Here is a 57189-nt window from a genome sequence, read left to right as displayed (position 1 = left end):
GCCGCAGCCTCAGCCTCGACCTCAGGTGAACGCGCAGCCGGTCCGGACTCCCGCTGTACCGCCGGCGCCTGCACCGGCCCCGCGCTCCGCGGATCGAGTGTTCGTCGGCAGGCGCACCGAGCTGGACGCCCTGGTTGCGGTGGCAGCAGAGGCGTCGGACCGAGCCCGGGTCGCACTGGTGTCCGCCGAGGCGGGCGGCGGGAAAACCGAACTGCTGCTGCGCTTTCGCGCCGAACTCGACGGCACGCGCGTCCTCGTCGGACGATGCCCCGAAGCCGAGGGTGCGCCGCCCGCGTGGGCCTGGGTGGAGATCCTGCGTGCGCTGGCGGTCGAGGTCGATCCCGGTCCGCTCGCGGCCGCGCTGGCGCCGCTGCTCGACGACGCGGTGATGGCGGCCTCGTTGACCACCGAGGCCGGCGGGTCGTCGTCGGCACACGGCCGCTTCCTCCTGCACCGCGCCGTCACCGACTACCTCGCACTCGCCCAGCGGGACCGGCCGTTGGCGCTGTTCCTCGACGACCTGCACCGTGCGGACGCGGAGACCCTGGCGCTGGTGACGCGGGTCGCGGAGTCGGTGCCGGTGCTGCTGGTGGCCGCCTACCGTCCGGACGAGACCGACGCGAATCTGGAATCGACGTTGGCGGCGCTGGCGCCGCTGACACCCGAACGGATCCGGCTCGTCGGACTGTCCACGGCGGACGCGGCGGCCCTCGTGCGGGAGGTGACGGGTGGGGACGCCGACGACGCGACGGTGCGCGCCCTGACCGAGCGGACCGGCGGCAACCCCTTCTACCTGCGCGAGAGTGCGCGTCTGCTCGGCAGTGAGGGTGAGCTCGTCGCCACCTCCGACGTCCCCGACGGCGTCCGTGACGTGCTGCGCAGGCGGTTCGCACGGCTCCCCGAAGTCGCGGTGTCGGTGCTGCGGCTGATCGCGGTGATCGGCAGACAGGCCGATGTCGAGGTCCTGCTGCGGGCTGTGGAACTCGGCGAGAACGAGACGCTCGATGCCGTCGAGGCAGGTGTCGTCGCCGGACTGCTCGACGAGCCGGACCCGTCGACCGTCCGGTTCACTCACGCCCTCGTCCGCGACGTCCTTCTCGGGGACCTGTCGCAGGTGCGCCGTGCGCGCTGGCACCTGCGGGTCGCCGAGGCCGTGGAAGAGATCCATCCCCAGGACGCATCGGCGTTGGCTCACCATTTCGGAGCGGCGCTGTCGTCGAGTACGGCCCGCCGCGCCGCGGACCACGCGCTCGACGCGGCCCGGCAGGCGGAGGCCCGTTTCGCGCACGACGCGGCCGCACTGCACTACGAGCAGGCGCTGGCTGCGATGGACCGACTGCCCGCGAAGGAGCGACTTCCCGGCCGCGATATCGACGAGCGGGTCGACACACTGGCCCGCCTCGGACGCAGCCACCTCGTGAACGGTGCGGCCGCACCCGCCCGCGAGACCCGCGATCGGGCCCTGTCCGTGGCAGAGGCGGCGGGACGCGACGATCTGATCGTCCGGTCCCTGACCGCGTGGGACACGCCGACGCCCTGGATCAACCGGCCGTACGGGCTGATCGACACGAGGGTCGTCGCGGCGATCGAGCGGGCGTTGACGCTGCCGAACCTGACCGACGAGCAGCGGTGCCGGCTGCTGGTGATCCTCGTCGACGAGGTGTACGGGGAGGATGACGCGCGCACCGAGTCGGCAAGCGCGGAGGCGGAGGAACTGGCACGTCACCTCGACGATCCGGACCTGCTCGGCCTGGCGTTGAACTCGCGGATCGAGCTGCGGCACGGCGCACTTCCCGTCGAGGTCCGGGCCGCGATCGGGGCCGAGATGATCATCCTCGGCGAGGACGAGGACCGGGCGGCGTTCGCACTGATCGGCAACTATTCCGAACTCCAGATCGCGTGCGCACGAGGCGACTTCGACACTGGACGTCAGCACCTCGAGCACAACGAGGCCCTCGCGAAGCGGTACCGCTGGAAACAGGCGCAGGCGTCGAATTCGATGGTGCACGGAATGCTCGCGCACGCGTCCGGTGATCTCGACGCCGCCGAGGAGATGTACCTGCAGGCCCATCGGGAGTTCCGGGGACACGGCGAGATCGACGCCGACGGAATCCTGCTTCTCGCCCTGTTCTCGCTGCGGGTGACGCAGGGCCGGACCGGCGAATTCGAGGAGATGATCCGGGCGCTCGACACGGCTGCAACGGACGTGATCGTCGACCCACTCACCATCGCGCTCGCCGCCAACGGCAAGGCAGCCGAGGCACCGCCCCTGCGGGTGGGTTTGCGGCCCGTCCGATCCGACTTCTTCCACGGGTTCCTCCTGACGCAGCGGGGCATCGCGGTCGCGGCACTGGGGTCGAGGGAGGAGGCCGCGCACCTGTACCCGCAACTGGCGCAGTACTCCGGTCAGCTCGGTGGCGCCGACACCGGCTCGTTCACGATGGGACCCGTCGACACGGTGCTCGCGGACCTGGAACTGCTGCTGGGGCGGCCGGAGGAGGCGGTCGTCCACCTGAAGGCGGCGGAAGAACTGGCACGTCGATGCGGGTGCCCGCAATGGATCGACGCGGCACGAAGCCGACTCCAAGTCGTCCACTAGCGGCAGGCGTGACCGTGGTGCCATGAGCACCTTCCTGTATCGCGTCGGTTCGGCCGGCGCCGCGCATCCCTGGCGCATCCTGTCCCTCTGGGCGGCGATCCTCGCGACCGCCGTGACGCTTGCCGTCGTCGCAGGCGGAGAAACCCGCGACGACTACGACATCCCCGGCCTCGCGTCAACTCCGGGCGCGCACCTGCTCGCCGACCGATTCCCGGCAATGTCCGGAACGGACGCGCGGGTGGTCGTGCACTCCCCCGACGGCGCCGTGCCCGCAGCGGAACTGTCGTCACTCGGCGAACGCCTCGCCGAGCTTCCCGGCGTGGGGTTCGTGGCGCCGCCGCGCCTGTCCGACGGCGGCGACACCGCGATCCTCGACGTCCGGTACTCGATCCCCGTCACCGACTTCACCGGATCCGAAGGGACCGATCCGCTCGAGGCCGCCGCCGCGGACACCCGCACCGCGGGCCTCCAGGTGGAGTTCGGCGGCGAGGTCCACGAGAACAACTCCGCTCCGTCCGGTTCCGCGGAGCTGATCGGCATCGGGGTCGCGCTGCTGATCCTCGTGTTCGCGTTCGGCTCCGTGGTCGCCGCGGGCCTGCCGCTGCTGGTCGCGTTGACCGGCGTCGGGGTCGGCGGCGCACTGATCACGGCGGCTGCGGCCGTCACCGACGTCAGCACGATCGCGCCGACCATCGCGACCATGGTCGGGATCGGTGTCGGCATCGACTACGCGTTGCTGCTGGTGACGCGCTACGCCGACGGTCTGCGTGACGGAATGGCACCGCGGGAGGCCGCCGGCTACGCCAACGGGACCGCAGGCGTGTCCGTGGTGTTCGCAGGGTCGACGGTCCTCGTGTCGCTGTTCGGGCTGCGACTGGCCGGCCTGCCCGTGTACTCGTCGTTCGGGTACGCGACGTTCCTGACTGTCGGGGCGGTGATGCTGGCGGCGATCACCCTCGTGCCGGCGCTGTGCGGACTGGCCGGACTTCGCGTACTCGGACGCCAGAGGCGCGGCGTGCTGGGACGCCGGGGTCGTGCGTCCCGGCCACGAGCAGCACGTGAGCCGCTGACCGCCCGTTGGGCGCGTCGGGTGGGACGCCGCCCGTGGCCGTGGGCCGTCGGCGCGCTGCTCCTGCTCCTGCTGCTCGCGGCGCCGGTGCTGCAGATGCGGACGTGGCCGCAGGACGCAGGCAGCGCACCCACCTCGAACACCATCCGCGTCGCACACGACCTCGTGGCAGCCGAGTTCGGGCCCGGCACGAACGGCCCCCTCCTGGTCGCGGTGGACAGGAGCAGCGGGGTCGACCCGACGGCGGTCGCCGCGACCCTGAGCCAGGATCCCGGCATCGCCCGCGTGACACCGCCGATCGTCAACGCGGACGGCCGCGCCGCCGTCGTCACGGCCGAACCGACCACGGCGCCCCAGAACGAGGCGACGACCGAGACGGTGCACCGCCTGCGGGCGTCACTGCCGGCCGGCGTCCACATCACCGGCGTCACCGCGACGTTCGTCGACATCTCCGCCCGGCTCGCGGAGCGGCTGTGGCTGGTCGTCGGAATCGTCGTCGCGCTGTCCGTGGCGCTGCTGACCGTCGTGTTCCGCGCACCCGTCGTCGCGGTGAAAGCGGCGGCGATGAACCTGCTGTCCGTCGCTGCGACCTACGGGGTGATGGTGGCCGTGTTCCAGTGGGGTTGGGGTGCAACCGCTCTCGGATTGCCCGGCCGGACACCCGTGTCGAGTTGGGTGCCGATCCTCATGTTCACGATCCTGTTCGGGCTGTCCATGGACTACGAGGTGTTCCTGCTGTCCCGGGTCCGTGAAATGTGGCTCCGCAGCGGCGATCCGCACGGCGCGGTGGTGCAGGGTCTCGCCGCGACGGGACGCGTCATCACCAGTGCCGCCGCCATCATGATCGCCGTGTTCACCGGCTTCGCGCTCGACGCGGACGTCACCGTGAAGATGCTGGGCGTCGGCCTCGCAGTCGCCGTCCTCATCGACGTCACGATCGTGCGGATGGTGCTCGTGCCCGCGACGATGGCGCTCCTCGGCCGGTTCAACTGGTGGGCGCCGGCCTGGTTGGAGCGGACGTTGCCGAACCTCGACGTCGAGGGCGGCGCCACCGAGGAACGCCTCGCAAGGGTGTGACCCAAACGCCTAGGCGCCGCCGACCCCTCGGTCGACGGCGCCTCCGGTATTGCTCAGACGTCGAAGGTGTCCGGATCGGGGCCGAGCCGGTTGCCGACGTCGAGGCTCTCGATGGCGGCGAGATCGTCGGTGTCCAGTTCGAAGTCGAACACCTCGAAGTTCTGCCGAATCCGGTGCGGCGTCACGGACTTCGGGATCACGACGTTGCCGAGCTGCAGGTGCCAGCCCAACACGACCTGTGCCGTCGACCGCTGGTGCTTCTCCGCGATCCGGGCGAGGACCGGATCGTCGAGCAGGCCCCGGCCCTGGCCGAGCGGCGACCACGCCTCGGTGACGATGCCGAGTTCCTGATGCAGGGCCCGCAATTCGGGCTGCGCGAAATCGGGGTGCACCTCGATCTGGTTGATCACCGGGGTGACGCCCGTGTCGTCGATGATGGTGCGCACCTGGGCGGGCTGGAAGTTGGAGACGCCGATCGACGTGACGCGGCCGTCGGCCTTCAACTCCGTCAGTGCCCGCCAGATCTCGCGGTAGTCGTCCCGCACGGCGCGCGGCCAATGGATCAGGTACAGGTCGAGGTGGTCGAGGCCGAGCCGGTCGAGCGAGGCGTCGAACTCGAAGAAGACGGAGTCACGGGTCCACGGCTGGGTCTTGCCGTTCCACAGCTTGGTGGTGACGAACAGTTCGTCACGCGGCACGCCGGACGCGGCGATCGCCCGCCCGGTTCCCACCTCGTTGCCGTAGATCGCGGCGGTGTCGATGCTGCGGTAGCCGATGCTCAGGGCACTGGTCACCGCGGTGAAGGTCTCGTCATCGGGAACCTGCCACACCCCGAACCCCACCTGGGGGATGGTGTTGCCGTCATTGAGCGGCACGTTCGGAACTGGGCTCACAGATGTCATGCAACACTCCAACCACATCGAACCTGCGATTGTTCCCGCCTCGGGCGGTCACAGCGGCGACTGAGACAATCACCTCATGAGCGCCACCCTCCACGCCGACGACGTCTCCGCCGCTCGCGGCGAACGCACCCTGTTCACCGGTTTCGATCTCGTGGTCGCGCCCGGGGACGTGATCGGCCTGGTCGGAGCCAACGGCGCAGGCAAGTCCACCCTGCTGTCCATCCTCTCCGGCGACACCACCGCCGACGTCGAGGGCACGGTCTCCCTCAGCCCGCCGGACGCGACCGTCGGGCACCTCGTCCAGGAACTCGAACGCATCCCCGGCGAAACCGTCGAGGCGTACCTCGGTCGCCGCACCGGCGTCACCGCCGCCGAGACCGAGATGAACGCGTCCGCCGAAACGCTGACGGAGCCGGGCGGCGACGACCGGTACGCGCACGCGCTCGAACGCTGGCTCGCGCTCGGCGGCGCCGACCTGCACGAGCGGGCCGGACAGGTCCTCGACGACCTGGGCCTCACCGCGGGACTGGACGCCGAGATGACGGCACTGTCCGGTGGGCAGGCCGCGCGCGTCGGGCTGGCGGCGCTGCTGCTGTCCCGATACGACGTCCTGCTGCTCGACGAGCCGACCAACGACCTCGACCTCGACGGCCTCGAACGCCTGGAACGGTTCGTCGCCGAGACACGCACGGGCGTCGTGGTGGTCAGCCACGACCGGGAGTTCCTGGCGCGCACCGTCACCGGGATCGTCGAACTCGATCTCGCACAGCAGCAGATCGCCGTGTACGACGGCAGTTACGAGTCGTACCTGGCGGAACGAGCCGTCGCCCGCAGGCACGCACGCGAGCGGTACGAGGAGTACGCCGACACCCTCTCGGGCCTCGAGGCGCGGGCGCAGATGCAACGCAACTGGCTCGAGCACGGTGTCCGCAACAACCGCCGCAAGGCCAAGGGCGCCGACTCCGACAAGATGGGACGCAAGGCACGCGCCGAATCCACGGAGAAGCAGGCCGCGAAAGCCCGTCAGACGCAACGCCGCATCGAACGCCTCGACGTCGTCGAGGAGCCCCGCAAGGAGTGGGAACTGCGGATGGAGATCGCCGACGCACCCCGCAGCGGCGCCGTCGTCGCGACGCTGTCCGGTGCCGTTGTTCAGCGTGAAACGTTCCGGCTCGGCCCGATCCACACCCAGATCGACTGGGGTGACCGCATTCTCGTCACCGGACCGAACGGCTCCGGCAAGTCGACGCTGCTGAGTGTGCTGCTCGGCCGCCTCACCCCCGACGAGGGCACCGCAACACTGGGCTCCGGCGTCGCGGTCGGTGAGGTCGATCAAGCCCGCGGACTGTTCGAGGGCGATCAGCCGCTCGCTGAGGCGTTCGGCGCGCAGGTGCCCGACTGGCCCGACGCCGACGTCCGCACCCTGCTCGCCAAGTTCGGCCTCAAGGGGCACCACGTTCTGCGCCCGGCGAATTCGCTCTCCCCCGGTGAGCGCACCCGCGCCGCACTCGCCCTGCTCCAGGCCCGCGGCGTGAACCTGCTGGTGCTGGACGAGCCCACCAACCATCTCGACCTGCCCGCGATCGAACAGCTCGAGCAGGCGATGGAGTCCTACAACGGGACGCTGCTCCTCGTCACCCACGACCGGCGGATGCTGGACACGATGCGCAGCACCCGCCGGTGGCGGATGGACGGCGGGCACCTTACCGAGGAGTGAGGCGCCTACCCGAGGAGCGACTGACCCAGGTACTCGCCCTCGCGGCAACCCGGGAGGATGGCGAACACCGCCGACCCGATCGGCGTCGACCACGTGTTGAACAGGTCCGCATCCGACAGGCGTTGCTGCACGGGGACGAACTGCGCGACCGGATCCGCCTGGTAGGACACGAAGATCAGCCCGGAGTCCGACACCTCATCCCCGGCGGGGGCGTCGTCGTAGTTGTACGACCGCCGGTGGAAGCGCTCACTCGGGTCGAGGGACCGGGACAGCGCGATGTGAGAGTTCGGCGCGATCACCGTGAACCCACCGGAGCCGATCGCACCGAAGTCCGGTTCGTCGTGTTCGGCGTTCCCCGTCAGCGGCGCCCCGTCGGACAGCCGTCGGCCCATGACGATCTCGCGTCCCGGACGGTCCAACTCGTCCCAGGCGTCGAGGTCGAGCCGGATCCGGCGGATCACCACCGACGTCCCGCCCGCGAGCGGCCCGTCGGTGTTCCAGACGAGGCCGTCGAAGTCCGCGGTTCCGCCTTGCGGATTCACGGTGCCGTCGACCTGTCCCATGAGGTTGCGCATCGTGGTGCCCTCGGGCTCACTGCCGCGAGCTCGTCGGAACCCGCGTTGCGTCCACCGCACCGTCGCCGTCGTCCGCGACCCCTTGAGCAGGACACGCAGGGCGTGCGCCACGGTCACCGGGTCGTCGGATCCGACCTGCAGCAGCAGATCGCCATCGTTCCAGCGGGATTCGAGTCGGTCGACCGCGAACGGCGGCAGCGGCGCGAGCCAGGAAGGCCGCCGGTCCTCGACACCGGCCACCGTGAACACGCGTGGCCCGAACCCGACGGTGACCGTGAGCCGGGCCGGGGTCGGTGCGAGCTCGGGTTCGGTGTCGGCGAGCGCGGGGCGCCCCTCGGTCAACCGAGTGGCGTCGTCGGTCCACACCCGCAGCAGCCGGATGATCGCGTCGCGGTCCGCGTCGGGCCGCAGATCGAGCGCGACGAACGTGGTGTGCGCGGGCGGAGTCGTCGCGACACCTGCCTGATGCTCACCGTGGAACGGCACCGTTTCCGGTGTCACCGCGGACGCGGTCCGGTCGACCGCGGACGCCGCGCCCCATCCGAGCGCGGCACCCCCGACGGCCAGTGCACCGCCACCGAGCAGTCGGCGGCGACTCAGATCAGCCACCGGCGTGGCCGTTCATGTCGCCGCTGTGCTCGGCCATGTCGCCACCGTGCTCGGCCATGTCGCCACCGTGCTCGGTCGCTTCACCGCTGCTCTCGGAGTAGTTCTCCTGGGCGCCGGAGAAGTCCCGGACCTGCGCGTGGACGTCGGTGGTACTGCCGTCGGAGAACGTCAGCGTCATCGACAGCTGATCGCCCGCCTTCAGCGGCGCGCTGAGGTCGAACAGCATCACGTGCTCGCCGCCCGGCTGCAGGACGCTGTCTCCTCCTGCGGGGATCTCGAGGCCACCCTCCTTCTGGCGCATCGACATCGAACCCGATCCGTCGGACGCCATTTCGTGCAGTTCGGCCCGCGGGGAGGCGTCGGTGGTGACCGCGGTGAGCGTCACCGGCGATCCCGCACTGTTGGAGAGGGTCCCGAACACGGCCGTCATGCTGCCGGCCTCGGCGGCCTTGCCCCAGGCGTCGGTGAGGGTCACGGAGTCGGCTGCCGGCGCGGCGCCGGAGTCGTCCGCGGAGCAGCCTACGAGGGCGGCCCCCAGGCAGAGCGCGGTACCGCCGGCGAGCAGTGCGTTGCGAAAGCGGTGTGTCGTCATCATGATTCGGTTGTCCTTCAAGGCTGAGTTGGCGCACGAGGGCGCGCGGGGTCGACGCACCGCAGTGTCGGGGCGCCGGAGTCGGTCGGAATTCAGCCGAGGACGGGTGGACCGCGCCGGGGCGCGCAGCTGCGGCAGAGAACTGTCGCGAGGGATCGGACGGCGACGGGTGCGGGCGCGACCGCGACGCCGCCCACGGCCCGGACCGGGATGAGCAGGACCGCGACAACCGACCGCACGGCAGCCGCGGCAGCCGGTCCGACGCGTTCGGCCGCGACGATGAGAAGGCCGCAGAGTGCGATCGCGATGCCGTGGGCGGCGAGCATCGCCGGCGCCACACCGAGGTGGTGGCCCGCTCCGACCGCGAGGGCGAGGTGCGCGGCGACCTGCCCCACTGCGAGAAGCGCCGGTACCGCGGCGACTCGGTGCTGGAACACGGGTACGGCGGTCACAACGGACGCGAGCACGACGGCAACACCGGTGAGCAGAAGGATGCTGGATTCGGTGGGAACTCCACCACCAGCAGCACCGTGCGCGGCGACCGCAAGCGCCGCGGTGGTCGCGCCGACCGCACCACCGCGCACCCGAGCCGAGTCCGTGACGTGCACACACCGACGCTACTACACCACGTCGTACCGCTTCGACGCCCTCCCGATCCTTTGAACAACTTGACGGACTGTTGGGTTTTCACAACACTCGGGTGCATGAGTCCGGTTCGACGCGGGGAATCCCGCCCCATCCACAACCGCATCGCGGTCCTGCGGGCGGAGCGTTCCCTGAGCCGAGCGCGACTCGCGGAACTGATCGAGGTGAACCCACAGACGGTCGGCGCACTCGAACGCGGCGACCACTACCCCAGCCTGGACCTCGCACTGCGCATCTGTGAGGTCTTCGGACTCCCAGTCGAGGCGGTGTTCTCGCGCACCGAGTTCACCCCCCTCTCGACCGAGTACTACCGACAGGGCCGACCGGAGGGAGACGATCGACATGCCTGAGCAGACCCTCTTCGAGCGCTACCAACGGCACCGCGCGCGACGCTTTCTCGTCAGATCCGAGAAGACCGAGACGATGCTGCCGCGGTGGCGCACCCGATCCCGGCGCCGAATCCTCGTCGTCGCACTCGGCGCCGTCTTCGCCCTGATGCTCACCATCGGCGTCCTCTGCCACTTCTTCGAGCGCGCTCCGCTGCTGTGGTTGCCTGCCTGCCTGGTGTTCTTCCCGATCTGGATCTCGCTGTCGATCGTGTCGGGGCAACTCGGCGACGCGCCCGCCGACGCCCTCGACGAATGGGAGATACAGCAGCGCAACGCCGCACGGCCCATCGGCCTGAGCATCACCCAGTGGCTGGTGATGATCCCGGTCGCCTACCTGGTCGTCGGCAGCAGTCTCACCGACGGCGGCCACACCACCATGGCGTACACGGGCGGACTGCTCACCCTCACCACCCTGCTGATCGGCGGCTGCTCCCCCACGATGATCCTCGCGTGGAGCCGCCCCGACCCCTACCCCGACCAGTCACACCCGACGACCGACAACGATCGCCTGGAGGCGCCATGAGTTCGAACACCCTTGCCATCGAGCACATCTCGAAACGCTACGGGGACGTGGTCGCGCTCGACGACCTCAGCTTCGACGTCCGACCCGGTGAGATCTTCGGGTTCGTCGGTTCGAACGGTGCCGGCAAGACCACCACGATGCGCATCGCGCTCGGCGTCCTGGCCGCCGACTCCGGGCAGGTGCTGCTCGGCGGCCGCCCCGTCGATCTCGACGTCCGCCGAACGATCGGCTACATGCCCGAGGAACGGGGACTGTATCCGAAGATGAAAGTGGGAGAACAGCTTTCCTACCTCGCCGAGCTGCATGGCCTGTCCCGCCGGGACGCGAGGGCCGCCGTCGCCCATTGGACCGAGCGCCTCGGGATCTCCGAACGCGTCGGCGACACCGTCGATTCGCTCAGCCTCGGCAACCAGCAACGCGTCCAACTCGCGGCCGCGCTGGTGCACGACCCGGCTGTGCTGGTGCTCGACGAACCGTTCTCCGGCCTCGACCCCGTCGCCGTCGACGTCATGAGCGCGGTACTCGCCGAGAAGGCGGACACCGGCGTCCCGGTGATCTTCTCGAGTCACCAGCTCGATCTCGTCCAGCGACTGTGCCACCGCGTCGGCATCATCGCAGGCGGACGTATGAAGGCGATCGGCACCGTCGACGAACTCCGCGGAGTCGGGACACCGCGACTGGTGGTGCACGCTCCCGACGCGCCCGTCGGCTGGGCCGACCATCTTCACGGCGTGCGCACCGTCGAGCACGCCGACGGACACACGGTGCTCGAACTCGACGATCCGGCATCCGACCAGGACGTGCTGACGGCCGCGCTGAAAACCGGCCCGGTACACGAATTCTCGCTACGCCGACCGTCCCTGACCGAACTGTTCCGAGAGGTCGTCACCGCATGAGCACCACACTGGACCGCCGGCCGGACGCCGACCGCCCCTCGGTGGGAACCCTCCGCGCAGTCGCACTGGTGGCACGCCGCGAATTCCGCACCCAGGTACGGAAGAAGAGCTTTCTCGTCAGCAACCTCATCATCCTGATCGCCATCATCGGCGGCATCATCGGCTACTCCGTCTTCTCCGGCGGTGACGACGTCACCCGATCGGCCGTCGGCCTCGTCGGTGACCAATCCCTGACCAGCACACTCGAATCCACCGGAAAGCAGGTCGGCGCCGAGGTCGAGGTGACCGACCTCGACGAGGCGACCGCGCGGGCACAGGTCGCGTCCGGCGACCTCGACGTCGCCCTGATCCCCGCCGACGACGGGTCCGCGGTCGCCGTCACCGAATCCGAACTCGACGCGGGCCTGCGCACCGTCCTCGACGTCGCCGTCGCCGCGCAGGCCCAGCAGCGTGCGCTCGAAGCCGAAGGCGTCGACGTCGCGCAGCTGGGCGCCACGACCTCCGCGGCCGTCGTCACCGTCGACGCGATCGACCCACCCGATCCCGAGCAGGGGCAGCGTGTCGCCCTGTCGGTGACCGCGGTGATCCTGCTGTACATGCAGATCCTCGGCTTCGGCATGTACGTCGCGATGGGCGTCGTCGAGGAGAAGTCCAGCCGGGTCGTCGAACTGCTGCTCTCCACCGTCCGCCCGCTGCAACTGCTGTGGGGCAAGATCCTCGGCATCGGCGCCGTCGGACTGCTGCAGCTCGCCGCCTACGGTGTCGCGGGTGTGGGAACGGCCCTCGCCACCGGCGTTCTCACCGTCACCGGGACGGCGCTGGCGGTGCTCGCGGGCACCCTCGGCTGGTTCGTTCTCGGGTTCGTCTTCTTCGCCGCCCTCTACGCCGCCGCCGGGTCGATGGTGTCGCGGCAGGAAGACGTCAACTCCACCGCCATGCCACTCATGCTGCTGATCATGGCGATGTTCTTCACCGCGTTCTCCGCGGTCGGCAACCCCGACGGCACCATCAGCACCGTGATGAGCTGGATCCCACCGTTCTCCGCCATCCTGATGCCGCTGCGGATCGCCGCGGGGGTGGCGAGCCCGGGCCAGATCGTCGGCACCGTCGTGCTGATGCTCGCCGCGACCGCGGCCGCCTCGCTCGCGGCGGCGAAGATCTACCAGCGGTCGATCCTGCGCGTCGGCAAGACGGTCTCCTGGAAGGAGGCGCTCGGCAGATAGGGTCGGCACATGCCCGCGCGACTGTCCGCCAGCGACGTCCTCGACCTGGTCCTCGACGCCGACAGCTACCGGTCCTGGGACACCGCGCCGGTCGAGGTACCCGCAGGCCCAGAGTATCGAGCCGACCTCGACGCCGCCCGCGCCAAGACCGGCCTCGACGAGTCCGTCGTGACCGGCGAGGGAACCGTTCGAGGCCGACGCGTCGCGGTGATCGCCTGTGAGTTCGGTTTCCTCGCCGGATCGATCGGGGTCGCCGCCGCCGAGCGGATCGTCACAGCCGTCGAACGCGCCACCGCGGAAGGGTTGCCACTGTTGGCGTCCCCGACCTCGGGCGGCACCCGCATGCAGGAGGGCACCCTCGCATTCGTGCAGATGGTCAAGATCGCCGCGGCCGTGTCCGTCCACAAGGCGAACGGACTGCCCTATCTCGTGTATCTGCGGCATCCCACCACCGGCGGGGTGTTCGCGTCCTGGGGGTCGCTCGGGCACGTCACGGTCGCGGAACCGGGCGCGCTCGTCGGTTTCCTCGGTCCCCGCGTGTACCAGGCGCTGTACGGCGAGAAGTTCCCCGACGGCGTGCAGACCGCCGAGAACCTCTACGCCAACGGCGTCATCGACGGCGTCGCGGCACCGGAGTCGTTGCGGCATCTCGTTCCCCGCGCGCTGCGCGTGATGACGGGAGAAGCGGACGAGTACGTCGACGCCCACCCCGAACCGGTCGACATACCGGACATCCCGGCGTGGCAGTCGGTGATGCTGTCCCGGCGCGCCGACCGACCCGGAATCCGGCAACTGCTCCGCCACGCCGCGACCGAACAGGTTCCGCTGTCGGGGACCGGGCAGGGCGAGGCCGACAAGACCGTGCTCGTGTCACTGGCACGGTTCCGTGGGCAGCCGTGCGTGCTGTTCGGCCAGGACCGCAGCGGTCAGTCCCCCGAGACCACGATGGGCCCGGGCGCGCTGCGCGAGGCGCGGCGTGCGATGAAACTGGCGGAGGAACTGGGCATTCCACTGGTGTCGGTGATCGACACCCTGGGCGCCTCGCTGTCGAAGGAAGCCGAGGAACGCGGTCTCGCGCCCGAGATCGCCCGCTGCCTCGCCGATCTCGTCACCCTGAACACCCCCACCGTTTCGGTGCTGCTCGGTCAGGGAACCGGCGGCGGCGCGCTCGCGCTGCTGCCCGCCGATCGGGTGCTCGCAGCCCAGAACGGTTGGCTCGCACCACTGCCCCCGGAGGGCGCCAGTGCGATCGTGCACCGTGACACGTCTCAGGCACCGAGGATGGCCGAAGCGCAGGGCATCCGGTCCCTCGACCTCCTCCGGGACGGCGTGATCGACGCGATCATCCCCGAACGACCGGACGCCGCCGACGAACCGATCGAGTTCTCGAAACGGGTCGGTGCGGCCATCGCCCGCGAACTCGCCGATCTCAGGGTCCTGCCGCCCGACCGCCGATACGAGGCCCGCACCACCCGGTACCGGAAGCTGGGACTGCCACGATGACCACGACGGCGGCCGTCCGCGAACACGATTCGAGCGCACTCGCCCGAGTCGACCTGTTCCTGGTGGCCGCTGTCGCGACCGTCCTGATCACCCGCGCCTACCTCGCCGCGACCGGCTACCCGCAGATCGGCAGCGGCCCACTGCACATCGCGCACGTCCTCTGGGGCGGACTGTTGATGGCGTCGGCGCTCGTGGCCGTCGAGATCGCCGCCGGCAGCCGGGTACGCGTGCTCGCCGCCGTGGCAGGCGGAATCGGATTCGGCCTGTTCGTCGACGAGATAGGCAAGTTCGTCACCTCCGACGTCAACTACTTCTTCCAGCCCGCGATCGCACTGATCTACACGGTGTTCGTCCTGTTCTATCTCGTTGCCCGCGAGGCGATCGCCCGTGTCGGACTACCCGACCACCGTCGCATCGCGATCGCATCCACCGCGGTCACGGACCTGGCGCTCGGCCATCTCGACGACGTCCGGCGTCGGGCCGCACTCGGTCTACTGGGCGGTGTCCGCGACCCGGGGCTCACCGGCACGGCCGCTGCCCTCCGTGCGGCACTCGACGCCGGGGACCTCCCGCAGCTCGGCGTCGGCTCGCGAGTCGTCCGGGCACGCAACACCGTGACCCGACGCGCCGAGACCGTTCTCGGTCACCGCGTCGTGCGCCGGATCGTGCTGGCGCTGTTCGTGATCCAGGCCGTCCTCACGGCCGTCTCGGTGATCGTGGCGCTGCTCGGAGTCAACGACAGCGAGATCGACGACGTGTCGGACCTGGTCGTGACGGTGTCGAGCATGGTGTCCGGGGCGCTCGCCGCGGCCGGACTGTGGTTCCTCGTCCGCGGCCCCTACCTGCGCGCGCTGCGTCTGCTGCGCGCGTCGGTCGTTGTCACCCTGCTCGTGACGCAGGTGTTCCTGTTCGCGCAGGAACAGTGGGGCGCCCTGGCCGGTTTCGTGGTCGCGGTCGTGATGTTCGAGTGTGTGCGCGTCGCCATCCGAATCGAGGACGACGCCGCGGACATCCAAGGACCGGAAGGCTGCTAGTGGCTCGTCACGGGACGTCGACCGAGTAATCGCAACGAGCACGGATCGCGGCGCTCATGTCGGAACCATAGGCGGAGGAATCGTCGAGGCGACTCGACCACTGTTGCCCACGTAGGTGATCGTTCGTTGTGTAATACCTTTGGCCCCAACAATGATGATGATTCGATTCGCCGTTCAATGCAGTCGGCCCTGCCCTATGCTCGCCGCGCCGAGAGGAACTTTCGGGCAATTCTGATCACGAGGAAAAGAGGCCGCAAAGTGTATCGAACTTGGGTCCGTCGAGGACTGTCCGCCGTCGCCGCCACCGCCGTACTCGGGGTGCTGGGCGGGGGCACGGCGGTGGCCGCGGATATCTTGCCGCCAGGCGATCTGCCTATTGTGACAGTTGGGTCCATCGACCTCGGGTACTGCGACCGGGAATGTCCGGAAGAACCGACCGACCCGTTGGGCCTGTTCTGGATATTCGACCTCGGGTCGTCCTTCATCGGGTCCTAGTGGCTCGTGAGGCAACCTTTTCGCGCAGGAACAGTGGGGCGCCCTGGCCGGTTTCGTGGTCGCGGTCGTGATGTTCGAGTGTGTGCGCGTCGCCATCCGAATCGAGGAGGACGCTGCGGACGCCCAACGAGGAGAAGGCTGCGCTTCACGGTCGGGCACGAGACCTGGGAGCGCGCGGCGACCTCACTGATCGGCCAGCCCTCCTCGACGACGAGTTGGGCAACCTTCAGACGGTGACACGGTGTGAGGGCAGTGTTCGATGGGAGATGGCATCTTTCGGTCCGGGACGGCGCCACGGCACCCGCTGCTGTCAGGCCGGATGCTGCACGTGGATGCGCAGAGCGCCTGCGGCGAACTGCGCCGCCTCTGGGCTGCCGAAGGTCTGGTGGAAGTCGGGGTTGGTCTCGTAGAGGTCCGCCATGCCTCGCACCATTGCGGCGGATCGTTCGGCATCGCCGGCGTGGGTGGGTGTTCCTGGGATGTCAGCGAACCAAGCCACATGGTTGGCAGCGTGCGCTCGAGCAACTGGTGAGCCGGGTGTATGGCCGGCTTCGTGGATCTCGGCCCACCGTGTGAGCAGGGCCTGGGCGCTGGCCTGCCAGTCGCGTTGCTGTCGAACGGACTTGGCATGCCACCACCTGTTCGACGCGTCGAAGGCCTCGCGCCCCCACCGTCGAACGACCTCGGCCTCGTAGCGGTCGTTGAAGCCCTCGAGCATCACATCCACGCGTGGTTCGCGGCCCTCTCGACGCATCTGCAGGGTGTGCTCGACCGCGCTGATGCGCCGGTCCAGGGCCGCGCGGTCCTCGGCGAGCTGTGTCAGGTGGGCCTCGAGCACTTCGACTTCGACGGTCGGCGTCTCGGGTGCGTCGAGGACTGCGGCGATGTCGGCCAGTGGCATACCCGTGTCGCGGAGCAGGAGGATCCGTTGCAGACGCGCGACCGCGTCGGGACCGTAGTAGCGGTAGCCGTTGGACCCGACGCGATCGGGCTCGAGCAGCCCGATGCGGTGATAGTGGCGCAGCGTGCGGCCGCTGATGCCTGCGCGTTCAGCGAGCTCGTGCACCGTCCATTCCATCACCGGGCTCCTGTCGTTCGACGTGCTTCTCAGTGTGCCGCGTCTGTGGTCAGGCCCAGCAGTGGCAGCGCGATGCGCAGGATCTCGGACGCGGGAGTGCGGACGCTGCGGGCGGCCGAGGTGCCCGTGGCGTCGAGGTATGCGCGGACAAGCCGAGCGCCGGCTGCATAGCCGGCCCCGGTCGGCAGGCCGACGGGCTCGGCACCGAATAGTTGTGCGCTGGAGTCGCCGAGCACCCAGGCGGCGAAGTCTGCCATTCCGGTGACGCCCAGGCCACTGGCGACCTTCGCCAGGACCTGGTCGTCGGCGCGGGTTTCATCGCGCACGAAGTGGGTGTAGCCGGCGTCGCCGTACAGTTCGGACGCGAAAACGTCGGCGAGCCCTTCGGACACAACGTGCTCGCCGACCATCACTGTCTGTGGGTCCCACACGATTCCGCCGGGTGAATAGCGCACGTTGTGGTGCAGTTCGTGGACCGCGATCGCCTCGAGGCGATCGAGGACGCGCGAGTTGGGCCAGACGGTGATGGCGATGTAGCCGCTGATACCGCCGAACCCTGACATCCCTTGCACCTCGTCGACGAAATGCCTGTTGGTCGGATCCCCCAGGACGAGCAGCACGTTCAGGTCGGGGATCGTCACACCAGGATCGGCAGACGCCAACGCTGCGACGCCGTCCTCGAGGGCCTTCTCGACGCGGGTCCACGCATCGGCCGCGACAAGGGACTCCAGACCTTCGCGGACCTGCTCGATCGCGGAGTCCGGACGGAAGCCGAAGTTCTGCTGGTGCACGGTGGCCATGTCCACGCCGCCGGGGATGAAGTGGTACATCCCGGCCATTGGAGCCCACAGGTCACGGATGAGGTCGGCGCGGTCCTTCGCGTCCGCCGTCAGGACTCGGCTCATGCCCGAGGCAGTGTCGATCACTGAAATGGTCATGACAAGCGACCGTAAACATTGCCGCTACGACAAGGTCAACCGTTTCCTCGATCACTGTCCCCGGTCAGTACAGCCAGCCGGCCGACGGTCAGCTACCACCCGCAGCAACGGAGGGCACGACCACCGCCGCGATGACTGCCGCGTTCACTGCTTCCACCGAGTGCCGCACCGCAGCTGCCGCCCAGTCTCCGTGCGCGATCTCCTTGGCTCGCTTGCGGATGTCCTTCTTCTTCACGTCCGGAAACACCTTCGGTGCGGCGTCGACGGCGGTCAGCAGCGAAATCAGTGCCGCGGTACCCGGATCCGGGGCCACTCCGTCGACGAGCGCGGCCCGCAACTTCGCGCGAACCACCCGCTCGTGGGTGTCGTCGACGGACGGCCACGTCTTCGTCGGGAAGATCCCGAGCACCTTGCCCTTCGACTCCTGCACCCAACCCCGCTCGACGATCCTGCCGAGCACCGCCTCCCGGAGGTTCTTCCCGAGCTTCTCGATCGCCGCCTCCGGCTTCATCGGCTTCGACCCCCGCAGCTGCGCCACCGCGTGCGCCAGGATCGGATCCAGCGGCGCCGTCCGGTTCCGCAGCACCAGGCGCCCCTTCTTCACCTCGCCGGTCCCGTCGGACGGCTCGACGACACCGTCGAGTGTCAGGTCCAGCAGCACCGAACCGGCCAGCACCCGAGGCAACGCGTATCCCTCGACCAGGGGCTTCCCGGTCTCGTCGTCCAGCAGGAGCAGCAGCAGATCCTCGGCGAGAAGCGTCATGCCACCACCCTAGAGGGCGAGCCCCTTCCCCCTCACGCACCCGCGATCACGTGCCCGCGACGTCCAGTCAGGGACTACCGGCACCCGTTCACCGACGAGCAGATGCCGTCCGGCGCAGCCCACGCCTGGACGGGACATGTGGTGACGCCCATCACCTAGGGTGTTTGTCGTGCACGTCACAACGTGCAGAAGCGCTGCGCGCCGGAACGAGAGGACTCAGTCGATGACGTCAGCCGAGCATGCCGAGGGCACCTACGCGAACGCCTTTCGGGAAAGCATCGAGCAGCCGGACCGATTCTGGCTGCAGGCTGCCGACGCCGTCGACTGGATCACCGCGCCGACGAAAGCCCTCGACGACTCCGCAGCTCCGATGTACCGCTGGTTCCCGGATGCGCGAGTCAACACCTGCTTCAACGCCCTCGACCGGCACGTCGCGGCGGGGCGAGGCGACCAGGCCGCGCTGATCTACGACTCCGCGATGCTCGGCACCACCCGCACGTACACATACTCGGATCTGCTCGATGAGGTCTCGCGGTTCGCGGGCGCGCTCGCTGCGCAGGGCGTCACCGCGGGTGACCGGGTCATCGTCTACATGCCGATGATCCCCGAGGCCGCTGTCGCAATGCTCGCGTGCGCCCGCATCGGTGCCGTGCACTCCGTCGTGTTCGGCGGGTTCGCCGCCGCCGAGCTCGCCGCCCGCATCGACGACGCGCAGCCCGCTGCGCTGATCACGGCGTCCGGCGGTCTCGAACCGGGCCGCACCATCGAATACCTGCCGATCGTCGAGCGTGCCCTCGGCCTCACCGACAACGCCCCCGGCACGATCATCGTGAAGGACCGCGAGCAGATCCCCGGCAGCGCCGCCGACCACGACGGCTGGCTCGACTGGGACGCCGCAACCGCGGACGCCGAGCCCGCAGACTGCGTACCCGTCGCGGCCACGGACCCGCTGTACATCCTCTACACGTCCGGGACCACCGGGAAGCCGAAGGGCGTGGTCCGTGACAACGGCGGACACGCGGTCGCGCTGGCCTGGTCCATGCGCAACATCTACGACATCGGGCCGGGCCAGGTGATGTGGACGGCGTCCGACGTCGGCTGGGTCGTCGGGCACTCCTACATCGTGTACGGCCCGCTGCTCGTCGGAGCGACGACCGTCCTCTACGAAGGCAAGCCCGTCGGCACCCCCGATGCGGGCGCTTTCTGGCGCATCGTCGAACAGCACAAGGTGCGGGCACTGTTCACCGCGCCCACCGCAATCCGCGCCATCCGGAAGGTCGACCCGGAAGCAGCCGAACTCGCGAAGTACGACACCTCGACGTTGACCACGCTGTTCGCGGCCGGTGAGCGACTCGACCCCGACACCTACGAGTGGGCGACCGCGAAGCTCGGCGTTCCCGTGATCGACCACTGGTGGCAGACGGAAACCGGGTGGGCCATCTGCGCCAACCTGCGCGGTCTCGAGCCGATGCCGATCAAGGCAGGCTCACCGACGGTGGCGGTGCCCGGCTACCGCGTGCAGATCGTCGACGGCGCAGGCACCGAAGTCGCGGCGGGCACCGAAGGCAACATCGTCATCAAGTTGCCGCTGCCGCCCGGCACCCTCGCCGGCCTGTGGCGCGACGAGGACCGGTACGTGAAGTCGTACCTGTCGACCTTCCCCGGCAACTACCTCACCGGCGATTCCGGGTACATCGACGAGGACGGGTACGTGTTCGTGCTCGGCCGCAGCGACGACGTCATCAACGTGGCAGGTCACCGGCTGTCCACGGGCTCGATGGAAGCCGTCGTCGCGCAGCATGCGGCGATCGCGGAATGCGCCGTCGTCGGCATCAAGGACGACCTCAAGGGACAGCGACCCAGCGGTTACGTGGTGCTCAAGGCGGGTGCCGACATCGACCACGAGGTGCTGCGCACCGAACTGGTCGCGATGGTCCGGGACCAGATCGGTGCCGTCGCCACGTTCCGCGACGTCACCGTCGTACAGGCGCTGCCGAAGACGCGATCCGGCAAGATCCTCCGCAAGACGATGCGGCAGATCGCCGACCAGGAGGACTACACGGTGCCGTCGACTATCGAAGACCCTGCGGTCCTCGACGCGCTCGCGAAACTCCTCGGCCCCGAAGCCGGATGACAGCGTCCAGGCACAATAGCCAGGTGACCGACACCGCTTCCGCCACTCTCCTTGTCGTCGACGACGACGAGGACGTGCTCTCGTCCCTGCGCAGGGGGCTGCGCCTGTCCGGGTTCACCATCCTTACCGCGGCCAACGGTGCCCAGGCCCTGACCATGGTCGCCGAGCGTTCCCCCGACGCGGTCGTCCTGGACATGAACATGCCGGTCCTCGACGGCGCGAGCGTGGTGACCGCGCTGCGCGCGATGGGCAACGACATCCCGATCTGCGTTCTCAGCGCCCGCTCGTCGGTGGACGACCGGGTGGCAGGTCTCGAGGCCGGCGCCGACGACTACCTGGTGAAGCCGTTCGTGCTCGCCGAACTCGTCGCCCGGATCAACGCGATGCTGCGCAGGCGCGCGGCCCCCGCGCCGCCGCAGCCTCCGGGCAGCGTCACCGTCGGACTCCTCACTCTCGATCTCCCGGGCCGCCGGGCCACCCTCGACGGCAACGAGATCGATCTCACCAAAAGGGAATTCGAGCTTCTCGCGATCCTGGTGCGCAACAGCGGCGTGGTGCTGAGCCGGGAGCGACTGCTGGAACTGGTGTGGGGTTACGACTTCGTCGCGGACACCAATGTCGTGGACGTCTTCGTCGGGTACCTGCGCCGCAAACTCGAAGCGCACGGCCATGCCCGCATCCTGCACACGGTTCGCGGAGTCGGTTTCGTGCTCCGCGAACCGGCCTGAGGCTCGCGTAGTGAGTCGGCGGCGTTCCTACTCGCTGCGTGCGCGTGTCGCGGCGGCCGCAGCCCTCGGCGCCGCCGTCATCGTCGTCCTGCTGGGCATCTTCGTCTCGCTCGCGATCTCCCGGAACAACATGGCGCAGTTGGACCGCCGGCTCGACACCGCGTCGAGTGTCCTGGTGGCGAACATCGCGACCGCGGCATCGTTCCTGCCGACCTTCGGCGACGGCGGCGCGTTCGCGATCACCATCCGATCCACCGGAACCGGTGACGTCATCGCCAGCACCCCGACGAAACTGCCCGTCACCGAGGCGGGCGCGAGCACGGTCGACGTCGACGGCGTCGACTACCGGGTCTCCACGGCCGCGATCCCGAACTCCCCGATGCTGATGTCGCTGGCGGTTCCCGCGTCGGAGGCCCGGGACATCACGACCGACCAGCGCAAGTGGGTGCTGATCGCGGGCGCGTTCGCCGTCGCCGCGGCCACCGTCCTCGGCTGGTTCTTCGGTGGCCGCGCCGTGCGGCCGATCGTGCGGCTCACCCACCAGATCGCCCGTGACGCACCGCAACCCGCCAAGGTGTCGGGTGTGCGGGAGGCGGAGGAACTGGCGCTGGCCATCGAGAAGATGCTCGGCCGGATCGCTCAGGCACAGGGGCGAACCGAGCAGGCACTGGAAACGGCACGCGACTTCGCGGCGGCGTCCGCACATGAGCTACGGACCCCGCTGACCGCGATGCGTACCGACATCGAGGTGCTGTCCACACTCGAACTCGACGCGACGCAGCGGGCCGAGATCCTCGCCGACCTGGCGCGAACCCAGGGCCGTGTCGAGTCCACTCTGTCCGCGCTCGAACGGCTCGCGTCCGGCGAACTGTCCAGCGACAGCGACCACGTCGCGACGGATCTGGCCGAATTGTGCGACGCGGCAGCGCACGACGCGCAGCGTCAGCACCCGAATCTGCGGGTGCGTGTCGAAGCCGAACCGTCGCTGGTGATCCTCGGTCTGCCCGCGGGCATGCGCCTGGCGGTGGACAACGCGACATCGAACGCGGTGCGGCACGGCGGTGCAACGGAGATCGTGCTCGCCGTGCAGCGGCGGACGGACGGCACCGTCCGGCTCACGGTGGACGACAACGGGTGTGGCATCCCGGAAGCCGAACGTGAGGTGGTCTTCGAGCGGTTCCGGCGGGGCTCCCACGCCGCAGCGGGCGGCTCGGGTCTCGGTCTCTCCCTCGTCGAGCAGCAGGCCCAATTGCACGGTGGCCGTGCCTGGTTCGAGGACAGCAACCTCGGGGGCACACGACTGGTGTTCGAGTTCCCGGCCCGGTCCTGACGCGGCACCCGCCCGACACCTCCCCGGACGACCGAGGGCCCGCATCGCGTGCGATGCGGGCCCTCGGTCGGGAATCTCTAGTTGGTGCCGAGCAGGTCGATGATGAAGACCAGCGTCTTGCCACCGAGCGGATGCCCGGAACCTGCGGCGCCGTACGCCAGCTCCGGCGGCACCGTCAGCTTGCGGCGTCCGCCGACCTTCATGCCGGGGATGCCCTCCTGCCAACCGGGAATCAGCCGGGGAAGCGGGAACTTCACCGAGTCGCCCCGCTGGAACGAGGAGTCGAACACGGCGTTCGTGTCGAACTCGACACCGTGGTAGTGCACGTCCACGACGCCACCGGGCTGCGCCTCCGCGCCGTCACCGACGGTGATGTCCTCGATCACGAGCTCGGTCGGCGCGGGACCCGTGGCCGGCTCCACCTCGGGGACCGGCGGCGGGACCACGACATCGAGCAGGTCGATGACGAAGATCAGCGTCTTCCCGGACAGCTGGTGACCCGAGCCCGCGGGGCCGTAGGCCAGCTCCGGCGGGATGACCAGCTTGCGGCGTCCGCCGACCTTCATGCCGGGGATGCCCTCCTGCCAACCGGCGATCAGACCGGCGAGCGGGAAGGTGATGGATTCGCCACGCAGGAACGAGGAATCGAACACCTCGCCGCTCTCGAGCTCGACGCCGTGGTAGTTCACCTCGACCTTCGAACCGGGTGTCGCCTCGGCACCGTCACCGACGGTGATGTCCTCGGCCACCAGTTCGGTGGGGGCCGGACCGTCCCAGGGCTCGATCTCGGGTGCGTTGCTCATGAGTGACTACCTGCTTCCCAGGTCGACGAAGTTGCGCTCGGTGTAGCCGGTGTAGATCTGACGCGGACGGCCGATCTTGGTGGCCGGATCCTCGTGCATCTCGCGCCAGTGCGCGATCCAGCCGGGCAGCCGGCCCATCGCGAACAGGACGGTGAACATGCGCGTCGGGAATCCCATCGCGCGGTAGATCAGACCCGTGTAGAAGTCGACGTTCGGGTACAGCTTGCGCTCGATGAAGTACTCGTCGGTCAGCGCGGCCTCTTCCAGCGCCTTCGCGATGTCGAGCAGCTCGTCGTCGCCGCCGAGCTTCGAGAGGATCGTGTCCGCCGCCTTCTTGACCAGCGCGGCGCGCGGATCGTAGTTGCGGTAGACGCGGTGCCCGAAGCCCATGAGCTTCACGCCGTCTTCCTTGTTCTTGACCTTGCGGACGAACTCCTTGACGTCGCCGCCGCTCGCCTTGATCTCGTCGAGCATCTCGAGCACGGCCTGGTTGGCGCCGCCGTGCAGCGGACCCCACAGGGCGTTGATGCCCGCGGACACCGACGTGAACAGGTTGGCGTCCGACGAGCCGACCATCCGGACCGTCGACGTCGAGCAGTTCTGCTCGTGGTCGGCGTGCAGGATCAGCAGCATGTCGAGGGCCTTGGCGATCTCGGGATCGACCTCGTACGGCTCGGCCGGGAAGCCGAACGTCATACGCAGGAAGTTCTCCACGAGAGACAGGGAGTTGTCCGGGTACAGGAACGGCTGCCCGACGGACTTCTTGTACGCGTAGGCCGCGATCGTCGGCATCTTCGCGAGCAGACGCGTGGTGGACAGCTCCACCTGCTCCGGATCGTCCGGGTCGAGCGAGTCCTGGTAGTACGCCGACAGGGCGTTCACCGCGGAGGACAGCACCGGCATCGGGTGCGCGTTACGCGGGAAGCCGTCGAAGAACCGCTTGAGGTCCTCGTGCAGCAGCGTGTGCCGCTGAATGCGGGTGGTGAACGCCGCCAGCTCGTCGGTGGTCGGGAGCTCACCGTAGATCAGCAGGTAGCTGACCTCGATGAACGTGGAGTTCTCCGCCAGCTGCTCGATCGGGTATCCGCGGTAACGCAGGATGCCCTTGTCGCCGTCGATGTAGGTGATCGCCGACTTGGTGGAGGCGGTGTTGACGAATCCGGGATCGAGGGTGGTGTACCCCGTCGCGGAAAGGAGCTTACCCAGCTCGATACCGTCGTTGCCTTCGGTTGCTTTGGCAATCGACATCGAGTGTGCGCCACCCGGGTAGCTGAGTGTGGGCGTGGTGTCATCGACAGCGGGCACGGAGGATCCCTCTCAAACTCGAGGCTTTGCGAGTTGCAAAAGTCAGTCGTTAGAAGAACCTAGTCGCAGTCGCCCACAGCCGCCCAGGGCGGGTCGCCGTTTTCGCCGGTTCGTACCGTAACGAAATCCGCTGACCTGGCGATTACATCGCTTCCTCGGTCCAGGGTCACACGGCCGTGACACCCCAGCGGCCCGACCAGTCCGCTCCCGGCGCTAGCACGATCTCGTCGATTCCGGAGTTGAATGCGTCCGGCGGACAGGTCATCGGTTCCACGGCGAGCGCCCGTCCCCGATCCGGGTAGCCCTGCCCCTGCGCCGGGTCCGCGGTGAACACCTGCAGCCACCCGAAGGCCCGGTCCGTCCACAGCACCGTCCCGCTCCCGTCCGGGGCTCGCAGCTCGTGCCGCGCGCGCCCGTCGTGGTCGGGGACGATCGAGCTGAACGGAGCGTCGAGTAGCACACCGTCAAGACTGCGCGGCGAGGTGAAGTCGAACTCGGTGCCCTCGACGGCCTTCGACGGGCCCTGCGGCAGCATCCGCTCGGGGTCGAGCGGGAGCCAGGTGCCCGCGGTCAGGCGCAGCGTGCACTCGTCGAGGGGGACGTCTCCGACCCGCAGGAACGTGTGGACTCCGAGCCCGAACGGCGCGGGGGTCGCGCCGATGTTGACCGCGGTGTGCGTGACGGTCAGGCCGTCCGGCCCCAGCTCGTGGGTCACCGTCAGCTGCAGCGGGTACGGCCAGCCCTTGTGCAGGCCGACGCGGATGGTCTGCACGACACGATGCGCGGAGTGGTCGACCAGTTGCCAGTCGTCGCGGCGAACCAGGCCGTGGATGGCGTTGTCCCGCTCGGGTTCGGTGAGCGCGAGCTGATGGTCGACACCGTCGAACCAGAACTTGCCGTCCCGGATCCGATTGGGCCACGGAGCCAGCACGAGTCCCGCGGACAGCGGCGGACTTCCCTGTTCCGCGCCGGCAGGCCACGGCTCCGTGAGTGCGCGCCCCGACTTCGTGAGCGAGCGCAGTCCCGCACCGCGCGACACCACTTCCGCTCGATGGTCACCGAACTCGATCTCGTACACGGGCACACGCATGCCGACCAGTGTCCCCGACCCTCACGCCAGCGCAAGCCTTTCTGTGCGGCGGGACGGAGTCGTCAACGAGGTGGTCGTCAGCCCCGGCCCACCCGGTACCGCAGGAACATCGGGAACGCCAGGCACGCGAGCCCGACACCGACGACCACGAGCACTCCGCCGCCCGCCGCGGCGACGGCGGTACCGAACGCGTAGGCGGCGAGGCCGTGCAGCACGTCACCGATCCGTGGGCCGCCCGCGACGACCACGATGAACACGCCCTGCAGTCGGCCCCGCATGTCGTCGGGAGCGACCTGCTGCAGCATCGTCGACCGGAACGCCGCGGACACCATGTCGACGGCACCACCGAACGCGAGGAATCCGAGCGCCACCCACAGCAACACTGGTCCGGAGTCCGGATCCGCGAACCCGACCGCGACACCGAAGCCGACCATCGCCAGGCCCCACAGCACGATGCACACGACGACGGCGAGACCCTGACGTCGCACACGCGGCAACCAACCCGAGAACACGCCGCCGATCACCGCGCCCGCGGACATCGCGGCGAACAGCAGTCCGAGTGCGGTGCCGCCGGACGCGGGATCACCGAACGTCTCGTGCGCGATCTCCGGGAACAGCGCCCGGCTCATGCCGAACACCATCGCGATGATGTCGACCACGAACGACGCGAGCAGCACCTTCTGGGTGGACAGGTATGCGAACCCGTCGAGCACCGATCGGAGGCCGGCTCTGGTCGTCGGGCCGGTCGGCGGTATCGGAGGGAGCCGGACCACGGCCCACAGCGTCGCGAGCAACGCGATCGAGTCGATCAGATACAGGCTCGCCAGCCCGATCGACGGGATCAGCACCCCCGCGAGCAGAGGTCCGGCGATCGCGCCGAACTGCACGACCGTCATGTTCAGGGAGTTCGCGGCGGGCAACTGGTCACCGGGGACGAGCCTCGGGATGATCGCCGCCCGCGTCGGCTGATTGACCGCGAAGAACGCCTGCTGCAACGAGAACAATCCCAGGACCAGCCACACGTTGGTCATGCCGAGTGCGGCCTGGATCCAGAACAGCACCGAGGTCGCGATCATGCCGAGCGTGGTGATCGTGAGCAGCCTGCGCCGGTCCATCACATCGGCGAGCGCGCCGCCCCAGAGCCCGAACACGACGAGCGGCACGAGGCCGAAGACCCCGGTGAGGCCGACGTAGGCGGAGCTGCGGGTGATCTCGTAGATCTGCTGGGGTACCGCGACGACGCTGAGTTGGGCACCGATCACGGTGACGATGCCCGCCGTCCACAGGCGTCGATAGTGCGGCTCGCGCAGCGGCGTGACGTCGGCGAGCAGGCGTCGCCTGCGCACGGTCGCGGGCTGCGACGATTCCCGTCTCGTTCGAGTCACTAAAGAGTTCTACCAGTCACGGCTGCAGCCGCTGCGCCGACCATCCGGCCTCACCACGCGTCACGATCACCCGGTTGTGCATACGGTTCGCGCGCCCCTGCCAGAACTCCACGGTGCTCGGCCGGAGCAGAAAACCACCCCACCCCGGCAGTCGTGGCACCTCCTCGAGATCGGCGAATCGTTCCGTGACCTCCACCAGGCGGGCGTCCAGCGCGGACCGGGACTCGATCGGCTCCGATTGATCCGACGCCCACGCCCCGAGCTGCGATCCACGCGGCCGCGTCCGCCAGTACGCGTCCGTCACCTCGTCCGGAACCCTCGACACCTCACCACGCACGGTCACCTGGTGGGCGAACGCCGTCCACGCGAACGTCGCCGACGCGTACGGGAACCGTTCCAGCTGACGCCCCTTGTTCGAGCCGTGGTTCGTGTAGAAGACCAACCCCTCCTCCGAAAGCCCCTTGCACAGCACCGTTCGCGAGGCGGGCCTGCCGTCGGCGTCCACGGTCGCGAGGACCATCGCATTGGGTTCCGACGTCCCGGCGGCTCTGGCCTGGTCGATCCACCGCTGCAGCAGCACGAACCAGCCGTCCGCGACGGTCGCGACATCCAGGTTCAGTTCCGGCGCAGGAGAATTCGACTCCTGTGTCGCATATGCCACCCGCATCGCGGACAGGTCGACGGGATCGGCCGAACGCTGGTCGGCGGGCACTTCGGCATCTGACGGCACAGCCGAACACGTTACTCCCGGGTATGCCCTGCTCACCGGCGACGCCGAACGGGATAGAGTTCGAGTGACCGCGGCTGACACGTGCCCGCATCCCGATCACGTGCAACCGACGAATCGGCTAGTGCGGCCCGGACCGGCGGCACTCGGATGAGGAGAGTCCACGAGAATGGCACCGAGCGCGGCAGTACCCGAAGGATTCGTCAGCGGACTCGAGGGCGTTGTCGCCTTCACGAGTGACATCGCCGAACCCGACAAGGACGGCGGCGCGCTGCGCTACCGCGGCGTGGACATCGAGGATCTCGTCGAACAGGGCGTGACCTTCGGCGACGTCTGGGCACTGCTCGTCGACGGCGAGTTCGGTCAGGGCCTGCCGCCCGCCGAGCCCTTCCCCCTCCCCATCCACACCGGTGACGTCCGCGTCGACGTCCAGGCCGGCCTCGCGATGCTCGCCCCGATCTGGGGCTTCGAGCCGCTCCTCGACATCGACGACGAAACCGCCCGCGAGAACCTCGCCCGCGCCGCCGTCATGGCCCTGTCCTACGTCGCGCAGTCCGCCCGCGGCATCTACCAGCCTGCGGTGCCGCAGAAGCAGATCGACGCCGCGAAGACCGTCACCGAGCGGTTCATGATCCGCTGGAAGGGCGACCCGGACCCGGCGCACGTCGCCGCGATCGACGCCTACTGGGTGTCCGCCGCCGAACACGGCATGAACGCCTCCACCTTCACCGCCCGCGTCATCGCCTCCACCGGCGCCGACGTCGCGGCGTCGCTGTCCGGCGCCGTCGGTGCCATGTCCGGCCCGCTGCACGGCGGCGCACCTGCCCGCGTGCTGCCGATGATCGAGGAGACCGAGCGCACCGGCGACGCCCGCGCCCTGGTCAAGGGAATCCTCGACCGCAAGGAGAAGCTGATGGGCTTCGGTCACCGCGTGTACCGCGCGGAGGACCCCCGGGCCCGCGTGCTGCGCAACACCGCCAAGCGCCTGAACGCACCGCGCTACGAGGTCGCGGCCGCACTGGAGCAGGCCGCGCTCGCCGAGCTGCGTGAGCGCCGCCCGGATCGCGCCATCGAGACCAACGTCGAGTTCTGGGCCGCGGTCATCCTCGACTTCGCCGAGGTCCCGGCAGCGATGATGCCCGCGATGTTCACCTGTGGCCGCACCGCAGGCTGGTGTGCGCACATCCTCGAGCAGAAGCGCCTCGGCAAGCTGGTCCGCCCGGCAGCCATCTACACCGGACCCGAGCCCCGGACCCCCGAGTCCGTCGCCGGCTGGGACAAGATCGCCCGCTAACTCTCTCCCGCCTCGTCACCATCAAACGCAGAAGGACACTCGATGAGCACCCCGATCATCCCCGCCGACCTCAAGCCCGTCGACGGCCGTTTCGGTTGCGGACCCTCCAAGGTTCGTCCCGAACAGCTGCAGCACCTGGTGGACGTGGGCGCGTCCGTGTTCGGCACCAGCCACCGCCAGAAGCCGGTCAAGGACGTCGTCGGTCGCGTACGTTCCGGCCTGCGTGACCTGTTCACGCTGCCCGAGGGCTACGAGGTCGTCCTCGGCAACGGCGGCTCGACCGCGTTCTGGGACGCCGCCGCGTTCGGTCTGATCCGCGAGCGTTCGCAGCACTTCACCTACGGCGAGTTCTCGTCGAAGTTCGCATCGGTCGCCAAGGGCAACCCGTTCATCGGTGACCCGATCGTCGTCTCGTCCGATCCGGGCAGCGCGCCGGAAATCGTCGCCGACTCGACCGTCGACCTCATCGGCTGGGCGCACAACGAGACCTCGACCGGTGTCGCGGTGCCCGTCAGCCGCCCTGCCGGGTCGGAGAACGCGCTGATCGCGATCGACGCGACGTCGGGCGCGGGCGGCCTGCCCGTCAACATCACGGACGCCGACGTCTACTACTTCGCGCCGCAGAAGTCGTTCGCGGCCGACGGCGGCCTGTGGATCGCGCTGATGAGCCCCAAGGCGCTCGAGCGGGTCGCGGAGATCAAGGACTCGGGTCGGTGGACGCCGGAGTTCCTGTCGCTACCTATCGCGGTCGACAACTCCACCAAGGACCAGACGTACAACACCCCGGCGCTGGCCACCCTGCTGATGTTCGAGAACCAGATCTCCTGGATGAACGGCAACGGCGGCCTGGAGTGGACCACCGCTCGCACCAAGGACTCCTCGTCGCGGCTGTACGAGTGGGCCGAGGCGTCCGAGTTCGCCACCCCGTTCGTCACGGATCCGGCGCTGCGTTCGCAGGTCGTCGGCACGATCGACTTCGCAGAGAACGTCGACGCCGCCGCGGTCGCGAAGGTCCTGCGCGCCAACGGCATCGTCGACACCGAGCCCTACCGCAAGCTGGGCCGCAACCAGCTGCGCATCGGCATGTTCCCGGCGATCGATCCCGACGACATCAGCCAGCTGACCAAGAGCATCGACTGGGTCGTTTCCCAGCTCGGCTGACCTCCTCGGGCAGCTCTGATTCCCATGCACGGTCTGAACGGCCCTCGGCTCTCGAGCCGGGGGCCGTTCGAGCTCTTCGGGCCAATTTTGAGTGCTACGTTGATTCACACGCAGTTCTCCTGAACACGGAGGGTCACCATGAGCACGAGCATCACCCCCGACGTCGACGTCCTCATCGTCGGTGCAGGACTCTCGGGTATCGGTGCCGCCCGCCACCTTCAGGATGCGTTCCCCCGCAAGACGTTCACGATCCTCGAGGCACGCGACTCCATCGGCGGCACCTGGGATCTGTTCCGCTATCCCGGCGTCCGCTCCGACTCCGACATGCAGACCCTCGGCTACCGCTTCCGGCCGTGGACCGACGAGAAGTCCATCGCTGACGGTCCCGCGATCCTCGAGTACGTGCGGGCCACCGCGGCGGAGTCCGGCATCGATCAACGGATTCGATTCGGGCACAGAATGATCCGTGCCGACTGGTCGTCCACCGACCGCGTGTGGACCGTCACCGCGGAGCACGCCGGCCGCGAGGTGACGCTCACCGCCCGATTCCTGTACTCGTGCACCGGCTACTACCGCTACGACGAGGGGTTCACCCCGAAATTCGAAGGCACCGAACGCTTCCGTGGCCGGATCGTGCACCCGCAGCACTGGCCCGTCGACCTCGACTACGCCGGCAAGAAGGTCGTGGTGATCGGCAGCGGCGCCACCGCCGTCACACTCGTCCCCGCGATGGCAGGCGACGCCGAGCACGTGACGATGCTGCAGCGCTCCCCCACCTACATCGCCTCCCTCCCTGCGAAGGATCCGATCAACAACACCCTCCGCCGGCTCGTCGGCGATCGGATCGCGTACCCCATCTCACGGTGGAAGAACGTCGCGATCTCGATCCTGGTCTACCAGCTCAGCCAGCGGAAGCCACGACTGGTCAAGAAGTTCCTCCGCAAGGCCCAGGAGCGGCAACTCCCCGCGGGCTACGACATCGACACCCACTTGACGCCGCGGTACAACCCGTGGGACCAGCGCCTGTGCCTCGTCCCCGACGGCGACCTGTTCCGCTCGATTCGGCACGGCACCGCATCGATCGTCACCGACCGTATCTCCACGTTCACCGAGACCGGACTCGCCCTGGAGTCGGGAACCCAACTCGACGCCGACGTGATCGTCACCGCGACCGGCCTGAACCTGCTGATCTTCGGCGGCGCCCAACTCCTCGTCGACGGCACACCGGTGTCACTTCCGGAAACCCTGGCGTACAAGGGAATGATGCTCAGCGGCATCCCCAACTTCGTGTTCACCATCGGCTACACCAACGCCTCCTGGACGCTGAAGGCCGACCTCGTTGCCGAGTACTTCTGCCGCCTGCTCGCCCGCATGGACGGCCGCGGCGAGACGGTGTGTGTCCCCGAGAACGACGACCCGACGATCACGACGCGGCCGCTGCTCGACTTCGAGGCCGGCTACGTGCAGCGCTCCATCGACCAGTTCCCCCACTCGGGCTCGCGCGCCCCCTGGCAACTCGGCATGAGTTACGTCCACGACCTGGTGACGCTGCGCCACCGCACCGTCGACGACGGCGTCATGCACTTCAGCTGACCCCCGCCCCACCCGCCACCCCACTGCACACCACCCCGCTCTTGACCGAATGTGGCGTTCGGTCACGTGAAGTGACCGAATGCCACATTCGGTCGGCGGCGGATGGACCAGAACCGCGCCGCGCGACGTGAGTTGTCCACAGGTGGCTCGTTCATCCACAGCCATGGTGAATGTCCTGGTCGCGTCCGACTCCCAGCTTTGGACGCATCGCAACATTGGGCGCATGAGACGCGGAGAGTGGGCAACCGACAACGGGTTTCTGACGGCCCACAGCAGGAGCGGTGTCATCCGCACGGCTCGCTTGCTCGCGCTCGGGGTGTCGCCGGGCACGATCACCAATCGGTGCCGCCCCGGTGGTCGATGGCAGCGTGTGTTGCCCGGGCTGGTGCTGCTGCACAACGGATCTCCGACCACGCTTCAACGCAACACCGCCGCTCTGATGTACGGAGGCAAGGACAGTGTGTTGACGGGGCACGCCGCGCTTGCCGCCCATGGGCACGGGCGATCAGCGTCGATGAGTGATGTCCTGCTGCTGATTCCCTCCGAGCAGTACCGGTTGTCGAATGCCTTCGTCAGGGTCGAACGCACGTGGCGAATGCCCGACCCTGTGCTCCGAGGAAACCTGCGCTGCGCGCCGATCACCCGTGCTGCACTCGACGCGGCCCGTCGTACGCGTGTGACGAACGACTGCCGCGCGCTGCTCGCCGACGCCATCCAGCGTGGTGGCACCACGGTGGACGAACTGGCGATCGAGCTGGCCGAAGGCTCGTGCCGGGGCACCGCGGTGCCCCGATCGGTGCTGCGTGAGCTCGGCGCTGGAGCGCACTCTGTTGCCGAGATCGACGCTCAGAAGCTCTATGCACGGAGCGGACTCCCGCCGATGCAGCACAACCGGGCGGTCGAGACTGCGACATCTGAGCTCATCGCGATACCTGACGGTTGGATCGACGAGGTCGCGATGGCATGGGAGATCGATTCGCTCGAGCACCACTTCACGCCGCACGACCACGAACGCACGCTCGCGAGACGGGCTCGGATGCAAAGTCACGGCATCATCGTGCTGGCACATCTGCCTCGGACCGTCCGGGAGCAGCCCGGTCTCGTCCTGCAGGAACTACGCGATCACTACGCGCTTGCCCGGTCTCGGCCCCGCCCCGATGTACGACTGCGTCGCGACCTACCAGCCGCGTCCTGACAGCCGGCGCCCCGGCGCCCCACCCAGACACCCGCCGCCCGCGCCTGCCACTCCCGCCCGCGACCGAATGTGGCGTTCGGTCACTTGAAGTGACCGAACGCCACATTCGGTCAAGAACCGGGGACAGACGAAGGAGTGGAAGGAGACGAAGGAGAGGACTACTCCGCGACGATCGCGTCGGCCTCGATCTCGATGAGCAGCGCGTCGTCGATCAGCTTGCTGACCTCGAGGATGGTGGTCGCGGGACGGATCTCACCGAACACCTCGCCGTGCGCGAGCCCGGCCTCTTCCCAGCGGCTCATGTCGGTCAGGTACATGCGGGTCCGGATGACGTCCTCGGGCTTCGCGCCGGCCTCGGCAAGCGCGGCGACGATGCGACGCAGCGCCTCCCGGGTCTGCTCGGCCAGGCTGTCGCCGCCGACCGGCCCGTCGGGGCCGGACGCGGTGGTGCCGGACACCGAGACCTGCGCGCCGATACGGACGGCACGCGAGTACCCGATCTTCGCCTCCCAGTCGGAGCCGGACGAGATGTTGTTTCGATTCGCCATGCCGCAGATTGTGTCAGGCCCGCACATGCTCCTCGGCAACGTACCTGCGGAACGGGCCGAGAGCCTCCTCCCCGAGATGCGGGCCGCTGACCTCGACCCCCGTCCCGGCGGACGCGACGACGTCGGCACAGCTCAGCGAGAACCGCGGGCCACCGGTGAGGATCGCTCCGAAATCCGTGGCGGCAGCAGCGAAGACGACGCGCCCGACCCCGGCCCACACCATCGCCGCCGCGCACATCGGGCAGGGCTCACCGGAGGCGTACACGACGGCGCCGACGAGCCGGTCGGCGTTCCCCTCGGCGCAGACGGTGGTGATCGCATCGAGTTCCGCGTGCTCGGTGACGTCACCGGACGTCGCGACCGAGTTCGCGCCCTCGCCGACGACCTCCCCCGCGGCGTCCACGACGACCGCGCCGAAGGGGCGGTTCCCGGCGTCCCCGGTTTCGACAGCGAGCGCAACGGCCCGCCGCAGGTGTCGGGTGTCGACGTCGTTCAGGTTGGTCATGACGATGCCTTCTCCTCGGTTGCGTCCGTCGCCTGCTCGTCCGTGGACCGTCGCAGCAACGAGTTGGTGCCGATGCCGATCGCGATGAAGGCGATGCCGAGCCACGTCGGCCCGCCGTCCATCGTGAGAGTGATGATGCCGATCGGCACGAGCCAGGTCGCCAGCGGCCCGAGGAGTTCCGCGACGCCGGGTACCGGAGTCGTGGGCTCCCCCTCCTCCACCGCGGCCCTGGCCTCCACGACGTCCGGATACCACTGGGTGAACTGGAGTGCGCACAGCATCGCGGCGGTCTGGATCACCCAGCCGGTCCAGATGTTGTCGCTGTCGTGCAGGATCGCGTCGCCGACGAACCCCGCGACCGCCGCGACCAGGAACGCGAGCGCCCACGCACCGGTGATCGCGTAGTTGACGTGCAGGAATCTCGGCGTGTGCCAGTACTGCTCGTCCACCTCCTCGCGCGCGTACTGGATGGTGAACGGAACCCGCGCGAGCATGGATCCGGTCGCGACGAGGAAGAGGGTGATGCTGGCGATCTCGCCGATCCACGTCTCCATCCATTCCTGGCCGGCCTCGTCGAGTACGAAGTGCACGATCATCAGCGTCCCGAAGAATGCGACGTCGAGGACGCCGAGGAGCTTCACCGACCGTCCGCGCACCCGGTCGACGACGAGGAACAGCACCGAGAGCGCGAGGGCGGCACCGGCTGCTTCCTCCAGCCGCCCCGGCCCCTCGAACACGGCGAGGACGATCCACGGCGCCAGTCCCGTGAGCGGGCCGTCGAGTAGGGCCGCGAAGGCGTCGAAGGCACGCCGCGCGGGTGATCGGGCGCGCCCGGCGTCCTCGGTCACGTCGTCCCGGGAACCGCTGTCGACCATCGCTCAGCCCTCGCCACGAACCGTCCCGAAGGGTGCCGACTCCGCCACCGGCGGAGGTCGGCTCGTCGCGTCGATCCTATCGCCGCGCGGCGTTCGGTACGGGGCTTCTCCGGGGTCCAACCCTCAAGGAGAACTAGAGACTATAACCCGGGCCCGGGCCGACAGCCTCGCCGGGTGTGGCGTGTCGTCCCCCAGCCGTCGCCGAAGGTCGATTACAGTCGGCGCGGGCAATATCGCGAGGCGAACGCGACGAGGAGGTCAGTGTGCGAGAACTCTCGGTGATCGGACTCGAGCCCGGCGGATCGCATGTGGTGTGCGCCGACTCGGAGACAGGTGAACGGTTCCGGATCCCTGCCGACGACAAGCTGCGGGCCGCGTCTCGCGGCGACATCGCCCGTTTCGGGCAGATCGAGATCGAGAACGAGAGCCAGTTGCGCCCACGGGAAATCCAGGCCCGAATCCGCGCAGGCGCGACAGTCGAGCAGGTCGCGGAGGAGGCGGGCGTCTCTCTCAAGCGGGTGGAGAGATTCGCGCACCCGGTATTGCTCGAACGCGGTCGCGCGGCGTCGCTGGCCCAGGGCGGACATCCGGTCCGAGAGAACGGCCCGACGGTCGAGACGCTCGCGGAGATCGTGGCGATGGCGTTCCGTGCCCGTGGACACGAACTCGACGATGCCGACTGGGATGCCTGGCGCGACGAGGACGGCCACTGGGTCGCGCAACTCCAGTGGCAGGCCGGTCGCACCCGCAACGCTGCGCACTGGCGGTACCAGCCGGATTCGCACGGCGGCACGATCGCGGCCCTCGACGCCGCGGCGAAGGATCTCCTGGACCCGGACTTCGGACGTCCCCTGCGGGGGCTCGCACCGGTCGCACCGCTGGCCCTCGATGCCCCCGCGGACGTCGACACCGCGGACGACCCGATCGACGACGACTCGGACTCCGTCGACAGTCAGCACACGGTGGCCGACGAACCGGCGGAGATCGTCGACGTCGAACCGGAACCGAGCGACCCGCGCGCCGAGGGAACCGACTCGCCTGCCGACGACGACCTCGACGAGCATCTTCCTCGGCAGGCCCCTCAGCATCAGGGCGCCAAGGACAAGCGGGGAAAGCCACATCTGCCGTCGTGGGACGACGTGCTCCTGGGAGTCCGCAGCAGCAGTCGCGGCTGACCACTCAGGCGTCGAGATCGGAACTCACTGTAACCTTTAGTTACATCTACTGAAGGACTGACAGGGGACGCACGTGCGCCTGCTCGACCCGGCCCGACTGGTTACCGACCTACCGACGCGAGACGACCTGGACACCGCCGCCCGGAACGCCTGGGCACTGACCTTCGGCGGCGGCGTCTCCCCCGCCCACCGGACCCCCTCGGTACTGCTCCGCTCCGGGCCACACCGTGACCTCTACCGGTTCGGCCCGGAACCCGAGACGGAGATGCGGCCGATCCTGATGGTCCCGCCCCTCGCCGTGCCCGCCTCCTGTTACGACCTGCGGCCAGGTCAGAGCCTCGCCGCCGAACTGGTCGAGCGCGGCCACGCGCCGTACCAACTCGACTACGGGACGATGACCGCCGACGATCGTCATCTCGGCTTCGAAGCGTGGTTCGACGGCATCGTGCCGGACGCGGTGCGGTACATCAGTGACCGCCATGCGGGTGCGGCGGTCGACCTGGTGGGGTGGAGCCTCGGCGGAACAATTTCGCTGCTCACCGCGGCAGCGCACGCCGACCTTCCCATTCGGTCGGTCACGGCGATCGGCACTCCGATCGACTACACCCGCATCCCGGTGATCAGCCCGCTGCGCGTGATCGGCAGGTACACGACCGAGCGCCCGCTGACGGCCCTCACGCGGGTACTCGGCGGTCTTCCCGCCCCCGTCGTCCAGGCCGCCTATCGGGTGACGGCGCCGCACCGTGAACTGCTGAAGCCGTGGTTCGTCGCCCGCAACCTCACCAACACCGAGTCGCTCGCACGCATGGAGGCCATCGACCGGTTCATGGCCGAGATGCCCGGGTACCCGGCGCGGATCTTCCACCAGATGTGCAGCCGCCTCATCCTCGGAAACGACTTGGCCACAGGCCAATTCCACATCAGAGACCGCACTGTCGACCTCGCGAACATCAGCGTTCCCGTTCTCGGCATCGGCGGCACCACCGACGTGATCGCCCCCGCGGCCGCGGTCGAACCGATCACGGGACTGCTCACCGGGTCGCCGTACGTGCGGTTCGAGTCCGTTCCGGGCAGCCACCTCGGACTGGTGGCCGGACCGGAGGCCCGCGAAACCACGTGGGCGATCCTCGACGAGTTCCTCGGCAGGACGACGGCCGAGTCGGTGGATCTGCCCGAGACCACGGTGCCCGACGGCGCGCGGTGTCCGGACGACGAATCTGCGGTCGCCGTCGTACGCTCGTAGGACTTCGACGGAAGCGGGGTGCACGGAGTGGAGCCGACAGCATCGAGCATCTGATACGTCGACGCCCTCGATCCCGTTTCCGTCCTCCGCGACCACGCGACTCCGGACCCCGACGCCGCGCAGGCACTGGTCCGGCAGTTGTATCCCGAAATGACCGCGGTACCACTGCGTTCCGACTCGCTCGCCACGTCCGCGGCTCCGTCTGCCCGCGAGGTCTTCGTCGGCACCTATCCGGGTGTCACCGTGGTCTGCTCCCCCCATCTCGCGCAGAACCGGCCGTCGACACTCGACGGATCATGGACGCGGCCACTGGCTTCCGAGCGCACCTACCTCGTCTGCGCCGAGGACGCGGCGCCGTGGGGATCGTTCGCGTACTGGGAGCGCGGGGAGTTGCGGCGGTCCTTCAGCCCGACAGCGTCGTTCATCCACGAGAACATCGGACTGCCGCTGGTGTGGGAGCGACCGTACTGGGCGGGCGAGCACCCGCCGCGACGCTCCTTCGACAGGTTCCCGGACCCGCTGTCGCTGCCGTTTCACCCTGGGGAGTTCGCCGACGCCGCGAACCTGCAGTGGCTCGGGTTCGGTTACGCGGCCGCCGGTGGCGAACTGTCGCCGCCCGATCTGACGGTGTGCGGCTTCACCCTCTACGCGGCAGGTGACGAGCTTCCGGCACCGCCGCCTGCCGCGATCGAGGTTCGGCGACGCAGGCGGTGGTGGCGCCGCAGGGCCGGCTGACCCACCGGATCACCGCTCAGCGCACTCCGGCGAGCAGCGCAATCCACCCGACGATGGTCCCCGCCACCGCCCCGTACACCACCCAGCGCCACACCGGAACCGCACGCCACTGCCACAGCGATGGCGCGACACCGACCGCGACGATCACGTTCACGACGGCCGCGAGCACCGGGTGGACGGCGATCATCGCGGCACCACAGGCGATCACCAGGGCCGTGAAGAACACCGCGGAGAAGCCGGTCACGACCACGGAGGGACCATTCATCCGAGGCGGACGCGCTCGTAGAACGCCATCGCCGCGGCGGTCGCGACGTTGAGCGAATCGGTCCCGGGTGCCATCGGGATGCGGGCACGGACATCGGTCTTGCGCATCGTGTACTCGGACAGGCCGGGACCTTCGGCACCGAGCAGCAGTGCCACCCGTTCACCGGTCATCGCTTCGGCGAGCGTCTTCTCCTCCGGGTTCGGAGTCAGGGAGATGAGTTGGAAACCCTTGTCCCGCAGCCGCTGCAGACCGTGCGGCCATTCCGGAACGCGGGCGAACGGCACCCTCAGCACATGCCCCATCGACACCCGAACCGCCCGACGGTACAGCGGGTCCGCGCAGCGGTCCCCGAACAGCACCGCGTCGACGCCGAGGCCCGCCGCGTTGCGGAACATCGAGCCGATGTTCTCGTGGTCGTTGACGCCTTCGAGCACCGCGACGGTGCGCGCCCCGGCGAGCACGTCGTCGAGGTCCAGCGCCGGCGGACGGTGCGCCGCGGCGAGGACGCCGCGATTGAGGTGGAACCCCACCACTTCGGCCATCACGTCTGCGGACGTCCGGTAGAACGGGACGTCGACGTCGCGCAGGTCGTCTGCGAGTTCGCCGAGCCGACGGTCCACCCCGAGGAGACTGATGGGCGGGAAACGCGACGCCAGCAGTCGCTGTGCCACGAGTACGCCCTCGGCGATCACAAGACCCTTACCGTCCGGCAGGTCGGGTCGACGATCCGAGGAATTCAGATCGCGAAAGTCGTCCAGCCGCGGATCCGCGGGATTGTCGATGTCGATAACGTCAGCCACGCGACCATCTTGCCGCACCGAGCCGACTTGATTTCCACCCCTGCGAGTAGGCCGAACGCCGCACTCGCCATCCCCCGGTATCCCCCAGTGACACCCCGGTTCCCCGACTACTCCGAGTTCGTGACCATCCCGCTGATGATGTCGACCGAGCGGCGAAGCACGTTCAACTGCTCCTCGTCGAGACCCGCCAACTGGTTGGTCATCCACTTCTCACGAGCGCTGGTCTCGTCGGCGAGCAGTGCCCGACCGGAGTCGGTGAGCGAAACGATGATCTGCCTGCCGTCGGTGGGGTGCGGGGTGCGCGCCACCAACTCCAACTCGGCGAGGGAGGCGATCACCCTGGTCATCGACGGCGGCTGCACTCGCTCCTTCGCCGCGAGTCCGCCGGGCGTCATCGGCCCGTGCTCGTCGAGGCTGGCGATCGCGGACAGCTGCGTCAACGACACCGGAGAATCGGCTCGTCGCCCGCGAAGGTGTCGAGACAGGCGCACGACAGCCAGGGACAGATCACTGGCGAGTGAGCGGGTATCCAAGGTCACTCACGGAGGATACGGCACTGGTAGACAACTGGTTCAGGTTATCGCGCTGTTCAGGTGAGCGCGTCAGTTATCGGGCCGACAGCGAAGTACGCGACGAACAGTCCGGCGACGATCCACAGCAGCGGATGGATCTGCTTCGCCTTGCCGCTCGCGGCGCCGATCACGACCCAGGCGATGAAGCCGACGCCGATGCCGTTCGCGATCGAGTAGGTGAACGGCATGACGACCATCGTCAGGAACGCGGGCAGGGCGACGTCGAACTTCGTGAAGTCGATGTCGCGGACCTGACCGATCATCAGCGCGCCGACCACCACGAGCGCGGGCGCGGCCGCTTCGATCGGGACGATCCCGTACAGCGGCGTGAGGAACATCGCGGCCAGGAACAGCACGCCGGTGACGACGTTCGCGAGTCCCGTCCGCGCGCCCTCGGCGATGCCCGACGCCGACTCGACGAAGACCGTGTTCGACGACGCCGAGGCCGCACCGCCGACGATCGCGCCGGTGCCCTCGACGACCAGCGCCTTGCCGACATTCGGCAGGGTGCCGTGCTTGTCGGTGAGCTCGGCTTCCTTGCCGAGCCCGGTCATCGTGCCCATCGCGTCGAAGAAGTTGGCCAGGACCAGGGTGAACACGAGCAGGCTCGCGGACAGCACACCGATTCGGGTGAACGCGCCGAACAGGTTGACGTCGCCGACCAGTGAGAGGTTCGGCGTCTGCAGCAACACGTCGGGCATGCCGGGGACGGTGAGGTTCCAGCCCTTCGGGTCGACTCCCGCGGACGGGCCGATGTCGAAGACCGCCTCGAGGATCGCGGCGAGGACGGTGGTCACCACGATGCCGATGAGCAGGCCGCCGCGGACGCGGCGGGCGACGAGGATGCCCATCAGCAGCACACCGAACACGAACACCACGGTCGGCCACGACGCGATCGAGCCGTTGATGCCGAGACCGACCGGGACGGTGGTCCCCGCCTCGTCCGGGATGCGCCGCACGAAACCTGCGTCGACGAAACCGATGAACGCGATGAACATGCCGATGCCCGCCGCGATCGCCGATTTCAGCGCGTCGGGAATCGCGTTGAAGACCGCGGTCCGGAATCCGGTGATCGCGAGGACGACGATGATGATGCCGTCGATCACCACCAGGCCCATCGCCTCCGGCCAGGTGACCTGGGGCGCGATGGTGACGGCGAGGAGGGTGTTGATGCCGAGGCCGGCGGCGATGCCGAAGGGATAGTTCGCGACGATGCCGAACGCGATACTCATCAGTCCCGCGACGAGCGCGGTGACGGCCGCCACCTGTGTGACGGGCAGGATGTTACCCAGGACATCGGTTTTGGCCGCCGCGTCGTCCGCCGAGAAGCTACCGAGGATCAGCGGGTTCAGGACAACGATGTAGGACATCGCGACGAACGTGACCAGGCCGCCGCGAACCTCGCGGTTCATGGTCGATCCACGCTCGGTGATCTTGAAATAGTTGTCCAGTATCCGAGACGTTCCCGCCATCTTCCCGTCCTCAAGGCCCAAAGTGTGCAAGCACAGCGCTCGCCAAAGGAGCGTAAGGCACGTAGCACGCAGCGGCCGAACAGGTGTGCCGGTAGCGTCGTGTCGGTGAGTGACACACGTAACGATCCCCTGCTGCCCGAGCGACTGACCGACCCCCGGCCGGTGCTCGTGGTCGGCACCGTCGCGTGGCTCGTCGCGACGGTCGTGGTGCTCGTCTCGGGCGACCGCTGGGAATCCGCGCTCCCGGTCTGCTGGGCAGGCCTGGCGTTCGGCGCGATCGGGACACTGCTCTACCTGGTCCAGCGTCGCGCTGCGCGCCGCGGTAGCCGCACCGCGCAGCGCGGACTGAACTGAGTCGTTGCCCGCCTAGCCGGTCGGGACCGGAATGCGCTCGGTGACCGGACCGGGTTCCTGCCCCATGTCGCTGTCGTCGTCGCGATGACGGCTGCGCCACCAGATGGTCAGCGCGACCGACCCGGCGACCAGCGCCACCAGGACAGCGATCGCCAGCCAGAAGCGGGGACCCCAGTAGCCGACGAGTGACATGCGAATCGCGTTGCGGGCGTAGGTCAGCGGCATCAGATTGTGGAGCAAGCGCAGCGGCGCGGGCATCTGCTCGATCGGGAACACCGCCCCGAACGCGAAGACCTGGATCATCAGGGCACCGAGCCCGACGAAGGTGCCGTTCACCGCACCGAACACGACCGTGAACAGTCGGGCCGTCGCGATCGCCGCCGCCCCGACGAGCAGCAGCACAGCGAACAGTGCCAGCGCACTGGGCGGCTCCGCGTCGGCGACCGTCATCGACAGCACGGCCATCAGCGCGGCCGCGGCGACGGTGACCGCGGCGGGAACCCGGTATCGGCGCAACCCCTCCCGGACGATCGACTCGTGCACGCGGTCGTGCGGACGACGCGGCGGCCGGACGACGAACCAGGTGAGGATGCCGATCAGGAACAGCAGCACCGACATCAAGGCCGGGATCACACCGGGCCCGAAACCGACCGCGGGCGCGACGTTGTTGGCGCTGACCGTGACCGGCGACGAGATGACACCGGCGGTGGCGGCCCGCTCGGTGTCCGTGAACTGCGGCACCTGCTTCGCGCCGTCCGCGAGCCCGGTCGCGAGTTCCGCGCTGCCTGCGTCGAGCTGCCCGACCCCGTCCTGGAGCTGGCCGAGGCCGTCCCGCAGCTGGCCTGCACCCTCGTCGAGCTGACCGAGACCGGTCGAGAGTTCGCGGGCACCCGCGTCGAGCTGGTTGGCGCCGTCGCTGAGCTGTCCGAGGCCGGTGTTCAGTTCTGCTGCACCCGCCGCGGCGGATTCGAGACCGCCGCGGTAGTCGGCGTTCGGGTCGGAGAGTTCGTACGCGATCTGCCGGGCTCCGTCGCGCAGCTGTTGGAGCTGGGCGAGGGTCTCGTCGCCGGACAGACCCGCCGCGACGGCCGCGTCCACCAACGGTCCGACGACGGTGTCGATGACCTCGCTGATCTGGGTGGCGCCTGCGCCGAGCTCGTCGGTTCCTGCGACGAGCTGCCCCAGCCCGGCGCTCAGTTCACCCGATCCTGCGGCGGCCTCCCCGGCTCCCGCCGCGAGCTGGCCGGTGCCGTCGACCAGTTCGATGCTGCCCGCGTACGCCTCGTCGAGCCCCGCGGCGAGTTCGGCGCTGCCCGCGGCGAGTTCGGTGGTTCCGGCGAGCGCCTCCCCGGTGCCGTCGTTGAGCTGCTGGGCACCGGTCGCCGCCTCGGACAGACCCTTGCCGACGTCGACGAGTCCGAGCAGGACCTGATCGACGGACTGTTCGCCGATCGTCTCCGACACCGCGGAGCGCACCTGCGCCATCACCGATTCGCCGACGGGGGTGGCGACCAGGCTGTTGTGGTCGTTGTAGACGACCTCGAGCCGCGCCTTCTCCCCTGCTCCACTGGCCGCGCTCGCGATGTCGCGGCTGAAGTCCTCCGGGATCACCACCGAGAAGTAGTACCGGCCGTCGTCCACACCGTCCCTGGCCTCGTCGAGGCTCACCTCGTGCCAGTTCACGTCGCCGCCCTCGACGAGCGCGGCGGTGACGTCGGCGCCCGCCGTCAACCGGCTGCCGTCGAGGTCGGCACCCGCGTCCGCGTTGACGATGGCGACCGGCAGGCGCGAGACGGTGTCGCCCGGATTCCACAGTGCCCACATGTAGAAACCGAGGAGCGCGAGCGGCGCTATGACCAGCGCGGCAAGTGCGGTGCGGGTCAGGTGGGTTCGTCGCGACATCGGCTCTCTCCCTGCGGCGATTACTGGACAGACGTCCAAGTTGGTCAGGGTAGAGAACCGGCGGCTACGGCGTAGCTTTTTCGTCGGATTCGCCCGACGCGTCGCGGGAGCGACCGTACCGGGCAGTTCCCACGATCCACACTGCCGCCCACACGATCCCCAGCGCCCAGCCGGCCAACACGTCGGTGAACCAGTGTGCCGCCAGGTACACGCGCGAGAGTCCGATGGCGATCGTCCACAGGGCCAGACCCGCGACCACGATCGGCCGGAGCCGACCCGAACCGCGGGCCAGAACTGCGCCGACCACGCACACCAGGATCGCCGACATCATCGCGTGGCCGGACGGGAACGAGTGGGTGATCTCCTCGACAAGGCGCACCGGCACCGGCGGACGCTCGCGCCCGAACACCAGTTTCAAGCCGCTCATCAGCAGGAATCCGCTGGCCATCGCGCCGCCGACCATGACAGCATCGAGCGCCCGACCTCGTCGCATCAACGTGAGCACCACCGCGACGGTGATCGCGGTCGCGACGATCGTGTCCCCGAAGTGGGTGACGACGGTGACCACATCGGTGATCCACGGGGTGCGCAGCGACACCATCTCGTCGAGCACGGCCTGGTCCAACGAGTTACCCGGCACCGGCCACCCCCGCATCGATCCGACGCACATCGACATGTGTGCGCCCCGAATCGTCGACCCACCACGGCACCGCGACGTCGCCGTCGCGTGCGCCCGAGAGCCGGACCGTGAGGTCGTCGTGCAGCACCACCGCACCCGCGGGCAGTGGCCGACCCGACGTCACGGACGCCAGCACGGCGTCCGGCTCGCGTCCCCAGTCACCGACGCGACCGACACCGAGCACCTCACCGTGCACGGCTTCCGCCGCGAGCGGCACGTCGAGCAGGTCCGCCAACGCGCCAGCCGACGTGAGGTCCCCGACGACCAACCGGTCCGCGGGAATCACCGACGCCAGCCACGGACGGTCCAGCACCATCGCGTCGGCGGCGTCGACGACGACACCCGAGATCGTCCGGACCCGCGCAGGCGGCGACAGTGCCTCGAGATCGAGCACCCCCGAGGCGGTGGCCTCCGCCAGCAACCGGTGTGTCCGCGCGATCACCGCGGGCGCGGGCGCGCGGTTCGCATCTGCCAGACCGTCGAGCAGCGCCTCCGCGGTGGCGGTGCTTTCGATCCGGTCCGCCGCCAGCGCACCCGACACGGCGTCGGCGTCGGGGTGGTCGAGCGGATCGAGCAGGCCCTCGAACGTCGGATCGTCCGGCGAACGCAGCGACGACAGGGGGACAGCGTCGACACGGGCGTGCCTGCGCAACCACCACGCGGTGTATCCGGCCCGGTCCGCGAGCAGTGCGGCCGTCTCCGGGTCCGACGCCAGCAGGGTCAGAGCCGTCGGCCACCGATCGGGGTCGACGAGGTCGAGGTCCCGGACCGCAACGAGCACCTCCGGATCGTCGGACAGTGTTGCCCACCAGTCCGATTCGTCGTCGAGGTCGTGGTCCGGTCCGGTCGGCAACTCCGCCCGCAGCACCGCGAAGCCCCACCCGACGCCGAGCGCCCGCAGCGCCTCGGCGCCGTGCACGTCCACGATCCGGTCCGCAACGGTCCCGAACGGAGACTCCGACACCAGCACGTCTGCGAGCGGGGCGTCGGGCAGTAGCAGTTCGTCCGCCGCCTGCAACTCACCGAACCGGTCGGGCAGCGGAAGTCCACCGAGCCAACCCGGGAGCGGCCCGGTCGACACCCCAGCGACCAGCGGGAGAACTGCATCGGCAAGGGCGTCGGCGTCACCGTCGCCGTCCCACAGCGCGTCGATGCGATCGCGCAGCGCCGGATCGGACAGCACGTCGAGCGCGTGCACCGCCGTGGCCCCGAGTCGCGCGAGCAGTGGATGCGCGGCGGACGGGTGCACGAGACGCACCCAGTCGACGCCCGCGCCGCCGAGTCCCTCACCGAGCACGACGGTCCGCGGTCCGGTGACGGTTCGCCCGTCCGCAAGTGGCACCGGAATCGCCGCCAACTCCTCGACCGCGAGAGCGTCGACGACGAGCGGGGTCAACGCCTCGTACAACCGCCCCCACCACGAGGGCGCGCGGTCCTGCCCGGCGAGCAGTTCGGCGAGGCGCGCCAACCCGATCCGGTGCACACCGACCGCGGCGAGGGCGCGCGCGTCGGACTGCCCGGACAGGTCGGGGGCGACCAGGCCGGGGACGGCGTCGGTCAGTAGTTCCGCCAACTCGGTGGTCAGGCCCGGCAGCACCGCCGCATCGCGGGGCCGCAGGCACTCCCCGTCGACGCCGGGCAGCCAGGCATGGTCGACCAGTTCGCGCAGCACCGATTCGCGCAACTGCTCGTCCACGGCGCCGGACGCGAAGCCCGGCAGCGGGACGAGTGCCGTTCGTTCCGATTCCGGCAGCGCCGCAACGAATTCGGCGTACCCGTCCGCCAGGTGAGCTATCGCGGCACCCGGCATGATGCGCCTGCGGTCCGGCTGCAGATCGGCCGACGCGACGACCAATGCGGGCAGGGAGAGTTCCTCGTCGGTTCGGGTCGGCGCACGCAACACGTCACCGTCGACGGGACGAACCGACCCGTCCGAGACGGGCACCAGCCACCGCGCCGACGGCGCCGTGAACTGCCACCAAACCCGGTCGCCGACGGCGACCTCCGTCAGACCACGACCGAGATCGGTCCCGGTTCGGGCGAACTCGGCGTCACCGATGCGAATCGAGTGCAGCGCAGGAAGTTCCAGCAGAAGATCCACTGCTTCCTCACGCATCGCAGCGACTACGGCGGGGAGATCGACGCCGTCGCGCGGCGCGATCACCACCTCGGTGTCGAATCCCGGAGCGGGCACCGCATCCGTCGGCCACACCAGCCGCAGTACCGGAATCCCAGACTCCGGTGCGGCGAGCCCCGCCCGATCGAGCTCGGCGCGGGTCCTGGACGCGGAGAACGCGACCGACCCGGACACCGAACGCACCTCGACCTCGTCGCCGATCGCGAGGACGGCGGTGAACCCGACGCCGAACCGTCCGACGCCCTCGGTCTTGCCGGACACCCGCAACGCCGACATGGCCTGCACACCCGACTCGTCCAGCGGCGCCCCGACGTTCGCCACATGAAGGCCGTCGACGTCGAGCCGGACGTCGAGACGCCCCAGCACCCCGGCCCGGGCCGCCGCGTCGGCGGCGTTCTGCGCCAACTCGGTGAGCACCCGGTCGCGGTAGCCGCCGCGCACCAGATCGGACTCGGTCGCGGCGTCCTCACGCAGCCTCGTCGGCGACGAGGTCCACGCGAGCAGCGTCGCCGCGCGCAGTGCGTCTGCGCCGAAGGGGTCGATCACTCGGCGGGCGCCGAATCCGTCCCGGTCTCGGCCACCTCGGCGACGGTCTCGGCGGCTTCGGCGACAGGCTCGGCCACCTCGGCGACGAGCTCGGCGGCTTCAGAGACCGGCTCGGTCACCTCGACGACGGTCTCGGCGGCTTCAGCGACAGGCTCGGCCACCTCGGCGACGGTCTCCGCCACATCCGCGACTGCCTCGGAGGTTTTCGTCGGGGCAGGCAACTCCACGACCTCGAGGGCGCCGTCGTCGAACGCGTCGTATTTCGGGGTACCCGCCCCGGTCGGCAGTTCCGTGTCGGAGTGCGCGCCGCAGCCGAACTCGGCGTGCACGACCTGTCCGTCGACGGACAACTCGTTGCCGCACACCCCGAACCCGGCGCGCAGCGAACCGGCCAACGGAAGGTAGAAGCCACAGAGCGCACACGTCGAGGGCGCGGCCTTCGCCATTTCCGAGTCGGGTCCGTGGTCCCCGTCGTACCAGCGCTGTGCCGCATCCAGGCGGCCCTCCAGGCTCATCACCTGCTTGCGCCCCAGCCCGACCTCGAACGCCACGTCGTCCACGACCGGGTCGCCGGTCGCGACGTAGCCGGGCACCAGCCGCGGATCATCGGCGCGCGGCGCGAGCAGGTCGCCGGGCGACAGGTCACCCGGACGCACCCGCTGATCCCACGGCAGCCACTCCGGCGCCACGAGCGCCTCCGGGCCGGGCAGCAGTGCCGACTCGTTCACCGTCACCCGGTCGGAGTCGGGCAGCGCGGACAGCACCACCTCCCACACCCACCCGTGGTAGCCGGGGATCGTCGCCGCGAAGCGGTGGGTCACCGTCGTGTCGTCGTCGGCGGTGACACCGAGATGCTCTCCGACCCGATCCTCACCGAGGTCGGTCAATGCCCGTCGGGCGGCCTCGACGGCATCGGCCAGCAGGGGACGCACGGGGCGGAGTTCGGAGACAGACTGCACATGCACGATTCCATTTTGCCGCATCACACCGCCTCCGCACCCGATCGGGCTGTCATGCTGACTGAGTGACCCACTCCCCACTGGTCGGCGGCGCGACACGAACAGCCACCGCACTACTGGTCGCCGTCGTACTCGGCGGATGTGCGGCAGGCTCCACCGACGTCGAACCGACGGCCTTCGGCAGCTCCACGACCTCCGTAGAACGGCTGCACGTCGAGGTGCAGGGCACCCGCCCGCACGACCCCAGCGCCTTCACCCAGGGCTTCGAGATCTCCGACGGCGAACTCGTCGAGGGCACCGGACTGGCCGGGTGGTCGTACATCAGCGCACGCAACCTCGACACCGGCGCCGAGCGGGTCCGCGTTCCCCTGCCCGACGACATGTTCGGCGAGGGGCTGACCGTCAGCGGCGACACCGTCTGGCAGTTGACGTGGAAGGAAGGCGTGGCGTTCGCTCGCGACCGCACCACCCTCGCGGAGCGGTCACGAGTCACCTACGACGGCGAGGGCTGGGGGCTGTGCGCACAACCCGATCGACTGGTGATGAGCAACGGCTCCGACACGCTGACGTTTCGTGACCCCGTGACCTTCGACGAGGTCGGGTCGGTGCGCGTGACCCTCGACGGCCGAGCGCTCGACCAACTCAACGAACTCGAATGCACCGACGACGGCTCCGTCTACGCGAACGTGTGGCAGACCTCGAAGATCGTCCGCATCGATCCCACCACCGGGAAGGTGACGGCGCTGATCGACGCGTCGGGGCTGCTGACACCCGAACAGACCGCGAACGCCGACGTCCTCAACGGCATCGCGGCGATCCCCGGGACCGACCGTTTCCTGATCACCGGCAAGTTCTATCCGCTCACATTCGACGTTCGATTCGTCCCGTGACCGACGCACACCGGGGCGCGCCGCGATTGCGACGGCAATCGTCGGCAGGCCTTCTGGTTGTCGCGCCGCCGACTAGGACAGAATTGGAGTCGTGACCGGACCGAGCCACCCCTCCGAACCCGACCGCCGTCGGGATCCCGCCGACGGCGGGCGAGGCGCAGTGCACCCCGGTTACTCGAACTACCCGCCGCCGCGGCGCGTGACGGGCCGCCGCGAACCCCTGCCGCCGCTGCACCCGACGTCGGGGCGGGCCCGCCCGTCGGAGGACGTCCCCGACTCGAGCGCCGACCAGCCAACCGAACAGGTGCGGTCCGCGCGCACGGGTGCCCCGAAGCCGCCTCCGATTCCCCGGAAACTGACGGTGACCCGGGTTGCTGCGATGCGCAGTCGCGAACTGACGAACCGCGGAATCGCCACGTTCCGGCGTGCCGCGACCGCGGACGGCGCCGACAAGTCCGGGCTCACCCACCTGACGTATGCGGTGATGGCGAACTTCGCGACCGACGCCGCGATCGCCGTAGCGCTGGCCAACACGTTGTTCTTCTCCGCGGCGACCGGAGAGGACAAGACGAAGGTCGCGCTGTACCTGCTCATCACGATCGCACCGTTCGCGGTCATCGCGCCGCTCATCGGCCCGGCCCTCGACCGGTTGCAGCGGGGCAGGCGGATCGCGTTGGCGTCGTCGTTCGCACTGCGGACGGTGCTCGCCGTGCTGCTCGTGTTCCACTTCGACAGTTGGGCGCTGTACCCGTGTGCGCTCGGGATGATGGTGCTGAGCAAATCGTTCTCGGTACTCAAGAGCGCCGTGACACCCCGCGTCCTGCCGCCCGACATCGACCTGGTGCGAACGAACTCGCGGCTGACCGTGTTCGGCTTGATCGGCGGCACGATCGTCGCGGGCGCCGCCGCGGGCATCATCGCGTTCGCGTTCCGCTCCACCGGTGTCCTGTGGTTCACCGCGGCCCTGACCATCGCAGGCGCGTACCTGAGCATGCGAATCCCGGCCTGGGTCGAGGTCACCGAAGGTGAAGTGCCCGCGACGCTCGCCTATCACGGCGACGACGCCGTCACCGAGGTGATCACCCGCGAACAGCGAGAGACGATCGCACCCGACAAGCGCCGCCAACCCCTGGGCCGCGCGACCATCACCGGACTGTGGGGCAACGGCACGATTCGCGTCCTCACCGGCTTCCTCACGCTGTACATCGCGTTCGTCGCGAAGTCGCGAACCGAACACGAACCGTGGATGCAGGCGGCGATGCTCGGTCTCGTCGGTGTGGCCGCCGGCCTCGGCAATTTCGCGGGCAACGCCACCGGCGCCCGGCTCAAACTCGGCAAGCCCGCACTTGTCGTGCTTCGCTGCACAGCCGCCGTGACCGCGGTCGCGATCCTGGTCGCCGTCACCGACAGCCTCCTCACGGCAGCGCTCGCGGCGCTGGTCGCGTCCGCGGGCAGCGCCCTTGCGAAGGTGTCCCTCGACGCGTCGCTCCAGCAGGATCTGCCCGAGGAATCCATCGCGTCCGGCTTCGGACGGTCCGAGACCGTGCTTCAGTTGAGTTGGGTCGTGGGCGGCACCCTCGGCATCCTCCTGCCAACCCAGTACTGGATCGGCTTCACCGTCATCTCGGTGGTCCTACTCCTCGGGTTGGCGCAGACGTACCTCACCTACCGTGGCCGTTCGTTGCTCCCGGGCCTCGGTGGCAAACGGCCCGAACACGCGAACCAGGAAGCACCCGTCGGCACCGACTCCCGGGCCGACTGAAACCGAACCCGTCGCACCCGGCGGGGGAACGACAGAACGAGAAACGGACACGATGAGCATGCAAGCCCGGACGAAGAAGATCCTCGCGGTGGTCGGGGTGATCGCACTGGTGGCCGCGGGCGGTCTCGCGACCGTCGTCACGTTGCTCGTGCGCGACGCGCCGGAGACGCTGCCGGTCGTCACCGCGTACTCGAACGGCAAGACCGTCGACGTCCAGGCCGGTGTGTGCGACTCCACCATGCGCTGTGCGGACCTCGAGGTCGCGTACCTGCCGGTTCAGGCGGGTACGCCGCTGCAGATGTCGCTGCCCAAGGACATCGCCGAGGGTGACTGGCGGCTCAACGTCCAGTTCGGCGATCCCCGCACCGGTGAGGTCTTCGAGGGTTTCCGCGACTACACGCCGGGCGAGGTGTACTCGGTGACGGTGCCGACGCGGGAGAACGAGCAACTGCTCGGCGTGATCATCCAGCAGCCCTCGTCGAGGGACTTCGCCCCGGTGTGGGCCGTGCAGACACTGCCCGGGCTCACCCCGGCCGCAGAACAGCCCGCGCAGTAACCACCGCAGACAACAGTGAAGCCCCCGGTCACACGACCGGGGGCTTCACTTGTCTGTTCGCCCCGAGGCTGAGATTCCCCTCACCCGTACGCGGCGGGCATCGAGTCAGGCGTCGAGTTCGCGGGCGACGGCCCGGACGACCTCGGAGATCCGCTGCGCCGTCTTGCGGTCCGGGTATCGGCCCTTGCGCAGGTCGGGCTGCACCTTCGCCTCGAGCAGCGTGATCATGTCCTCGACCATGCCGTGCAGTTCGTCGGGCGTGTGCTTGCGGGCGACGTCGTCGCGCCTGCTGCTCGCCTGCCGCAACGTGGGTGCCGGATCGAGCACCTTCAGGCTCAGCGCCTGCGGGCCGCGCTTCCCGGCTGCCATCCCGAACTCGACCCGCTGTCCGGCCTTGAGGCTCTCGGTTCCAGCGGGCAGGGCCGACGAGCGGACGTACACGTCCTCACCCTCGTCCTGGGAGAGGAAGCCGAAGCCCTTTTCAGCGTCGTACCACTTCACCTTGCCGGTAGGCACCGCGTCACCTGCTCATCCAAGTAGATCGACCACATAAACGAACGCGCCCCACCTGGTGTGGGACGCGATGACTGCATCCTACCCCCGCGTGCCCCGCCGGAGCACACGGGTTTGTGGCGATACCGTGGGTGCGTGGCACCTGAAACTCCCGGCACCGACTCCCCCGCAGCGAACGGCACCCCGCCCACGAGCGGGCTGTTGCTGTTCCGCATCGGCATCGCACTGTTCTTCGTCGGCCTGGTGGCCGTCGTCGCGATCTTCGTCGTATCCGCGACCGGAAACACGCCCGGTCTCGCGCTGTACCTGGCGGCACTGCTGTGCCCCATCGGATTCCTCTTCGGCATCGGTTCCGCGCTGCGATCCGGCAGACGCGCCCGGGGACAGGACACGTGATGAGAATCATCCTCAACGTCATCTGGCTGGTGTTCGGCGGCCTGTGGCTCGCACTCGGCTACTTCGTGGCCGGTGTGATCTGCTGCATCCTCATCATCACCATCCCGTTCGGCATCGCCGCGTTCCGCGTCGGCATCTACGCCCTCTGGCCGTTCGGCAAGACGGTCGTGGAGAAACCGACTTCCGGCGTCGGTTCGCTGATCGGCAACGTGATCTGGCTGATCCTGTGCGGCATCTGGCTGGCCATCGGCCACGTCATCACCGCCTTCGCGATGGCGATCACGATCATCGGCATCCCGCTCGCCATCGCGAACCTCAAGATGATCCCGATCTCGCTGATGCCGCTCGGCAAGGACATCGTCGACGTCGGCACCGCCCGCACCTATCAGCCCGGCCCGGCCTGATGACCCCACCGCCCCGCACCGACCCGGATGCGGGGCGGTCGCTCCCCTCTCATCCCCTGTTCCTCGGAACCCTCGGCGTGCTCGCCGTCGCGGTCGTCGTCGCACACGACCGCGTGGTTCCGTTCGGCCAGCCCCTGTGGGGCCTGTTCCGAAACGGACTCGACCTGCTGGTGTACCGCAGCGGCGGTGCCACCGTCCTGTCCGACGCGGGCCTGTACGACCACGCGCTGCACGGCGGCATGTGGTGGACCTACCCGCCGTTCTCCGCCGTCCTGTTCGCTCCGCTGCGGTTGTTCTCTCCGGAGATGACGGTCTTCCTCGGTGCCCTCGTGAACTTCGTCGCCCTGTACCTCGTGGTGCTGCTGTGCTGGCGGCTGCTGGGCTACCGGACCGATCGAACCCTCCACATCGCGACGGCGTTGCTGACGATCTCGTTGAGCTGGCTCGAACCCGTTCGGACGACGATCTGGCTGGGCCAGGTGAACCTGTTGCTGATGCTGCTGATCCTGTGGGATCTCGGGCGCCCCGAGGGCAGCAGGCTGCGTGGGCTCGGGGCCGGCGTCGCCGCGGGGATCAAGCTGACGCCCGCACTGTTCGTCGTCCATCTCCTTCTCACTCGCCAGTGGCGGGCCGCGGCGATCGCGATCGGCGGGTTCGCCGCGACGGTGGCGGTGGGGTGTGTGGTGATCTTCTCGGACTCGCGGGCGTACTGGACCGGCGTGATCTGGCATTCCACTCGGATCGGCGAGACGGCGTGGCCTGCGAACCAGTCGGCATCGGGCGTCCTGGCACGGTGGCTCGACGTGGCCGAGCCGCCCCGGTTGCTGTGGCTGGTGGTCGCGTCGGCATTGGGGGCGCTTGGGTTGGCCGCGGCCTGGGGCGCCCAGCGGAGCGGACGACAACTGCTCGCCATCACGATGGTGGGTCTGACGTCCTGTGCGGTCTCACCGTTCTCCTGGGGCCACCACTGGGTGTGGTTCGTGCCGCTGCTGATCCTGGCGGTGGATCGGGCATTGCGGGCGGGACGCGTGACGGCGTGGCTGGTCCCGGTGGCACTGGCGGCTCCCCTGCTGTCCTGGGCGCACGGGTTTCCCGACGGGGTCTACGCGATCGGGTTGTTCATGGTGCCGGTCCCGGACGCCGTCGTTCCGGTGACGCAGTCGGTGTATCCGTTGGTGTTCGTGGTGACCGCCGTCGTGGTGCTGGTGACGTTGGTGCGTGACGGCCTGCGAACCGCCAGGACCGCACCACCCGAAGATTGTGATGTGCCTCACATAACGGTTGGGTCACAGGGCGGTCTCGACCGAGCTGCGGCCGTCTGACCAGCGCAAATACCCCCATCAGCGGGTGAAATGCCGGGAAACACGCCGTTGCGGTAGGAGATGACGCAGTGCGATCGGCCACGTACGGTCATCACCGGTCGGTGTTCCGGCCAGTCCGGACCGCCGCGCCAAACCTTGTCCCGCGGAACGGATTCCCACAGAACACCAGGGACGAGGACGGGGGACCCACGTCCCCAGTGGACACCGGTAGGTGAGCAAGCGACCTTCCTTGGGGTGAAGCCGCAGTTCGCACCATCACGGAGCGATCACGGCCGGGCGACCTCTCAGCCCGAACCCGACAGCTGACCTCGCAGGCGCGTGCGGAGAGGAAACTCCCATGAGCGCTGGACGTCATCGCAAACCCACGAACACGCGCAAGAACGCCGCCAAGGTCGTCGTCACGACCGCGGTCTTCGGCGCAGCGGGCGCGGCCTTCGCGGCCCCCGCAAGTGCAGCACCCGACTCCGACTGGGATCGGCTCGCGCAGTGCGAGGCCGGCGGTAACTGGGGCATCAACACCGGCAACGGCTACCAGGGCGGCCTGCAGTTCTCGCCGAGCACCTGGAACGCACACGGTGGCGGCGAGTACGCCGCGACCGCCAACCAGGCCACCCGCGAGCAGCAGATCGTCGTCGCCGAGAAGGTCCTCGCCTCGCAGGGCTGGGGCGCATGGCCGTCCTGCTCGTCCAGCCTCGGGCTGACCAGCGGCCCCACCGCACGCACCGCGCCCGCCGCCACGGTCGAGGCCGCACCCGAGGCCCCTGCCGTCACGAGCGTTCCCACCACGGACGGCGCCGCCGACATCTTCGACTCCTTCGACAGCACCTTCGAAGCCGTCAAGACCCGTGTCGCCGTCGACCCGCAGATCGAGGCCCTCTACGAGCAGGCCAAGCTCAACCCGCAGGTTATCGACTTCCTCACGACGCACCTGCCCCAGCTCGCCCAGGGCTGATCGCACCACCTCGAACATGTCGAAGGCCCCGCACCCGGATTGGGTGCGGGGCCTTCGACGTGTCGGGTCCGGCCAGTCGGCCGGCTGCTCGGCAGCCTACGGCTCAGCGGTTCACGACGGTGACGGGATGGGTGTACGGAAGCTCCGACACCGGCAGAGGGAACTCCATCTCCTCGCCGAACGGGGACAGCCCGCCGGACCGGGTCGACGAGAGCTCGGTGACGGCGTGGTCACCCTCCTTGATGTGCGAGGGCCAGCCGGGATCAACGTAGGACTTGCTCGAATTGTTAGCCACGAGGCCATTTTGACACCGACGCGTCATCGGGTACAGCCCAGGTCTCTAATCTGATAAGCGATGACCAACATCGATCCCGCCGCCACCCCGGAACAATTGGCGACCTGGCTCGGCGAACGCAGCGACGCCGAGCTCGCCGAGCTGCTTCGACTCCGCCCCGACCTGGCGGTACCACCGCCGGCGAACCTGTCGGTGCTGGCGTCGCGCGCAGAGCAGCGGGCGTCGGTCCTGCGGGTCGCGGACAACCTGAGCGTGCTCGAACTCACGCTCGTCGGTCTGCTGGCCCGCGAAGGGGCAATCGACACCGGTGTCTCCCGGGAACGGCTGGGCGAACTGGTCGCGGGCCGCGCTCCCGCACGATCCGTCGACCGCGCGCTGACCGTGCTGCGGGATCGAGCGCTCGTGTGGGGCAGCGGGCTGCTGCGGGTGACGCCTGCGGCCCGGGAGGCCGTCGGTTGGCGGGTGGACCCGGCGACCACGACGCTGACGGCCGAGCAGATCACCGAGGCACTCGCCGCGCTCACCCCGGACGAACGACGACTTCTCGAAACCCTCGCGACCAGCTCCCCCATCGGCAGGACGCGGGATGCCGCGCCGGACACGTCGCCGGATCGTCCGGTGCAGCGACTCCTCGCCTCCGGTCTGCTCGTCTGGCTCGACGCGCAGACCGTCGAGCTGCCGCACCAGGTCGGGCAGGTCCTGCGCGGCGAGACGGTCACCGACCCCGACACCCTCACCCCGCCCGCCGTTCGCGGGCGCAAGCGCACGGCGTCCGAGGTCAACGCTGCCGCCGCCGGTGAGGCACTGGAGTTGATCCGGCACTGCGAGGAGGTGCTCGCCGCGCTCGGTGAGCACCCCGCCCCGACGCTCAAGGCCGGTGGGCTCGGTGTCCGGGAGTCGCGGCGGCTCGCCAAGTCGGTCGGCGTCGACGACGGACGGATCGGTCTGATCCTCGAGCTCCTCGCGGGTGCGGGTCTGATCGCCAGTGGCGCCCCGGACCCGCTGCCCGCGTCGGATACCGGCGACGACTACTGGGCGCCGACTCTCGCGGCCGATGCGTGGCTGGACGGGAACACCGCGCACCGGTGGCAGGCGCTCGCCCAGTCCTGGCTCGATCTGCCGCGGCGGCCGTGGACGGTCGGCCTACGCGATCCGAACGACAAGCCGATCGCGGCCCTGTCCGAGGAGGTGCGGGCCTCCGGTGCGCCCCGGGACCGGCGGTTCGTCCTCGAACTGGTCGCCGAACTCGGAACCGGTGTGGCCGCAACCCCCGACGAGGTGGCGGCGCTGGTCGCGTGGCGCAGGCCCCGGTGGTCGATGCGGCTCGGCGTGGCCGCGATCGGCCACACGCTCGCCGAGGCGACCGCCGTCGGGCTCGTCGGGCGGGGCGCGGTGGCGTCACCCGGTCGCAGCCTGCTCCACGACGGACCGCCGGAGTCGGTTCTCGCGGACATGACGGCCGCGCTGCCGAAGCCGATCGACTACGTCCTGGTGCAGGCGGATCTGACGGTCGTCGCGCCGGGACCGCTGGTGCCGGAACTGTTGGCGCAGGTTCACCAGGTGGCGGACGTCGAGTCGGCGGGCGCGGCGACCGTGTACCGCGTCGGTGAGTCCAGTGTCCGCCGTGCCCTCGACGCCGGGCGCACCGCGGCCGAACTGCACGCCCTGTTCGCGACGCACTCGAAGACTCCGGTCCCGCAGGCGCTCACCTATCTGATCGACGACGTCGCACGCAGGCACGGCCGGTTGCGGGCGGGGGTGGCGCGGTCGTTCGTCCGCTGCGACGATCCGGCGACGCTCGCGGAGGTGTTGGCGTCGCCGGTCGCGGAGGAGTTGGCGTTGCGGGCGCTGGCTCCGACGGTCGCGGTGTCGCAAGCCGAGCTCGGCGACGTCCTCGAACGGCTGCGCCGCGTCGGTTTCGCACCCGCGGGCGAGGATTCGTCGGGTGCGATCGTGGACC

The 57189-nt window shown here is 69.2% G+C and carries 53 protein-coding genes, 1 pseudogene and 1 riboswitch (2 of these 55 running past the window's edge); of the genes and pseudogenes, 28 read left to right on the top strand and 26 right to left on the bottom strand.

All coding sequences use genetic code 11. The features are described 5' to 3' along the window. Together RHCRD62_RS20730 and RHCRD62_RS20725 are read left to right on the top strand one after the other, a co-directional pair. Positions 1-2599, top strand: partial view of an ATP-binding protein gene (locus RHCRD62_RS20730; RefSeq protein WP_050066611.1) — the 3' portion only. It extends 734 nt beyond the left edge of the window; 2599 of the gene's 3333 nt are visible here — the last part of the coding sequence; the start codon falls outside the window, past its left edge; the stop codon is at positions 2597-2599. A gap of 22 nt (positions 2600-2621) precedes the next feature. Next, positions 2622-4745, top strand: a complete 2124-nt coding sequence (locus tag RHCRD62_RS20725; RefSeq protein WP_084734399.1) for an MMPL family transporter — start codon at positions 2622-2624, stop codon at positions 4743-4745. Between the two features lie 53 nt (positions 4746-4798). Here the strand turns inward: RHCRD62_RS20725 and RHCRD62_RS20720 are convergent, their stop codons facing one another. Then, positions 4799-5647 (bottom strand): aldo/keto reductase, encoded by an 849-nt coding sequence (locus RHCRD62_RS20720; RefSeq protein ID WP_216596654.1) that lies wholly within the window; start codon positions 5645-5647, stop codon positions 4799-4801. A 76-nt stretch (positions 5648-5723) separates the two neighbouring features. On the opposite strand from RHCRD62_RS20720, the gene RHCRD62_RS20715 reads away from it, so the two are divergent. Beyond that, positions 5724-7364 carry an ABC-F family ATP-binding cassette domain-containing protein gene (locus tag RHCRD62_RS20715; RefSeq protein WP_050066609.1) on the top strand — a complete coding sequence of 547 codons (1641 nt, stop codon included), beginning with the start codon at positions 5724-5726 and terminating at the stop codon, positions 7362-7364. A 5-nt stretch (positions 7365-7369) separates the two neighbouring features. Here RHCRD62_RS20715 and RHCRD62_RS20710 read toward each other — a convergent pair whose 3' ends face one another. The 3 genes from RHCRD62_RS20710 to RHCRD62_RS20700 form a co-directional block, all read right to left on the bottom strand. After that, a complete protein-coding gene (locus RHCRD62_RS20710) occupies positions 7370-8548 on the bottom strand; it encodes a Dyp-type peroxidase (protein WP_050066608.1) in 1179 nt (392 codons plus the stop codon). Continuing rightward, entirely contained in the window at positions 8541-9143 is a 603-nt protein-coding gene (locus tag RHCRD62_RS20705; protein ID WP_084734412.1) for a copper chaperone PCu(A)C, read from the bottom strand. The genes RHCRD62_RS20710 and RHCRD62_RS20705 overlap by 8 nt, the downstream gene beginning before the upstream one ends. Before the next feature lie 89 nt (positions 9144-9232). Continuing rightward, positions 9233-9748, bottom strand: a complete 516-nt coding sequence (locus RHCRD62_RS20700) for a hypothetical protein (protein ID WP_050066607.1) — start codon at positions 9746-9748, stop codon at positions 9233-9235. A 96-nt stretch (positions 9749-9844) separates the two neighbouring features. Here RHCRD62_RS20700 and RHCRD62_RS20695 point away from each other — a divergent pair, with 96 nt between their 5' ends. The 6 genes from RHCRD62_RS20695 to RHCRD62_RS20670 are packed head-to-tail and all read left to right on the top strand — an operon-like array spanning position 9845 to position 15353. Beyond that, positions 9845-10135: a helix-turn-helix transcriptional regulator gene (locus RHCRD62_RS20695; RefSeq protein ID WP_050066606.1), complete on the top strand. Its 291-nt coding sequence runs from the start codon at positions 9845-9847 to the stop codon at positions 10133-10135. Then, a complete protein-coding gene (locus RHCRD62_RS20690) occupies positions 10128-10697 on the top strand; it encodes a hypothetical protein (protein WP_050066605.1) in 570 nt (189 codons plus the stop codon). Before RHCRD62_RS20695 ends, RHCRD62_RS20690 begins: the two co-directional genes overlap by 8 nt. Then, complete coding sequence (locus RHCRD62_RS20685; protein WP_050066604.1) at positions 10694-11593, top strand: ABC transporter ATP-binding protein; 900 nt, start codon at positions 10694-10696, stop codon at positions 11591-11593. The genes RHCRD62_RS20690 and RHCRD62_RS20685 overlap by 4 nt, the downstream gene beginning before the upstream one ends. Further along, positions 11590-12816 (top strand): ABC transporter permease, encoded by a 1227-nt coding sequence (locus RHCRD62_RS20680; protein ID WP_050066603.1) that lies wholly within the window; start codon positions 11590-11592, stop codon positions 12814-12816. Before RHCRD62_RS20685 ends, RHCRD62_RS20680 begins: the two co-directional genes overlap by 4 nt. 9 nt (positions 12817-12825) lie before the next feature. Further along, positions 12826-14319, top strand: coding sequence for an acetyl-coenzyme A carboxylase carboxyl transferase subunits beta/alpha (locus tag RHCRD62_RS20675; RefSeq protein WP_050066602.1), 1494 nt, complete (start codon positions 12826-12828; stop codon positions 14317-14319). Then, a complete protein-coding gene (locus RHCRD62_RS20670) occupies positions 14316-15353 on the top strand; it encodes a hypothetical protein (RefSeq protein WP_050066601.1) in 1038 nt (345 codons plus the stop codon). The genes RHCRD62_RS20675 and RHCRD62_RS20670 overlap by 4 nt, the downstream gene beginning before the upstream one ends. A gap of 805 nt (positions 15354-16158) precedes the next feature. Here the strand turns inward: RHCRD62_RS20670 and RHCRD62_RS20660 are convergent. From RHCRD62_RS20660 to RHCRD62_RS20650, 3 genes are all read right to left on the bottom strand, one after another. Further along, positions 16159-16914, bottom strand: a complete 756-nt coding sequence (locus RHCRD62_RS20660; RefSeq protein WP_253277410.1) for a MerR family transcriptional regulator — start codon at positions 16912-16914, stop codon at positions 16159-16161. 41 nt (positions 16915-16955) lie between these two features. Next, complete coding sequence (locus RHCRD62_RS20655) at positions 16956-17864, bottom strand: DUF2268 domain-containing putative Zn-dependent protease (protein WP_050066598.1); 909 nt, start codon at positions 17862-17864, stop codon at positions 16956-16958. Between the two features lie 88 nt (positions 17865-17952). Further along, complete coding sequence (locus tag RHCRD62_RS20650; protein WP_050066597.1) at positions 17953-18627, bottom strand: GOLPH3/VPS74 family protein; 675 nt, start codon at positions 18625-18627, stop codon at positions 17953-17955. Between the two features lie 223 nt (positions 18628-18850). Between RHCRD62_RS20650 and RHCRD62_RS20645 the strand changes: the two genes are divergently transcribed. Genes RHCRD62_RS20645 through RHCRD62_RS20635 form a run of 3 tightly spaced genes read left to right on the top strand, consistent with a single transcriptional unit; the run spans position 18851 to position 22819 of the window. Further along, complete coding sequence (locus tag RHCRD62_RS20645) at positions 18851-20761, top strand: propionyl-CoA synthetase (RefSeq protein WP_050066596.1); 1911 nt, start codon at positions 18851-18853, stop codon at positions 20759-20761. After that, entirely contained in the window at positions 20758-21489 is a 732-nt protein-coding gene (locus tag RHCRD62_RS20640) for a response regulator transcription factor (protein ID WP_050066595.1), read from the top strand. The genes RHCRD62_RS20645 and RHCRD62_RS20640 overlap by 4 nt, the downstream gene beginning before the upstream one ends. A gap of 10 nt (positions 21490-21499) precedes the next feature. Further along, complete coding sequence (locus RHCRD62_RS20635; protein WP_050066594.1) at positions 21500-22819, top strand: sensor histidine kinase; 1320 nt, start codon at positions 21500-21502, stop codon at positions 22817-22819. Positions 22820-22896: 77 nt separating this feature from the next. Here RHCRD62_RS20635 and RHCRD62_RS26510 read toward each other — a convergent pair whose 3' ends face one another. From RHCRD62_RS26510 to pdxH, 6 genes and pseudogenes are all read right to left on the bottom strand, one after another. Further along, positions 22897-23265, bottom strand: coding sequence for an FKBP-type peptidyl-prolyl cis-trans isomerase (locus RHCRD62_RS26510; protein ID WP_249353341.1), 369 nt, complete (start codon positions 23263-23265; stop codon positions 22897-22899). A 3-nt stretch (positions 23266-23268) separates the two neighbouring features. Next, a pseudogene (locus RHCRD62_RS26505) lies at positions 23269-23622 on the bottom strand (FKBP-type peptidyl-prolyl cis-trans isomerase); the annotation flags it as partial. Between the two features lie 6 nt (positions 23623-23628). Next, positions 23629-24927 (bottom strand): citrate synthase, encoded by a 1299-nt coding sequence (locus RHCRD62_RS20625; RefSeq protein ID WP_084734396.1) that lies wholly within the window; start codon positions 24925-24927, stop codon positions 23629-23631. A 166-nt stretch (positions 24928-25093) separates the two neighbouring features. Continuing rightward, positions 25094-26017, bottom strand: coding sequence for an aldose 1-epimerase family protein (locus RHCRD62_RS20620; protein WP_050066592.1), 924 nt, complete (start codon positions 26015-26017; stop codon positions 25094-25096). Positions 26018-26094: 77 nt separating this feature from the next. Then, a complete protein-coding gene (locus RHCRD62_RS20615; protein ID WP_050066591.1) occupies positions 26095-27363 on the bottom strand; it encodes an MFS transporter in 1269 nt (422 codons plus the stop codon). A 55-nt stretch (positions 27364-27418) separates the two neighbouring features. Beyond that, positions 27419-28132: a pyridoxamine 5'-phosphate oxidase gene (pdxH, locus tag RHCRD62_RS20610; RefSeq protein ID WP_253277409.1), complete on the bottom strand. Its 714-nt coding sequence runs from the start codon at positions 28130-28132 to the stop codon at positions 27419-27421. A 166-nt stretch (positions 28133-28298) separates the two neighbouring features. On the opposite strand from pdxH, the gene RHCRD62_RS20605 reads away from it, so the two are divergent. The 4 genes from RHCRD62_RS20605 to RHCRD62_RS20590 all read left to right on the top strand — a co-directional run bounded on the left by RHCRD62_RS20605 (position 28299) and on the right by RHCRD62_RS20590 (position 33372). Then, positions 28299-29423, top strand: coding sequence for a citrate synthase 2 (locus RHCRD62_RS20605; protein WP_050066590.1), 1125 nt, complete (start codon positions 28299-28301; stop codon positions 29421-29423). 42 nt (positions 29424-29465) lie between these two features. Next, entirely contained in the window at positions 29466-30584 is a 1119-nt protein-coding gene (gene serC, locus RHCRD62_RS20600; RefSeq protein WP_050066589.1) for a phosphoserine transaminase, read from the top strand. Between the two features lie 138 nt (positions 30585-30722). Continuing rightward, the gene (locus tag RHCRD62_RS20595) at positions 30723-32177 is read left to right on the top strand and encodes a flavin-containing monooxygenase (protein ID WP_157051008.1); all 1455 of its coding nucleotides are present in this window, start codon (positions 30723-30725) and stop codon (positions 32175-32177) included. Between the two features lie 223 nt (positions 32178-32400). Beyond that, on the top strand, positions 32401-33372 hold the full coding sequence (locus tag RHCRD62_RS20590) for a hypothetical protein (RefSeq protein WP_050066588.1): 972 nt from the start codon (positions 32401-32403) through the stop codon (positions 33370-33372). A 158-nt stretch (positions 33373-33530) separates the two neighbouring features. Here RHCRD62_RS20590 and RHCRD62_RS20585 read toward each other — a convergent pair whose 3' ends face one another. Genes RHCRD62_RS20585 through RHCRD62_RS20575 form a run of 3 tightly spaced genes read right to left on the bottom strand, consistent with a single transcriptional unit; the run spans position 33531 to position 35300 of the window. Then, on the bottom strand, positions 33531-33920 hold the full coding sequence (locus RHCRD62_RS20585) for a RidA family protein (RefSeq protein ID WP_050066587.1): 390 nt from the start codon (positions 33918-33920) through the stop codon (positions 33531-33533). Between the two features lie 13 nt (positions 33921-33933). Further along, on the bottom strand, positions 33934-34425 hold the full coding sequence (locus RHCRD62_RS20580) for a nucleoside deaminase (RefSeq protein WP_050066586.1): 492 nt from the start codon (positions 34423-34425) through the stop codon (positions 33934-33936). Then, the gene (locus tag RHCRD62_RS20575) at positions 34422-35300 is read right to left on the bottom strand and encodes a hypothetical protein (protein WP_050066585.1); all 879 of its coding nucleotides are present in this window, start codon (positions 35298-35300) and stop codon (positions 34422-34424) included. Before RHCRD62_RS20575 ends, RHCRD62_RS20580 begins: the two co-directional genes overlap by 4 nt. 263 nt (positions 35301-35563) lie before the next feature. On the opposite strand from RHCRD62_RS20575, the gene sepH reads away from it, so the two are divergent. The 3 genes from sepH (at position 35564) to RHCRD62_RS20560 (ending at position 38453) form a co-directional block, all read left to right on the top strand. Next, positions 35564-36475 (top strand): septation protein SepH, encoded by a 912-nt coding sequence (sepH, locus tag RHCRD62_RS20570; RefSeq protein WP_084734395.1) that lies wholly within the window; start codon positions 35564-35566, stop codon positions 36473-36475. Between the two features lie 73 nt (positions 36476-36548). Next, positions 36549-37718 (top strand): alpha/beta hydrolase, encoded by a 1170-nt coding sequence (locus tag RHCRD62_RS20565; RefSeq protein ID WP_050066584.1) that lies wholly within the window; start codon positions 36549-36551, stop codon positions 37716-37718. A gap of 150 nt (positions 37719-37868) precedes the next feature. Further along, the gene (locus RHCRD62_RS20560) at positions 37869-38453 is read left to right on the top strand and encodes a DUF6928 family protein (RefSeq protein WP_253277408.1); all 585 of its coding nucleotides are present in this window, start codon (positions 37869-37871) and stop codon (positions 38451-38453) included. Between the two features lie 16 nt (positions 38454-38469). Here the strand turns inward: RHCRD62_RS20560 and RHCRD62_RS20555 are convergent, their stop codons facing one another. The 4 genes from RHCRD62_RS20555 to RHCRD62_RS20540 form a co-directional block, all read right to left on the bottom strand. Beyond that, positions 38470-38703, bottom strand: coding sequence for a DUF2537 domain-containing protein (locus tag RHCRD62_RS20555; RefSeq protein WP_253277407.1), 234 nt, complete (start codon positions 38701-38703; stop codon positions 38470-38472). Between the two features lie 11 nt (positions 38704-38714). After that, positions 38715-39518: a TrmH family RNA methyltransferase gene (locus RHCRD62_RS20550; protein ID WP_050066582.1), complete on the bottom strand. Its 804-nt coding sequence runs from the start codon at positions 39516-39518 to the stop codon at positions 38715-38717. A gap of 107 nt (positions 39519-39625) precedes the next feature. Beyond that, positions 39626-40057 (bottom strand): MarR family winged helix-turn-helix transcriptional regulator, encoded by a 432-nt coding sequence (locus RHCRD62_RS20545; protein WP_050066581.1) that lies wholly within the window; start codon positions 40055-40057, stop codon positions 39626-39628. Positions 40058-40107: 50 nt separating this feature from the next. Next, on the bottom strand, positions 40108-41562 hold the full coding sequence (locus RHCRD62_RS20540) for an NCS2 family permease (RefSeq protein ID WP_050066580.1): 1455 nt from the start codon (positions 41560-41562) through the stop codon (positions 40108-40110). A 105-nt stretch (positions 41563-41667) separates the two neighbouring features. On the opposite strand from RHCRD62_RS20540, the gene RHCRD62_RS20535 reads away from it, so the two are divergent. Beyond that, positions 41668-41916 (top strand): DUF2530 domain-containing protein, encoded by a 249-nt coding sequence (locus RHCRD62_RS20535; protein WP_050066695.1) that lies wholly within the window; start codon positions 41668-41670, stop codon positions 41914-41916. A 12-nt stretch (positions 41917-41928) separates the two neighbouring features. On the opposite strand, the gene RHCRD62_RS20530 is transcribed toward RHCRD62_RS20535, so the two are convergent. The 4 genes from RHCRD62_RS20530 to RHCRD62_RS20515 form a co-directional block, all read right to left on the bottom strand. Continuing rightward, positions 41929-43818 (bottom strand): YhgE/Pip domain-containing protein, encoded by a 1890-nt coding sequence (locus tag RHCRD62_RS20530; protein WP_050066579.1) that lies wholly within the window; start codon positions 43816-43818, stop codon positions 41929-41931. Positions 43819-43882: 64 nt separating this feature from the next. Next, complete coding sequence (locus RHCRD62_RS20525; protein WP_253277423.1) at positions 43883-44419, bottom strand: phosphatase PAP2 family protein; 537 nt, start codon at positions 44417-44419, stop codon at positions 43883-43885. Positions 44420-44447: 28 nt separating this feature from the next. Then, positions 44448-47180: a sacsin N-terminal ATP-binding-like domain-containing protein gene (locus tag RHCRD62_RS20520; RefSeq protein ID WP_050066577.1), complete on the bottom strand. Its 2733-nt coding sequence runs from the start codon at positions 47178-47180 to the stop codon at positions 44448-44450. Then, positions 47177-48163, bottom strand: a complete 987-nt coding sequence (locus RHCRD62_RS20515; protein WP_050066576.1) for a DUF3027 domain-containing protein — start codon at positions 48161-48163, stop codon at positions 47177-47179. The genes RHCRD62_RS20520 and RHCRD62_RS20515 overlap by 4 nt, the downstream gene beginning before the upstream one ends. Positions 48164-48204: 41 nt before the next feature. On the opposite strand from RHCRD62_RS20515, the gene RHCRD62_RS20510 reads away from it, so the two are divergent. The 3 genes from RHCRD62_RS20510 to RHCRD62_RS20500 all read left to right on the top strand — a co-directional run bounded on the left by RHCRD62_RS20510 (position 48205) and on the right by RHCRD62_RS20500 (position 51347). Next, positions 48205-49029: a glutaminyl-peptide cyclotransferase gene (locus RHCRD62_RS20510; RefSeq protein ID WP_050066575.1), complete on the top strand. Its 825-nt coding sequence runs from the start codon at positions 48205-48207 to the stop codon at positions 49027-49029. Positions 49030-49189: 160 nt separating this feature from the next. After that, positions 49190-50791: an MFS transporter gene (locus tag RHCRD62_RS20505; RefSeq protein ID WP_253277421.1), complete on the top strand. Its 1602-nt coding sequence runs from the start codon at positions 49190-49192 to the stop codon at positions 50789-50791. Between the two features lie 52 nt (positions 50792-50843). Next, positions 50844-51347, top strand: a complete 504-nt coding sequence (locus tag RHCRD62_RS20500) for a DUF2771 family protein (protein ID WP_050066573.1) — start codon at positions 50844-50846, stop codon at positions 51345-51347. Positions 51348-51452: 105 nt separating this feature from the next. Here RHCRD62_RS20500 and RHCRD62_RS20495 read toward each other — a convergent pair whose 3' ends face one another. Further along, on the bottom strand, positions 51453-51863 hold the full coding sequence (locus RHCRD62_RS20495; protein WP_050066572.1) for a cold-shock protein: 411 nt from the start codon (positions 51861-51863) through the stop codon (positions 51453-51455). 132 nt (positions 51864-51995) lie between these two features. Between RHCRD62_RS20495 and RHCRD62_RS20490 the strand changes: the two genes are divergently transcribed. The 4 genes from RHCRD62_RS20490 to RHCRD62_RS20475 all read left to right on the top strand — a co-directional run bounded on the left by RHCRD62_RS20490 (position 51996) and on the right by RHCRD62_RS20475 (position 54934). After that, positions 51996-52256 (top strand): hypothetical protein, encoded by a 261-nt coding sequence (locus RHCRD62_RS20490; protein WP_050066571.1) that lies wholly within the window; start codon positions 51996-51998, stop codon positions 52254-52256. Further along, positions 52256-52660, top strand: a complete 405-nt coding sequence (locus RHCRD62_RS20485) for a YccF domain-containing protein (protein WP_050066570.1) — start codon at positions 52256-52258, stop codon at positions 52658-52660. Before RHCRD62_RS20490 ends, RHCRD62_RS20485 begins: the two co-directional genes overlap by 1 nt. Beyond that, on the top strand, positions 52660-53982 hold the full coding sequence (locus RHCRD62_RS20480; RefSeq protein WP_050066569.1) for a glycosyltransferase 87 family protein: 1323 nt from the start codon (positions 52660-52662) through the stop codon (positions 53980-53982). Before RHCRD62_RS20485 ends, RHCRD62_RS20480 begins: the two co-directional genes overlap by 1 nt. 146 nt (positions 53983-54128) lie before the next feature. After that, positions 54129-54315: riboswitch (cyclic di-AMP (ydaO/yuaA leader) on the top strand. Between the two features lie 4 nt (positions 54316-54319). Then, positions 54320-54934, top strand: a complete 615-nt coding sequence (locus RHCRD62_RS20475) for a transglycosylase family protein (RefSeq protein ID WP_050066568.1) — start codon at positions 54320-54322, stop codon at positions 54932-54934. A 103-nt stretch (positions 54935-55037) separates the two neighbouring features. Here RHCRD62_RS20475 and RHCRD62_RS20470 read toward each other — a convergent pair whose 3' ends face one another. Further along, on the bottom strand, positions 55038-55229 hold the full coding sequence (locus RHCRD62_RS20470; protein ID WP_050066567.1) for a hypothetical protein: 192 nt from the start codon (positions 55227-55229) through the stop codon (positions 55038-55040). 60 nt (positions 55230-55289) lie between these two features. Here RHCRD62_RS20470 and RHCRD62_RS20465 point away from each other — a divergent pair, with 60 nt between their 5' ends. After that, positions 55290-57189: the 5' portion of a helicase-associated domain-containing protein gene (locus tag RHCRD62_RS20465; RefSeq protein WP_050066566.1), read on the top strand. 386 nt of this gene lie beyond the right edge of the window; 1900 of the gene's 2286 nt are visible here — the first part of the coding sequence; the start codon lies at positions 55290-55292; the stop codon falls past the right edge of the window.

Source organism: Rhodococcus sp. RD6.2 (assembly GCF_001040705.1).
Lineage (GTDB): Bacteria > Actinomycetota > Actinomycetes > Mycobacteriales > Mycobacteriaceae > Rhodococcus_G.
This window is presented reverse-complemented; position numbering and strand designations above follow the sequence as displayed.

Excerpts from the sequence above, each read along its gene's own strand:
- RHCRD62_RS20715 (WP_050066609.1), top strand. The coding sequence starts at position 5,724 with ATGAGCGCCACCCTCCACGCCGACGACGTCTCCGCCGCTCGCGGCGAA.
- RHCRD62_RS20670 (WP_050066601.1), top strand. The coding sequence starts at position 14,316 with ATGACCACGACGGCGGCCGTCCGCGAACACGATTCGAGCGCACTCGCC.
- RHCRD62_RS20680 (WP_050066603.1), top strand. The coding sequence starts at position 11,590 with ATGAGCACCACACTGGACCGCCGGCCGGACGCCGACCGCCCCTCGGTG.
- RHCRD62_RS20690 (WP_050066605.1), top strand. The coding sequence starts at position 10,128 with ATGCCTGAGCAGACCCTCTTCGAGCGCTACCAACGGCACCGCGCGCGA.
- RHCRD62_RS20675 (WP_050066602.1), top strand. The coding sequence starts at position 12,826 with ATGCCCGCGCGACTGTCCGCCAGCGACGTCCTCGACCTGGTCCTCGAC.
- RHCRD62_RS20560 (WP_253277408.1), top strand. The coding sequence starts at position 37,869 with ATGACCGCGGTACCACTGCGTTCCGACTCGCTCGCCACGTCCGCGGCT.
- RHCRD62_RS20515 (WP_050066576.1), bottom strand. The coding sequence starts at position 48,163 with ATGCGGCAAAATGGAATCGTGCATGTGCAGTCTGTCTCCGAACTCCGC.
- RHCRD62_RS20540 (WP_050066580.1), bottom strand. The coding sequence starts at position 41,562 with ATGGCGGGAACGTCTCGGATACTGGACAACTATTTCAAGATCACCGAG.
- RHCRD62_RS20575 (WP_050066585.1), bottom strand. The coding sequence starts at position 35,300 with ATGGTCGACAGCGGTTCCCGGGACGACGTGACCGAGGACGCCGGGCGC.
- RHCRD62_RS20480 (WP_050066569.1), top strand. The coding sequence starts at position 52,660 with ATGACCCCACCGCCCCGCACCGACCCGGATGCGGGGCGGTCGCTCCCC.
- RHCRD62_RS20530 (WP_050066579.1), bottom strand. The coding sequence starts at position 43,818 with ATGTCGCGACGAACCCACCTGACCCGCACCGCACTTGCCGCGCTGGTC.
- RHCRD62_RS20580 (WP_050066586.1), bottom strand. The coding sequence starts at position 34,425 with ATGACCAACCTGAACGACGTCGACACCCGACACCTGCGGCGGGCCGTT.
- RHCRD62_RS20640 (WP_050066595.1), top strand. The coding sequence starts at position 20,758 with ATGACAGCGTCCAGGCACAATAGCCAGGTGACCGACACCGCTTCCGCC.
- RHCRD62_RS20525 (WP_253277423.1), bottom strand. The coding sequence starts at position 44,419 with ATGGTGTCGCTGCGCACCCCGTGGATCACCGATGTGGTCACCGTCGTC.
- RHCRD62_RS20695 (WP_050066606.1), top strand. The coding sequence starts at position 9,845 with ATGAGTCCGGTTCGACGCGGGGAATCCCGCCCCATCCACAACCGCATC.
- RHCRD62_RS20725 (WP_084734399.1), top strand. The coding sequence starts at position 2,622 with ATGAGCACCTTCCTGTATCGCGTCGGTTCGGCCGGCGCCGCGCATCCC.
- RHCRD62_RS20605 (WP_050066590.1), top strand. The coding sequence starts at position 28,299 with ATGGCACCGAGCGCGGCAGTACCCGAAGGATTCGTCAGCGGACTCGAG.
- RHCRD62_RS20705 (WP_084734412.1), bottom strand. The coding sequence starts at position 9,143 with ATGATGACGACACACCGCTTTCGCAACGCACTGCTCGCCGGCGGTACC.
- RHCRD62_RS20500 (WP_050066573.1), top strand. The coding sequence starts at position 50,844 with ATGAGCATGCAAGCCCGGACGAAGAAGATCCTCGCGGTGGTCGGGGTG.
- RHCRD62_RS20645 (WP_050066596.1), top strand. The coding sequence starts at position 18,851 with ATGACGTCAGCCGAGCATGCCGAGGGCACCTACGCGAACGCCTTTCGG.
- serC (WP_050066589.1), top strand. The coding sequence starts at position 29,466 with ATGAGCACCCCGATCATCCCCGCCGACCTCAAGCCCGTCGACGGCCGT.
- RHCRD62_RS20590 (WP_050066588.1), top strand. The coding sequence starts at position 32,401 with ATGAGACGCGGAGAGTGGGCAACCGACAACGGGTTTCTGACGGCCCAC.
- RHCRD62_RS20620 (WP_050066592.1), bottom strand. The coding sequence starts at position 26,017 with ATGCGTGTGCCCGTGTACGAGATCGAGTTCGGTGACCATCGAGCGGAA.
- RHCRD62_RS20485 (WP_050066570.1), top strand. The coding sequence starts at position 52,256 with ATGAGAATCATCCTCAACGTCATCTGGCTGGTGTTCGGCGGCCTGTGG.
- RHCRD62_RS20595 (WP_157051008.1), top strand. The coding sequence starts at position 30,723 with ATGAGCACGAGCATCACCCCCGACGTCGACGTCCTCATCGTCGGTGCA.
- RHCRD62_RS20685 (WP_050066604.1), top strand. The coding sequence starts at position 10,694 with ATGAGTTCGAACACCCTTGCCATCGAGCACATCTCGAAACGCTACGGG.
- RHCRD62_RS20720 (WP_216596654.1), bottom strand. The coding sequence starts at position 5,647 with ATGACATCTGTGAGCCCAGTTCCGAACGTGCCGCTCAATGACGGCAAC.
- RHCRD62_RS20650 (WP_050066597.1), bottom strand. The coding sequence starts at position 18,627 with ATGACGCTTCTCGCCGAGGATCTGCTGCTGCTCCTGCTGGACGACGAG.
- RHCRD62_RS20655 (WP_050066598.1), bottom strand. The coding sequence starts at position 17,864 with ATGACCATTTCAGTGATCGACACTGCCTCGGGCATGAGCCGAGTCCTG.
- RHCRD62_RS20585 (WP_050066587.1), bottom strand. The coding sequence starts at position 33,920 with ATGGCGAATCGAAACAACATCTCGTCCGGCTCCGACTGGGAGGCGAAG.
- RHCRD62_RS20475 (WP_050066568.1), top strand. The coding sequence starts at position 54,320 with ATGAGCGCTGGACGTCATCGCAAACCCACGAACACGCGCAAGAACGCC.